The organism is Micromonospora sp. NPDC000121 (genome assembly GCF_042899165.1).
Lineage (GTDB): Bacteria > Actinomycetota > Actinomycetes > Mycobacteriales > Micromonosporaceae > Micromonospora.
The window spans coordinates 1123502-1181172 of the sequence record NZ_JBIAZP010000001.1; the positions used below are offsets into that span (position 1 = coordinate 1123502).

The 57671-nt window shown below is 73.6% G+C and carries 49 protein-coding genes and 1 pseudogene (2 of these 50 running past the window's edge); 31 read left to right on the plus strand and 19 right to left on the minus strand.

What is annotated here, in order from left to right; genetic code table 11:
* The 8 genes from ACFY23_RS05440 to ACFY23_RS05475 form a co-directional block, all read left to right on the plus strand.
* Positions 1-914 carry the 3' portion of a spermidine/putrescine ABC transporter substrate-binding protein gene (locus ACFY23_RS05440; RefSeq protein ID WP_350682560.1) on the plus strand. 271 nt of this gene lie to the left of the window's left edge, so only the last 914 of its 1185 coding nucleotides appear in the window; its start codon lies off the left edge, out of view; the stop codon is at positions 912-914.
* Positions 915-919: 5 nt separating this feature from the next.
* On the plus strand, positions 920-2086 hold the full coding sequence (locus ACFY23_RS05445) for an ABC transporter ATP-binding protein (protein ID WP_350682558.1): 1167 nt from the start codon (positions 920-922) through the stop codon (positions 2084-2086).
* Positions 2083-2994: an ABC transporter permease gene (locus ACFY23_RS05450; protein ID WP_350682556.1), complete on the plus strand. Its 912-nt coding sequence runs from the start codon at positions 2083-2085 to the stop codon at positions 2992-2994. The genes ACFY23_RS05445 and ACFY23_RS05450 overlap by 4 nt, the downstream gene beginning before the upstream one ends.
* Positions 2991-3845: an ABC transporter permease gene (locus ACFY23_RS05455; protein WP_350682554.1), complete on the plus strand. Its 855-nt coding sequence runs from the start codon at positions 2991-2993 to the stop codon at positions 3843-3845. The genes ACFY23_RS05450 and ACFY23_RS05455 overlap by 4 nt, the downstream gene beginning before the upstream one ends.
* Positions 3842-5302: an FAD-dependent oxidoreductase gene (locus tag ACFY23_RS05460; protein ID WP_350818854.1), complete on the plus strand. Its 1461-nt coding sequence runs from the start codon at positions 3842-3844 to the stop codon at positions 5300-5302. The genes ACFY23_RS05455 and ACFY23_RS05460 overlap by 4 nt, the downstream gene beginning before the upstream one ends.
* Positions 5302-6504 carry a saccharopine dehydrogenase C-terminal domain-containing protein gene (locus tag ACFY23_RS05465; protein ID WP_350682705.1) on the plus strand — a complete coding sequence of 401 codons (1203 nt, stop codon included), beginning with the start codon at positions 5302-5304 and terminating at the stop codon, positions 6502-6504. The genes ACFY23_RS05460 and ACFY23_RS05465 overlap by 1 nt, the downstream gene beginning before the upstream one ends.
* Entirely contained in the window at positions 6501-7514 is a 1014-nt protein-coding gene (gene speB, locus ACFY23_RS05470) for an agmatinase (protein WP_350682703.1), read from the plus strand. The genes ACFY23_RS05465 and speB overlap by 4 nt, the downstream gene beginning before the upstream one ends.
* 267 nt (positions 7515-7781) lie before the next feature.
* Complete coding sequence (locus ACFY23_RS05475) at positions 7782-8627, plus strand: DUF559 domain-containing protein (protein WP_350682701.1); 846 nt, start codon at positions 7782-7784, stop codon at positions 8625-8627.
* 134 nt (positions 8628-8761) lie between these two features.
* Here ACFY23_RS05475 and ACFY23_RS05480 read toward each other — a convergent pair whose 3' ends face one another.
* The 4 genes from ACFY23_RS05480 to ACFY23_RS05495 form a co-directional block, all read right to left on the minus strand.
* Complete coding sequence (locus ACFY23_RS05480; protein ID WP_350682699.1) at positions 8762-9583, minus strand: NAD(P)H-binding protein; 822 nt, start codon at positions 9581-9583, stop codon at positions 8762-8764.
* A 199-nt stretch (positions 9584-9782) separates the two neighbouring features.
* Positions 9783-11726 (minus strand): proprotein convertase P-domain-containing protein, encoded by a 1944-nt coding sequence (locus tag ACFY23_RS05485; RefSeq protein ID WP_350682697.1) that lies wholly within the window; start codon positions 11724-11726, stop codon positions 9783-9785.
* Between the two features lie 173 nt (positions 11727-11899).
* Complete coding sequence (gene gabT / locus ACFY23_RS05490) at positions 11900-13174, minus strand: 4-aminobutyrate--2-oxoglutarate transaminase (RefSeq protein WP_350682695.1); 1275 nt, start codon at positions 13172-13174, stop codon at positions 11900-11902.
* Between the two features lie 3 nt (positions 13175-13177).
* Positions 13178-14614, minus strand: coding sequence for a gamma-aminobutyraldehyde dehydrogenase (locus ACFY23_RS05495; RefSeq protein WP_350682693.1), 1437 nt, complete (start codon positions 14612-14614; stop codon positions 13178-13180).
* A gap of 135 nt (positions 14615-14749) precedes the next feature.
* Here ACFY23_RS05495 and ACFY23_RS05500 point away from each other — a divergent pair, with 135 nt between their 5' ends.
* Positions 14750-16189 (plus strand): aldehyde dehydrogenase family protein, encoded by a 1440-nt coding sequence (locus ACFY23_RS05500; RefSeq protein WP_350682691.1) that lies wholly within the window; start codon positions 14750-14752, stop codon positions 16187-16189.
* A 1-nt stretch (position 16190) separates the two neighbouring features.
* Here ACFY23_RS05500 and ACFY23_RS05505 read toward each other — a convergent pair whose 3' ends face one another.
* Complete coding sequence (locus ACFY23_RS05505; RefSeq protein WP_350682689.1) at positions 16191-17423, minus strand: SUKH-3 domain-containing protein; 1233 nt, start codon at positions 17421-17423, stop codon at positions 16191-16193.
* A 74-nt stretch (positions 17424-17497) separates the two neighbouring features.
* On the opposite strand from ACFY23_RS05505, the gene ACFY23_RS05510 reads away from it, so the two are divergent.
* The 13 genes and pseudogenes from ACFY23_RS05510 to ahcY all read left to right on the plus strand — a co-directional run bounded on the left by ACFY23_RS05510 (position 17498) and on the right by ahcY (position 32925).
* Positions 17498-17917 (plus strand): YbaB/EbfC family nucleoid-associated protein, encoded by a 420-nt coding sequence (locus ACFY23_RS05510; RefSeq protein WP_350682687.1) that lies wholly within the window; start codon positions 17498-17500, stop codon positions 17915-17917.
* Complete coding sequence (locus ACFY23_RS05515) at positions 17917-18255, plus strand: hypothetical protein (RefSeq protein ID WP_350682685.1); 339 nt, start codon at positions 17917-17919, stop codon at positions 18253-18255. Before ACFY23_RS05510 ends, ACFY23_RS05515 begins: the two co-directional genes overlap by 1 nt.
* A 19-nt stretch (positions 18256-18274) precedes the next feature.
* Positions 18275-22621: a toxin glutamine deamidase domain-containing protein gene (locus ACFY23_RS05520; protein ID WP_350818852.1), complete on the plus strand. Its 4347-nt coding sequence runs from the start codon at positions 18275-18277 to the stop codon at positions 22619-22621.
* Positions 22618-23067, plus strand: a complete 450-nt coding sequence (locus ACFY23_RS05525) for a hypothetical protein (protein ID WP_350682681.1) — start codon at positions 22618-22620, stop codon at positions 23065-23067. Before ACFY23_RS05520 ends, ACFY23_RS05525 begins: the two co-directional genes overlap by 4 nt.
* A gap of 242 nt (positions 23068-23309) precedes the next feature.
* Positions 23310-23901: pseudogene (locus ACFY23_RS05530) on the plus strand (DinB family protein).
* 192 nt (positions 23902-24093) lie between these two features.
* A complete protein-coding gene (locus ACFY23_RS05535; protein ID WP_350682679.1) occupies positions 24094-24762 on the plus strand; it encodes an endonuclease V in 669 nt (222 codons plus the stop codon).
* Between the two features lie 174 nt (positions 24763-24936).
* Entirely contained in the window at positions 24937-26076 is a 1140-nt protein-coding gene (locus ACFY23_RS05540) for a hypothetical protein (RefSeq protein WP_350682677.1), read from the plus strand.
* A 69-nt stretch (positions 26077-26145) separates the two neighbouring features.
* Complete coding sequence (locus tag ACFY23_RS05545; protein ID WP_350682675.1) at positions 26146-27531, plus strand: phosphomannomutase/phosphoglucomutase; 1386 nt, start codon at positions 26146-26148, stop codon at positions 27529-27531.
* A 62-nt stretch (positions 27532-27593) separates the two neighbouring features.
* The gene (locus ACFY23_RS05550) at positions 27594-27779 is read left to right on the plus strand and encodes a Trm112 family protein (protein ID WP_350682673.1); all 186 of its coding nucleotides are present in this window, start codon (positions 27594-27596) and stop codon (positions 27777-27779) included.
* Entirely contained in the window at positions 27776-28972 is a 1197-nt protein-coding gene (locus ACFY23_RS05555) for an SIS domain-containing protein (RefSeq protein ID WP_350682671.1), read from the plus strand. The genes ACFY23_RS05550 and ACFY23_RS05555 overlap by 4 nt, the downstream gene beginning before the upstream one ends.
* Positions 28969-29970, plus strand: a complete 1002-nt coding sequence (locus ACFY23_RS05560) for a cation diffusion facilitator family transporter (protein ID WP_350682669.1) — start codon at positions 28969-28971, stop codon at positions 29968-29970. The genes ACFY23_RS05555 and ACFY23_RS05560 overlap by 4 nt, the downstream gene beginning before the upstream one ends.
* Before the next feature lie 3 nt (positions 29971-29973).
* Positions 29974-31137 (plus strand): mannose-6-phosphate isomerase, class I, encoded by a 1164-nt coding sequence (manA, locus tag ACFY23_RS05565; RefSeq protein ID WP_350682667.1) that lies wholly within the window; start codon positions 29974-29976, stop codon positions 31135-31137.
* A gap of 288 nt (positions 31138-31425) precedes the next feature.
* On the plus strand, positions 31426-32925 hold the full coding sequence (gene ahcY, locus ACFY23_RS05570) for an adenosylhomocysteinase (protein ID WP_350682665.1): 1500 nt from the start codon (positions 31426-31428) through the stop codon (positions 32923-32925).
* A gap of 101 nt (positions 32926-33026) precedes the next feature.
* Here ahcY and ACFY23_RS05575 read toward each other — a convergent pair whose 3' ends face one another.
* From ACFY23_RS05575 to ACFY23_RS05590, 4 genes are all read right to left on the minus strand, one after another.
* Positions 33027-33185 (minus strand): hypothetical protein, encoded by a 159-nt coding sequence (locus ACFY23_RS05575; RefSeq protein WP_350682663.1) that lies wholly within the window; start codon positions 33183-33185, stop codon positions 33027-33029.
* Between the two features lie 49 nt (positions 33186-33234).
* A complete protein-coding gene (locus tag ACFY23_RS05580; RefSeq protein WP_350818851.1) occupies positions 33235-34107 on the minus strand; it encodes a hypothetical protein in 873 nt (290 codons plus the stop codon).
* The gene (locus ACFY23_RS05585) at positions 34104-34550 is read right to left on the minus strand and encodes a hypothetical protein (RefSeq protein ID WP_350684540.1); all 447 of its coding nucleotides are present in this window, start codon (positions 34548-34550) and stop codon (positions 34104-34106) included. The genes ACFY23_RS05580 and ACFY23_RS05585 overlap by 4 nt, the downstream gene beginning before the upstream one ends.
* Before the next feature lie 161 nt (positions 34551-34711).
* Complete coding sequence (locus tag ACFY23_RS05590) at positions 34712-35815, minus strand: RDD family protein (RefSeq protein ID WP_350684539.1); 1104 nt, start codon at positions 35813-35815, stop codon at positions 34712-34714.
* 39 nt (positions 35816-35854) lie between these two features.
* Here ACFY23_RS05590 and ACFY23_RS05595 point away from each other — a divergent pair, with 39 nt between their 5' ends.
* A complete protein-coding gene (locus ACFY23_RS05595; protein ID WP_350684542.1) occupies positions 35855-36847 on the plus strand; it encodes a stage II sporulation protein M in 993 nt (330 codons plus the stop codon).
* Between the two features lie 26 nt (positions 36848-36873).
* On the opposite strand, the gene ACFY23_RS05600 is transcribed toward ACFY23_RS05595, so the two are convergent.
* Genes ACFY23_RS05600 through ACFY23_RS05620 form a run of 5 tightly spaced genes read right to left on the minus strand, consistent with a single transcriptional unit; the run spans position 36874 to position 41996 of the window.
* The gene (locus tag ACFY23_RS05600; protein WP_350684538.1) at positions 36874-38184 is read right to left on the minus strand and encodes a DUF58 domain-containing protein; all 1311 of its coding nucleotides are present in this window, start codon (positions 38182-38184) and stop codon (positions 36874-36876) included.
* Positions 38181-39173, minus strand: a complete 993-nt coding sequence (locus tag ACFY23_RS05605; RefSeq protein WP_350684537.1) for a MoxR family ATPase — start codon at positions 39171-39173, stop codon at positions 38181-38183. Before ACFY23_RS05605 ends, ACFY23_RS05600 begins: the two co-directional genes overlap by 4 nt.
* Positions 39170-40579 (minus strand): DUF4350 domain-containing protein, encoded by a 1410-nt coding sequence (locus ACFY23_RS05610; protein ID WP_350684536.1) that lies wholly within the window; start codon positions 40577-40579, stop codon positions 39170-39172. The genes ACFY23_RS05605 and ACFY23_RS05610 overlap by 4 nt, the downstream gene beginning before the upstream one ends.
* Complete coding sequence (locus tag ACFY23_RS05615; RefSeq protein WP_350684535.1) at positions 40576-41157, minus strand: DUF4129 domain-containing protein; 582 nt, start codon at positions 41155-41157, stop codon at positions 40576-40578. The genes ACFY23_RS05610 and ACFY23_RS05615 overlap by 4 nt, the downstream gene beginning before the upstream one ends.
* Entirely contained in the window at positions 41154-41996 is an 843-nt protein-coding gene (locus ACFY23_RS05620) for a hypothetical protein (RefSeq protein ID WP_350684534.1), read from the minus strand. The genes ACFY23_RS05615 and ACFY23_RS05620 overlap by 4 nt, the downstream gene beginning before the upstream one ends.
* A 200-nt stretch (positions 41997-42196) precedes the next feature.
* On the opposite strand from ACFY23_RS05620, the gene mtrA reads away from it, so the two are divergent.
* The 5 genes from mtrA (at position 42197) to hpf (ending at position 48062) form a co-directional block, all read left to right on the plus strand.
* Positions 42197-42886, plus strand: a complete 690-nt coding sequence (gene mtrA, locus ACFY23_RS05625; protein WP_089001893.1) for an MtrAB system response regulator MtrA — start codon at positions 42197-42199, stop codon at positions 42884-42886.
* 12 nt (positions 42887-42898) lie between these two features.
* Complete coding sequence (gene mtrB, locus ACFY23_RS05630) at positions 42899-44683, plus strand: MtrAB system histidine kinase MtrB (RefSeq protein WP_350684533.1); 1785 nt, start codon at positions 42899-42901, stop codon at positions 44681-44683.
* Positions 44680-46470: an LpqB family beta-propeller domain-containing protein gene (locus tag ACFY23_RS05635; protein ID WP_350684532.1), complete on the plus strand. Its 1791-nt coding sequence runs from the start codon at positions 44680-44682 to the stop codon at positions 46468-46470. Before mtrB ends, ACFY23_RS05635 begins: the two co-directional genes overlap by 4 nt.
* Positions 46470-47174: a phosphoribosyltransferase family protein gene (locus ACFY23_RS05640; RefSeq protein ID WP_350684531.1), complete on the plus strand. Its 705-nt coding sequence runs from the start codon at positions 46470-46472 to the stop codon at positions 47172-47174. The genes ACFY23_RS05635 and ACFY23_RS05640 overlap by 1 nt, the downstream gene beginning before the upstream one ends.
* A 249-nt stretch (positions 47175-47423) precedes the next feature.
* Positions 47424-48062, plus strand: coding sequence for a ribosome hibernation-promoting factor, HPF/YfiA family (hpf, locus tag ACFY23_RS05645; protein ID WP_350684530.1), 639 nt, complete (start codon positions 47424-47426; stop codon positions 48060-48062).
* Positions 48063-48120: 58 nt separating this feature from the next.
* Here hpf and ACFY23_RS05650 read toward each other — a convergent pair whose 3' ends face one another.
* Both ACFY23_RS05650 and ACFY23_RS05655 read right to left on the minus strand, forming a co-directional pair.
* The gene (locus ACFY23_RS05650; RefSeq protein ID WP_350684529.1) at positions 48121-49230 is read right to left on the minus strand and encodes a GNAT family N-acetyltransferase; all 1110 of its coding nucleotides are present in this window, start codon (positions 49228-49230) and stop codon (positions 48121-48123) included.
* Positions 49227-50393 (minus strand): GNAT family N-acetyltransferase, encoded by a 1167-nt coding sequence (locus ACFY23_RS05655; RefSeq protein ID WP_350684528.1) that lies wholly within the window; start codon positions 50391-50393, stop codon positions 49227-49229. Before ACFY23_RS05655 ends, ACFY23_RS05650 begins: the two co-directional genes overlap by 4 nt.
* Positions 50394-50555: 162 nt before the next feature.
* Between ACFY23_RS05655 and secA the strand changes: the two genes are divergently transcribed.
* Entirely contained in the window at positions 50556-53477 is a 2922-nt protein-coding gene (gene secA / locus ACFY23_RS05660) for a preprotein translocase subunit SecA (RefSeq protein WP_350818849.1), read from the plus strand.
* Between the two features lie 75 nt (positions 53478-53552).
* Here the strand turns inward: secA and ACFY23_RS05665 are convergent, their stop codons facing one another.
* On the minus strand, positions 53553-54155 hold the full coding sequence (locus ACFY23_RS05665) for an Rv3235 family protein (RefSeq protein ID WP_350685634.1): 603 nt from the start codon (positions 54153-54155) through the stop codon (positions 53553-53555).
* Between the two features lie 104 nt (positions 54156-54259).
* Positions 54260-54487, minus strand: a complete 228-nt coding sequence (locus ACFY23_RS05670; protein WP_350685633.1) for a helix-turn-helix domain-containing protein — start codon at positions 54485-54487, stop codon at positions 54260-54262.
* Positions 54488-54702: 215 nt separating this feature from the next.
* On the opposite strand from ACFY23_RS05670, the gene ACFY23_RS05675 reads away from it, so the two are divergent.
* Positions 54703-55212, plus strand: a complete 510-nt coding sequence (locus tag ACFY23_RS05675) for a DUF6912 family protein (protein WP_350685631.1) — start codon at positions 54703-54705, stop codon at positions 55210-55212.
* Positions 55213-55243: 31 nt separating this feature from the next.
* Here ACFY23_RS05675 and ACFY23_RS05680 read toward each other — a convergent pair whose 3' ends face one another.
* Complete coding sequence (locus ACFY23_RS05680) at positions 55244-56305, minus strand: hypothetical protein (RefSeq protein ID WP_350685630.1); 1062 nt, start codon at positions 56303-56305, stop codon at positions 55244-55246.
* 247 nt (positions 56306-56552) lie between these two features.
* Between ACFY23_RS05680 and pruA the strand changes: the two genes are divergently transcribed.
* Positions 56553-57671, plus strand: the 5' portion of a protein-coding gene (gene pruA / locus ACFY23_RS05685) for an L-glutamate gamma-semialdehyde dehydrogenase (RefSeq protein ID WP_350685629.1). Its footprint extends 510 nt past the window's final position; the window shows 1119 of its 1629 coding nt (coding positions 1-1119); it begins with the start codon at positions 56553-56555; the stop codon falls past the right edge of the window.

Consider the following 57671-nt stretch of genomic DNA (forward strand, 5'->3'; position numbering starts at 1 on the left):
CCTACACCGAGGACGTCAACGACAACAACGAGTTCTTCGGCAAGGTGCAGAACCAGCTCGCGGGCTGTCAGGGCACCGACCGGGACATCATGGTCCTCACCGACTGGATGGCGGCGCGGATGATCCGCCTCGGCTGGGTCCAGAAGCTCGACAAGTCGAAGCTGCCCAACGTCGAGGCCAACCTGCTGCCGTCGCTGCGCAACCGGTCCTTCGACGCCGAGAACCAGCTCGCCATCCCGTGGCAGTCCGGCCTGGCCGGCCTCGCCTACAACGGCAAGGTCACCAAGGAGATCCGTACGGTCGACGAGCTGCTCACCCGGCCCGACCTCAAGGGCAAGGTGACCGCGCTGTCCGAGATGCGCGACACCATGGGCCTGCTGCTCCAGTCGAACGGTCACGACCCGGCGAACTTCACCGCCGCGCAGTTCGACGACGCGCTCAACAAGCTCAAGAAGGCCGTCGACTCCGGCCAGATCCGCCGGTTCACCGGCAACGACTACGCGCCCGACCTCGCCAAGGGCGACATCGCCGCGTGCATCGGCTGGTCGGGTGACGTCATCCAGCTCGGCTTCGAGGACGACAAGGTCAAGTTCGTGGTGCCCGAGTCGGGCGTGATGCTCTGGTCGGACAACGTCCTGGTGCCGAACAAGGCCACCCACAAGGGCAACGCCGAGCAGCTCATCAACTACTACTACGACCCGGCGGTCGCCGCGAAGCTCGCCGCGTTCGTGAACTACATCTGCCCGGTCCAGGGCGCCAAGGCCGAGATGGAGAAGATCGATCCGGAGTTGGCCGCCAATCCGCTGATCTTCCCCGACGAGGCCATGCTGTCGAAGTCCAAGGTCTTCATGGCGCTGGACGAGAAGCAGGAGCGCGAGTACGAGACCAAGTTCCAGCAGGTCATCGGGGCGTGAGCGGCATGGGCGGGGCGACTGTGGGGCGCGAGACACCGGCCGGCGACCTGCGGCTGGCCAACCTCACCAAGCGGTTCGGCATCTTCACCGCCGTGGACGACCTCAGCCTGACCATCCCGCAGGGCTCGTTCTTCGCCCTGCTCGGGGCGTCCGGCTGCGGCAAGACCACCACCCTGCGGATGATCGCCGGGTTGGAGGAGCCGACCAGCGGGCAGGTGCTGCTCGGCGACCGGGACATCGCCCGGCTGCGCCCGTACAAGCGGCCCGTGAACACCGTCTTCCAGAGCTACGCGCTCTTCCCGCACCTGAACGTCTTCGAGAACGTGGCCTTCGGGCTGCGCCGGCGCGGCATCCGCTCGGTCGACGACCAAGTCATGGGGATGCTCGCGCTGGTGCAGCTCGACGGCTACGGCCACCGCCGTCCCGCCCAGCTCTCCGGGGGGCAGCAGCAGCGGGTCGCCCTGGCCCGCGCCCTGGTCAACCGTCCGCAGGTGCTGCTGCTGGACGAGCCGCTGGGCGCGCTCGACCTCAAGCTGCGCCGGCAGATGCAGATCGAGCTGAAGCGGATCCAGACCGAGGTCGGCATCACGTTCGTGCACGTCACCCACGACCAGGAGGAGGCCATGACGATGGCCGACACGGTCGCGGTGATGAACGCCGGGAAGATCGAGCAGCTCGGCGCGCCCGCCGACATCTACGAGTTTCCCGCCACCGCGTTCGTGGCGAACTTCCTCGGCCAGTCCAACCTGCTCGCCGGCGAGGCCGCCGGCCCGGGCGGCGGCGAGGTGGCGGTTTCGGCGCACGGCAACCGCTTCTCGGTGCCCCCCGGCCGGGCCCGGGCCGACCGGGGGCCGGTCCACCTGGGCGTACGCCCGGAGAAGCTGCATCTGGTCGACTCCGTCGACCAGGTCCCCGCCGGGCACCAGCACGTCACCGGGGTGGTCACCGACGCCTCCTACGTCGGGGTCAGCACGCAGTACCTGCTGCGTACCGGCTGGGGCAGCGAGCTGTCGGTCTTCGTGGCCAACAGCGGCGTGAGCGGCCCGCTGGCGGTGGGCAGCGAGGCGGTGGCGTACTGGGACCCGCGGCACGCCTTCCTGCTGCCCCGGGAGCCCGGCGAGCACGACCGGACCACGCCGGTCCTGGACGAGCCGGTGGGTGCGTCCTCGTGACAGCGCTCGCGCACGTGCCCGGCTCGGGGCGGTCGACGACGCCCCCGCCGGCCCGGCGGTCCGGTCGGCACCGGGTCCTGCCGTACCTCCTCCTGCTGCCCGGCGCGGCGTGGCTGTTCCTCTTCTTCGCGGTGCCGCTGTTCCAGCTCGCCGCCGCCAGCCTCTACGACCCCGCCGGCTCGCTCGCCACCGGCTACGCGCTGACCTGGGCGGTCGGCAACTACCCGGACGCGCTCGCGGCGTACTGGCCGCAGTTCACCCGGTCCTTCGTCTACGCCGGCATCGCGCTGGTGCTGGCGCTGCTGATGGGCTATCCGCTGGCGTACGCGATCGCCCAGAAGGCCGGCCGGTGGAAGAACCTGCTGCTGGTCTGCGTGGTCGCGCCGATGTTCACCAGCTTCCTGGTGCGCACGCTGGCCTGGAAGACCATCCTGTCCGACAACGGCTGGGTCGTCGGGCTGCTGCGCGACGTGCACCTGCTCGCCCCCGACGGCCGGCTGCTGGCCACCCCGGTCGCGGTGGTGCTCGGCCTCACGTACAACTTCCTGCCGTTCCTGGTGCTGCCGCTGTACGCGAGCCTGGAGCGGCTGGACCACCGGCTGCTGGAGGCGGCGAGCGACCTCTACGCCAGCCCGCTGCGGGTGTTCCGCCGGGTCACGCTGCCGCTGTCCATGCCCGGCCTGGTCGCCGGCACGCTGCTGTTCTTCATCCCGGCCAGCGGCGACTACATCAACGCCGAGCTGCTCGGCACCCCCAACGAGTACATGATCGGCAACGTCATCGACTCGGCGTTCCTGGTCCGGCTGGACTACCCGCAGGGCGCGGCGCTGTCCTTCCTGCTGATGGCGGCGATCCTCGCGGTCGTCTTCGTCTACCTGCGCCGGGCCGGCACGGAGGAGGTGCTGTGACCGTGGGACACCGCATCGGTCGCTGGCTGGCCGAGCGCTGGGTGATGGGCGTGGCGCTGCTGGTGCTCGGCTACCTCTTCCTGCCGATCGCCGTGGTCGCCGCCCTGTCCTTCAACCGCCCGTCCAGCCGCCTGTCGTACGACTTCCACGAGTTCACCCTCGACAACTGGCGCAACCCGTGCGCCACCTCCGACATGTGCGACGCGGTGGTGCGCAGCGTCCAGATCGGCTTCATCGCCACCGTGGTCGCCACGGTGCTCGGCACCCTGATGGCGTTCGCGCTGGTGCGGCACCGGTTCCGCGGCCGGTCCGGGATCAACGTGCTGATCTTCCTGCCGATGGCCACCCCCGAGCTGGTGATGGGCACCTCGCTGCTCGCCCTCTTCGTCTCCGCCGGGGTGCCGCAGGGCTTCTGGACGATCGTCATCGCGCACGTCATGTTCTGCGTGTCGTTCGTGGTGGTCACCGTCAAGGCGCGGCTGGCCGGGATGGACTCGCGGCTGGAGGAGGCCGCGATGGACCTCTACGCCAGCGAGTGGCAGACGTTCCGGCTGGTCACCCTGCCGCTGGTGCTGCCCGGCATCGTGGCCGCCGCGCTGTTGGCGTTCTCGCTGTCCTTCGACGACTTCATCGTCACGAACTTCAACGCCGGCACCACCGTCACGTTCCCGATGTACGTCTGGGGTGCCGCCCAGCGGGGCATCCCGCCGCAGGTCAACGTCATCGGCACGGCGATGTTCGTGGTCGCGCTGCTGCTGGTGCTCGCCAGCACCCTGCGCGGCCGGCGGAGCCGCCGCGCCGACCTGAGGGCCGGGGCGGCGTCCGGCGGGCCGGGGCGGCGTCCGTCATGACCGGCCCGGACGCCGCCCGGGCGCTCGCCGACGCGGCGCCCGTGCCGTACTGGCTGGACCGCCCCGAACGCCCCGACCCGCTGCCGCCGCTGCACGGTGGCACCGACACCGACCTGCTGGTCGTCGGCGGCGGCTACAGCGGCCTCTGGGCGGCGCTGCTCGCCAAGCAGGACGACCCCGGCCGGGACGTGCTGCTGGTCGAGGCGGGCACCTGCGGCTGGGCGGCGTCCGGGCGCAACGGCGGGTTCTGCGCCGCCTCGCTCACCCACGGGCTGGCCAACGGCGTCGAACGCTTCCCCGACGAGATCGGCGTGCTGGACCGGCTCGGCCGGGACAACCTGGACGCCATCGCCGACACCGTGGCCGCGTACGGCATCGACTGCGAGTTCGAGCGCACCGGGGAGCTGTCCGTGGCGGTCGAGCCCCACCAGCTCGACGGGCTGGCCGCCGACGTCGACCTGGCCCGCCGGTTCGGCCACGACGTGCAACTGCTCGACCGTGACGAGGTACGCGCCGAGGTGGACTCGCCGACGTACCTCGGCGGGCTGTGGGACCGCGACCGGGTGGCGATGCTGGACCCGGCGAAGCTGGCCTGGGGCCTGCGCCGCGCCTGCCTCGACCTCGGCGTGCGGGTGCACGAGCACACCCGGGTCACCGGGCTGCGCCGCGACGGGGCCGCGCTGCGCGCCACCACCCTGGGCGGGGCGTCCGGCGCTCCCGGGGCCGACGACCCGCGACCCGGCGGCCACGACGCCCCCGGCGCGGTGCGCGCGCGGCGGGTGGTGCTCGCCACCAACGCGTTCCCACCGCTGCTGCGCCGGCTGCGGGCCTGGCTGGTGCCGGTCTACGACTACGTTCTGACGACCGAGCCGCTGACCGCCGCGCAACGCGACGCGATCGGCTGGCGCAACCGGCAGGGGCTCGCCGACACCGGCAACCAGTTCCACTACTACCGGATCACCGGCGACGGGCGGATCCTCTTCGGCGGCTACGACGCCGTCTACCACTACGGCAACCGGATGGCCCCCGAACTGGCCCAGCGGCCGGCCACCTTCACCGCCCTCGCCCAGCACTTCTTCGCCACGTTCCCGCAGCTCGCCGACGTGCGCTTCAGCCACCGCTGGGGCGGCGTCATCGACACCTGCACCCGGTTCTGCCCGTTCTTCGGCACCGCGTACGACGGCCGGCTGGCGTACGCGGCCGGCTACACCGGGCTCGGCGTCGGCGCGACCCGGTTCGGCGCCCGCGTGCTGCTCGACCTGCTGGGCGGCGGGCAGACCCCGCTGACCCGGCTCGACCTGGTGCGCCGCAAGCCGCTGCCGTTCCCGCCGGAGCCGGTGCGGGCCACCGGCATCCACCTCACCCGCTGGTCCCTGGCCCGGGCCGACGCGCGGGCGGGACGGCGCAACCTCTGGCTCCGTACGCTCGATCGTCTTGGTTTGGGGTTTGATTCCTGATGCGGATCCTGCTCGTCGGCGCCGGTGGGGTCGGCTCCGCCGCCGTCGCCATCGCCGCCCGCCGCTCCTTCTTCGAGACCGTGGTCGTCGCCGACCGCGACCCCGCCCGCGCGGCGCGGGCCGTGGCCGGCCGGGGCGACCGGTTCGTCCCCGCCACCGTCGACGCCTCGTCGGCGGACGCGGTCGCCGCGCTCTGCCGCGAGCACCGGGTCACCCACGTGCTCAACGCGGTCGACCCGCGCTTCGTCATGCCCATCTTCGACGGGGCGTTCGCGGCCGGCGCGGACTACCTCGACATGGCCATGTCGCTGTCCCGGCCGCACCCCGACCGGCCGTACGCCGAGACCGGGGTCAAGCTCGGCGACGACCAGTTCGCCGCCGCCGACCGCTGGTCGGCCGCCGGCCGGCTGGCGCTGTGCGGCATCGGCGTCGAGCCGGGCCTGTCGGACGTCTTCGCCCGCTACGCCGCCGACGAGCTGTTCGCCGAGATCGACGAGATCGGGGTACGCGATGGCGGCAACCTCACCATCGACGGCTACGACTTCGCGCCGTCGTTCTCCATCTGGACCACCATCGAGGAGTGCCTCAACCCGCCGGTGATCTGGGAGGCCGACCGCGGCTGGTACACCACCCCGCCGTTCTCGGAGCCGGAGGTGTTCGACTTCCCCGAGGGCATCGGCCCGGTCGAGTGCGTCAACGTCGAGCACGAGGAGGTGCTGCTGATTCCGCGCTGGGTCGCGGCGAAGCGGGTCACCTTCAAGTACGGCCTCGGCAACGAGTTCATCGAGGTCCTCAGGACCCTGCACAAGCTCGGCCTCGACGCGGCGTCCCCGGTGCGGGTGAGCGGCGTGACTGTCGCGCCCCGCGACGTCGTGGCGGCCTGCCTGCCCGACCCGGCGACCCTGGGCGACCGGATGCGCGGCAAGACCTGCGCCGGCACCTGGGTGCGGGGCACGGCCCGCGACGGCCGGCCGCGCGAGGTCTACCTCTACCACGTGGTCGACAACGAGTGGTCCATGGCGGAGTACGGCCACCAGGCCGTCGTCTGGCAGACCGCCGTGAACCCCGTGGTCGCCCTGGAACTGCTCGCCACCGGCGCGTGGTCCGGGTCGGGGGTGATCGGCCCGGAGGCGCTGCCTCCGCGCCCCTTCCTCGATCTGCTCACCGGCTACGGCTCACCCTGGGGGATGCAGGAGCGATGACCCGCTACGGCCCGATGTTCGGCCCCGACCTCACCTTCCTCGGCGTCGACCGCTGCACGCTCGACGACCCGTCGTCCTTCGCCGACGCCGACGTCGTGGTCGTCGGCGCGCCCTTTGACGGCGGCACCTCGCACCGGCCGGGCACCCGGTTCGGCCCGTCCGCCATCCGGCAGGCCTGCTACCTGCCGCACGACGGCTCCCGACCGTCCCTCGCGCTGCGCGTCGACGCGCTGCGCGACCTGCGGGTGTACGACGCCGGCGACGTCGAGATGTTCTCCGGCGACATCGAGCGGTCCCTGGCCGCCCTGGAGTCGGCGGTCTTCGCGGTCGCCTCGGCCGGGGCGATCCCGGTCGTGCTCGGCGGTGACCACTCCATCGCGCTGCCCGACGCGACCGGGGTCGCCCGCCACCACGGGCTGGGCCGGGTGTCGCTGGTGCACTTCGACGCGCACGCCGACACCGGGGACATCGAGTTCGGCAGCCTGCACGGGCACGGCCAGCCGATGCGCCGGCTCATCGAGTCCGGCGCCGTACGCGGCGACCGGTTCCTCCAGATCGGCCTGCGCGGCTACTGGCCCGGCCCCGAGACGCTGTCGTGGATGGCCGAGCAGCGGATGCGGTCGTACGAGATGACCGAGCTGGTCGCCCGGGGCCTGGACGACTGCCTGACCGAGGCGTTCGGGATCGCCACCGACGAGTGCGAGGGGGTCTTCCTCTCCGTCGACGTGGACGTGGTCGACCCGGGCATGGCACCCGGCACGGGCACCCCGGAGCCCGGCGGGCTGACCTCCCGGCAACTGCTCGACGCGGTGCGCCGCTGCTGCTACGAGCTGCCCGTCGTCGGCGTCGACGTGGTCGAGGTCGCCCCGCCGTACGACCACGCCGACATCACCGCGTACCTGGGCAACCGCGTGGTGCTGGAGGCGCTGTCGGCCATCGCCCGCCGCCGCCGCGACGCCGCAGGCCACCCACCCTGGAACCCGACCCAACCCCTCCTCGACGCCCGCTGAGCGGAGATCACCTCGCCCGGGCGCCCCCGCCCCCGCCCCCGCCCCCGCCCCCCGCCGTCTCCGCGATCTTGCACTTCGTGCCCGGATATTTCGGGCATTCCTCGTCAATCGAGGGCCGAAAGTGCAAGATCGCGGGATTGTCGCGATGGCGGGTGGGGCGTCTACCACGTGAGGGGTGGGTTTGGGGGTTGTGCACAGGGTGAGGGCTGTCCACAGGGGAGGTGGTGCGGGGCGGAGGGGCGGCGGGGAATTCTCGATCCTGTGCGTATGGGTGGTCAGTTGTGGCGTGTCGACGAGTTGATGCGGAGCCTCACCGTGAAGCGGATCCGCACCAGGGTCGACAGAGCGGAGCTGCTCCGGGTGCGGAGAGGCGTCTACGCGGACCAACCCTGCGATGAGGACGACGAACTGCGTGCCCTCATGCTGTGCCTGCCCGAAGAGGCCATGCTGACCATGCAGAGCGCGGCCCACCGGTACGGCTTCGGGGTCCTGCGGGAGGATCTCGTCCACATTCAGTTGCCTGCGACGGTGCCCAGACCCCGGCTGCCCGGACTGGTCGTACATCACTCGGTGCTTCCCGCGCGGGCTGTCGACGTGCGGGGGCTGCCCTGCGTGCCGGCGGCGCGATGTGCCGTCGACCTGGCGCGTACCGCCCGGCGGCTGGACGCCCTGCCCGTGCTCGATGCCGCCATCCGGTCGGGCGCGGTCGGCTTGGACGAGCTGTTGGCGGAGGTGTCGGCTCACCAGGGGCTCCGGGGCGTGCGGCAGGCCCGGGAACTCGTACCGCTGGCGGACGGGCGGCCGGAGTGCCGGCAGGAGAGCCAGTTGCGTTTGATCCTGATCGACGGGCGGCTCCCGGCGCCTGAACCGCAACTGTGGGTGCATGACCGTGACGGCATCCCTCGCTACCGGCTGGACCTCGGCTACCGGAAGCGGAGAATCGGCATCGAGTACGACGGCGCGTCACATCTGGAACGTGATCAACTCCGTCGCGACCGTGAGCGGATGAACTGGCTCGACGCGAACGGGTGGCGGATGCGCTACTTCACCGATCGCGACCTGTACCGCCGCCCCACCCACATCGTGGCCACAATCCGCGCCGCCCTCTCCTGACCCGCCTCCTTCCGTGGCCCTGTACTCCCGCGATCTTGCACTTTCCGCCCCGACAATTCGGCATAGGGCGAACATTTAAGGGGCAGGATCTGCAAGATCGCGGGAGTGCGCATCGGCGGTGGGGAGGGAGGGGGTCAGCGGAAGGTGGGGGTGTGGGTGTGGGTCCAGGTGGCGAAGGTGCGGGGCGGGCGGGCGAGCAGCCGCTCGACGGTGTCGGTGACCGTGTACGCCGCCGGCGGCGGGTTGCCCTGCCAGGACGCGAGCAGGTCGACCAGTTCCTCGTCGTAGCCTGCCTGCCGCCACCGGTCGCGGGCCTGCTGCTCGGTCAGCTCGACGAAGCGCAGCTCGCGGCCGATCGCGGCGGCGATGGTGGCGAGCCGCTGCCTCGGGGTGAGCGCCTCCGGGCCGGTGAGCGTGTAGACCTGCCCGGCGTGCCCCTCGCCGGTGAGCACCTCGGCCGCGACCGCGCCCACGTCGGCCTCGTCGATGACGGCGGCACGGACGTCGCCGAAGGGCTCCCGCACCTCGCCCGTGGCGCGGATCGACTCCACCCAGCCGAAGGTGTTGCTCATGAAGTCGACCGCCTGGAGCATCGTCCACTCCGCACCACCGGCGCGGACGGCGTCCTCCACCGGGCCGGGCCTGCCGTTCCACAGCACGGCGATCCGCCGGACGCCGGCCTTCTCCGCCAGCTCCACGATTTCGGGTCCCGTGCGCAACGTGGCGTAGTCGTTGCCGCCGGTGGTGAGCAGGTGTACGCCGACGACGCCGTCCAGGGCCGCCGGGAGGGTGGCCGGATCGGTCAGGTCGCCCGCGACCACCTCCACCTCGGGCGGCAGGCCGGCGGCCCGGGCGGGTTCCCTGGTCAGGGCCCTCACGGGCATCCCACGGGCCAGTAGTTCGGACACCACGTGCCGGCCCACCCTGCCGGTCGCGCCGGTCACCAGATACGTCACGGAGTCCTCCTTCGTTCGGTGTCCACGACGCTAGGAGCTCAACCTGACTTTAGGTCAAGATCCGCATTCCGGTGAATTGTGCGGCGCTGCCCAACGCGGCCGCGATGGAGTTGGTGCGGGGACGGAGAAGGGCTCCTCGCCGCGGGGCGAGGAGCCCTTCGTTGCTGGCGGCCCCGCCGGGGCCGTCCGCTGCCGAGACCTAGAGGGTCAGGGTCCAGGTGTCGATGTAGCCGGTGTCGCCGCTGGCGGCGTCCTGGACGCGCAGGGTCCAGTTGCCGTTACGGGTCTCCGTGGAGAGGTTGACCGTGTAGGTCTGGTTGATGTTGTCGGCGGAGCTGCCGCTGCGGTTGTGCAGGGTGTAGGCGCTGCCGTCGGGGGCGACGAGGCTGACGACGAGGTCCCCGATGTAGGTGTGCACGATCTGCACCGCCACCTTGCTGCTCGACGAGGCGGTGCCGGTGCAGCCGCTGATCGCGATGGTGCTGGTCACGGTCGCGTTGTCGCCGACGGTCACGTTGTTGCCGTTGGTGCCGGTGCAGCCCGTCGTGCCGGAGCCGCCCAGGTTGAGCGTCCAGCTGTTCAGGTAGCCGGTGTCGCCGCTGGCGGCGTCCTGGACGCGCAGCTTCCAGGTGCCGTTGGCGATCTCCGCGGAGAGGTTGACCGTGTAGGTCTGCTTGATGTTGTCGGCGGAGCCGCCGGTGCGGTTGTGCAGGGTGTAGGCGCTGCCGTCGGGGGCGACGAGGCTGACGACGAGGTCACCGACGTAGGTGTGCACCAGGTCCACGGCGACCGTGCTGGCGGAGCCGGCGTTGCCGGTGCAACCCGCGATGGTGATGGTGCTCTCCACCGTGGCGTTGTCCCGGACGGTCACGTCGGTGCCGTTGGTCTGGGTGCAGCCGCTGGGCGGCGGGGGCGGCGGGGGCGTGGTGCCGCCGTCGCCGAGGTTGAGCAGCTTGTTGGGCGAGCCGGTGCCGGGGCTGGTCACCACGTTGCTGCTGGCGTCGGCGACGAGCTTGTCGCGTACCTGCTGCGGGGTGAACGTCGGGTTGGCGGCGAGCACGAGCGCGGCGGCGCCGACCACGTGCGGGGTCGCCATCGAGGTGCCGCTGATGGTGTTCGTGGCGGTGTTGCCCGTGTGCCACGCGGAGGTGATCGAGCTGCCGGGGGCGAAGATGTCCAGGCAGGTGCCGATGTTGGAGAACGACGAGCGGGCGTCGGTGTTGGTGGTCGAGCCGACGGTGATCCCGGCGGGGGTGCTGGCCGGCGAGCTGTCGCAGGCGTCGGCGCCGTAGTCGTTCCCGGCCGCCAGGCCGTAGGTGACGCCGTCGGCGATGGAGCGGGCCACCGCGTCGTTGAGTGCCTGGCTGAAGCCGCCGCCGAGGCTCATGTTGGCCACCGCGAGCTGGCCGGCGGCGTGGTCGCCGGTCACCCAGTCGACGCCCTGGATGACGCCGGCGTCGGTGCCGCTGCCCTCGCAGTCGAGCACCCGGACGCCGACCAGGGTGACGCCCTTGGCCACGCCGTAGGCGCTGCCGCCCACCGTGCCGGCCACGTGGGTGCCGTGCCCGTTGCAGTCGTCCGCGCTGCCGCCGTCGATCGAGTCGAACCCGGTGACGGCCCGGCCGCCGAAGTCGCCGTGGGCGAACCGGATGCCGGTGTCGATGATGTACGCCTTCACGCCCGAGCCGGTGTTCGGGTAGGTGTACGAGTTGTTCAGCGGCAGCGCCCGCTGGTCGAGCCGGTCCAGGCCCCAGGACGGGGTCGGGCTCTGCGTACCGCTGATCCGCACGGTGTGGTTCTGCTGGACGTAGCTGACCGACGGGTCGGCGGCGAGCCGCTTGGCCTCGGCCTCGGACATCCGGGCCTCGAACCCGCGCAGCGTGTTCTGGTACGTCCGGTTGACCGCGCCGCCGTGCCGGCCGGCGAGGTCGCGCGCCCTCTTCGTGACGTCGGTCCGGCCGACCGAGGCGTCCTTGAACACGACGATGTACGAGTCGTCGACGGCGGTGGCGCCGCCCGCCAGCAGGATCTGCCCCTCGGCGGGGGCGGCCGTCGCGGGGGTGCCGAACGCCACGGCGGTGGCGACGGCGGCGGTCATCACGCCGAGGCGCCAGCGGCGCGCGGCAAGGTGGGGAAGTGTCATCCCTCGGGGTGTTCCTCTCGCTCCACGACGACGGGTCTCGCCATCGATCGCACTTGATCAAATTGAGCAAGAGCGTAGATCGTCCGCGGCGCGATGTGTAGATCTATCGATGTTTGGTTACTCGGGGGAAACAAAGATAGGGGTGGGTGCGGCGACGCCCCGCGCCCGCGCCGCTACGCGCCGAAGGCCTCGTCCAGGATGTCCAGCCCTCGACGCAACTCTGCGTCGGAGATGACCAGCGGTGGCAGGAAGCGCAGCACGTTGCCGTACGTGCCGCAGGTGAGGGTGAGCAGGCCGGCGGCGTGGCAGGCCGCCGAGACCGCCGCCGTGGCGACCGGGTCGGGCGTCAGGGTGCCGGGCCGGACGATCTCCACGGCGAGCATCGCGCCCCGGCCGCGTACCTCGGCGATGCGGGGATCGCGGTCCGCGAGGGCCCGCAGGCGCGCGGTCATCGCCGCGCCGATCCGGCGGGCCGCCCCCGCGAGGTCCAGCTCGTGCATGGTCGCGATCGACGCGAGAGCCGCCGCGCAGGCGATCGGGTTGCCGCCGTACGTGCCGCCGAGCCCGCCGGCGTGCACCGCGTCCATCAGGTCGGCCCGGCCGGTGACCGCCGCGAGGGGCAGGCCGCCGGCGATGCCCTTGGCCAGGGTGACCAGGTCCGGCTCGACGCCCTCGTGCTGGCAGGCGAACCAGTCGCCGGTGCGGCAGAACCCGGTCTGGATCTCGTCGGCCACGAACACCACGCCGGCCGCCGTCGCCCACTCCCGCAGCGCCGGCAGGAACCCCGGCGCCGGTACGACGAACCCGCCCTCGCCCTGGATCGGCTCGATCAGCAGCGCCGCGACGTTCTCCGCGCCGACCTGCTTCTCCACCGTCTCGATCGCCCGCGCCGCCGCCTCGGCGCCGGACAGGCCCCCGTCGCGCAGCGGGTACGACATCGGCACCCGGTAGACCTCCCCGGCGAACGGCCCGAACCGGTGCTTGTACGGCATGTTCTTCGCGGTCAGCGCCATGGTCAGGTTGGTCCGGCCGTGGTACGCGTGGTCGAACACCACCACCGCCGGCCGCCCGGTGGCGTGCCGGGCGATCTTCACCGCGTTCTCCACCGCCTCGGCACCCGAGTTGAACAGCGCGGACCGCTTGTCGAACGCGCCCGGGGTGAGCGCGTTGAGCTGCTCGCAGACCGCCACGTACGACTCGTAGGGGGCGACCATGAAGCAGGTGTGCGTGAAGCGTTCCACCTGCGCCTTTACCGCCTCGACCACGCGCGGGGCGGAGTTGCCGACGTTGGTGACGGCGATGCCGGCGGCGAAGTCGATCCACTCCCGGCCGTCGACGTCGGTGATCGTGCCGCCGGAGGCGCGGTCCACGTAGGACGGGACGACGCTGCCGACGCCCCGGGCGACCGCGGCACCCCGCCGCTTGTGCAGCTCCTCGGACGATGCCATGGGTCAGCCCTCGATGTTGTGCATGACGTGCTTGATCCGGGTGTAGTCCTCCAGGCTGTAGACCGAGAGGTCCTTGCCGTGCCCGGAGTGCTTGAAGCCGCCGTGCGGCATCTCCGAGACGAACGGGATGTGCGTGTTCACCCAGACGCAGCCGAAGTCGAGCCGGCGGGTCATCCGCATCGCCCGGCCGTGGTCCTTCGTCCACACCGAGGCCGACAGGCCGTACTCGACGCCGTTGGCCCAGCGCACCGCCTCGTCCTCGTCGGAGAAGCGCTGCACGGTGATGACCGGCCCGAACACCTCGTCCTGGATGATCTCGTCGGACTGGCGCAGGCCGCTGACGACGGTCGGCGCGTAGAAGTAGCCCCGCTCGCCGACCTGCGAGCCACCGGTCTCGACCTTCGCGTGGTCCAGCAGCCGGTCCACGAAGCCCCGCACCCGGGCCAACTGGTTGGCGTTGTTGAGCGGGCCGTAGAGCACGTCCTCGTCGTCCGGCGCCCCGGTCTTCGTGTTGCGGGCCTGCTCGGCCAGCGCCGCCACGAAGTCGTCGTGGACGCCGGGGCCGGCGAGCACCCGCGTCGCCGCGGTGCAGTCCTGCCCGGCGTTGAAGTAGCCGCCCACCGCGATCGCCTCGGCCGCCGCCGCCACGTCCGCGTCGTCGAAGACCACCACCGGGGCCTTGCCGCCCAGCTCCAGGTGGGTCCGCTTCAGGTCGGGGGCCGCGGCGGAGGCGACCTCCATGCCCGCGCGGGTCGAGCCGGTGATCGACACGAGCTGCGGGGTCCGATGCGACACGAGCGTACGACCGGTGTCCCGGTCGCCGCAGACCACGTTGAACACCCCGGGCGGGAAGAACTCCGACGCGATCTCGGCCAGCAGCAGCGTCGACACCGGCGTGGTGTCCGACGGCTTCAGCACCACCGTGTTGCCGGCGGCCAGGGCCGGGGCGATCTTCCAGACCGCCATCATCAGCGGGTAGTTCCACGGGGTGACCTGCGCGCAGACGCCGATCGGCTCGCGCCGCACGTACGACGTGTGCCCCGTCATGTACTCGCCGGCCGAGCGCCCCTCCAGCATCCGGGCCGCCCCGGCGAAGAAGCGGAACTGGTCGACCGCCGGCGGCAACTCCTCCTCGGCGGTGAGCTGGCGCGGCTTGCCGGTGTTGCGTACCTCGGCGTCCACCAGTTCGCCGGCGCGGGCCTCGACCGCGTCCGCGAGCCGGAGCAGCGCCCGCTGCCGCTCGGCCGGGGTGGTGTCCCGCCAGGTCTCGAAGGCGTCGGCGGCGGCCCGCATCGCCGCGTCCACGTCCGCGCGCCCGGACACCGGGGCCTGCGCGAACACCTCTCCGGTGCACGGGTCGACCAGGTCGGCGTAGCCGCCGTCGGTCGGCTCGACGTAGTCGCCGTTGACGAAGTTGCGCAGCTGCTGCTGGTCACTCATGACGGGCTCACTCCGAGAGGGGGCGGTCTGCGGCGGTTATCGCAATCTGACTGCCATCTTGGCTACCGAATTCGCGGCAGACAAGGGTTGAGGCGACTGTTTCCGTGGACAGGTTGGTCGTCTACGCTGCTCCACGTGGAGTCCGCAGCCTTCTATGTCGCCTCCCGCCCCGCCCACGGCGAGGGCGAGCTGACCGTCCACCACCCGTACGACGGGCGCGCTGTCGGTCGTACCACCCACGCCACCGCCGACCAGGTCGAAGCGGCCGTCGCGGCAGCCGCCGGGGTGGCCGCGACGGCCGCGGCTCTGCCCGCGCACGCCCGCGCGGCGGCCCTGGACCACGTGTCCCGGCGGCTCGCCGAGCGGGCCGAGGAGGTCGCGCGGCTCATCACCGCCGAGAACGGCAAGCCGGTCAAGTGGGCGCGGGCCGAGGTGGGCCGGGCGGTCTCCACCTTCCGCTGGGCGGCCGAGGAGGCGCGACGGTTCTCCGGCGAGCTGCAACGCCTCGACACCGACCCGGCCGCCACCGGGCGGATCGCCCTGGTCCGGCGGGTGCCGAAGGGGCCGGTGCTCGGCATCGCGCCGTTCAACTTTCCGCTCAACCTCGTCGCGCACAAGGTCGCCCCGGCCGTCGCGGTCGGCGCCCCGATCATCGTCAAGCCCGCGCCGGCCACCCCGCTGTCCGCGCTGCTGCTGGGCGAGCTGCTCGCCGAGACCGACCTGCCGGAGGGGATGTTCTCGGTGCTGCCGCTGCCGAACGAGCGCGCCGCCGAGCTGGTCGCCGACCCCCGCCTGCCAGTGGTGTCCTTCACCGGCTCGGGGCCGGTCGGCGCGGCCATCCGCCGGTCCGTGCCCGACAAGCACGTCACCCTGGAGCTGGGCGGTAACGCCGCCGCCGTGATCTGCGAGGACTGGAACACCGACGAGGACCTGACCTTCGCCGCGCACCGCATCGCGACGTTCTCCAACTACCAGGCCGGGCAGTCGTGCATCGCCGTGCAGCGGGTCTACGTGCACGAATGGCTCTACGACGCGTTCCTGCCCCGGCTGGTCGCGGCCGTGCAGGAGCTGCGCACCGGCGACCCGGCCGACGAGCTGACGGACGTGGGCCCACTGGTGTCCGAGGAGGCCGCCCGCCGCGTCGAGGCGTGGGTGGACGAGGCGGTCACGGCCGGCGCCGCCATCGAGGTCGGCGGCCGGCGCGAGGGCGCCACCTACCCGCCGACCGTGCTTACCGAGGTGCCGGCGGACGCCAAGGTCTGCGTCGAGGAGGTCTTCGGGCCGGTGCTGGTGGTCGCCCGCGTCGAGCACGACCAGGCCGCGTTCGCCGCCGTCAACGACTCGGCGTACGGGTTGCAGGCCGGCGTCTTCACGCATCGCCTGGACGTCGCCTTCGCCGCGCACCGCGCCCTGGAGGTCGGCGGGGTGATCGTCGGTGACGTGCCGTCGTACCGGGCCGACCAGATGCCGTACGGCGGTGTCAAGGGCAGCGGCGTGGGGCGCGAGGGACTGCGCAGCGCGATGGAGGACTACACCGACCCGCGCGTCATGGTGCTGACCGGCGTGACGTTGTAGCTCACCAGGTGCCGTCGTCGCGGACGCGGGCCGGGGCGCGGCCGAGCAGCAGGGTGGTCAGCGCGGCGTCGATGTCCGCGCCGAGGAACCACTCGCCGGCCTGGTCCAACGCGAACACCCGACCCCGCTCGTCGACGGCGAGGATGCTGTCACCGTGCTCGGACCCCATGGGGAAGAGCCGCACCCCGAGGACGGCGGCGAAGTCGGCCAGCGTGTCGGCCGAGTGTGCGCTCCGGAGTGGATTCGTCGTGAACCGGCTGATCCACACCTCCTCGCCAGGGCCCCGGCGACTGCTCACGACGGCGGGAAAGGCGGTCAGCGCCCGCTCCGCCGCCGGAAAGGGCTCGTGGCGGTGCCGCTGGCCGGTGACCTCGCACGTCTCCCGGATAGCCCCGGCGGCCAGGACGGGATTGAACTCGCTGTCCTCCCAGCCGGCCTCCATCAGCGCGTCCGCGACCGCGGGTGCGAAGCGGTCCGGATGATGCGGGCGCTGTGGCTCCGGATGCCATTCGGCCGTGAAGGCCAGCTCGGACCAGGGCAACACGTTGAAGTGCACCAGGAAGTTGAGACACGAGTCGCAGGCGCGCTCGGCCCTGCCGCCGTAGGGATCGCCCGGCTCGCGCACCCGGAAGACCTCGAAGCGGGCACCGCTCAGCAGCGTCTCCGCGTCGGCCATGCTCAGTGGGGCGATGCCCTCGGCGGCGCGACGGTGGTCGTAGTCGTGCAGGACGTCCGAGACGACGATCAGCTCGGCGTGCCGGTCGCCGCCGCGCGCCAGGTGGCCGGCGGGCAGTTCGTCCAGATAGGCCCGGACCAGCGGGTGGTGGCGCAGCTCGACGTCGCCCTTGGCTCCCTGCGCGCGGAACAGCCGGCCCTCGACGGTCAGGTGCGCCGCCGTGCCGGGGGTCGGCAGCCGACGGATCTCGCGGAGCAGTTGGCTCGCCGGATCGACCGTGCGCGGCGCGGCGGGGCCCTCCGCCCGGCTTCGGCGGTACATCTGCTCGACGATCTGCACCGGGACGCGGGGCCACGTGCTCACCTCGCCGGTCTGCTTGTCGACCACGGTGGTCGGCAGCTCGCCCGGCACCGTCCTCGCGTCGATGGACACAGTGGACGTGATGACGTAGCCGAGGTCGAACTCGTCGACCATCGGGCGGCACTCGTGGCCCAGGCGCTGTGACTCGCGGCGGGCCCACACGGCGGCGAGCTGCTCGGCCTGCTGGCGATCGATCACGGGCTTGAAACTACCGGACCCCACGGAATCGTGGCGGCCGGTATGGTTCGCCCTACCGACGGTGACCGGGGAGGGTGGCGTTGGGCGAGAGCGTGGACCGGGACGCCAATCGCGCGCTGCGGGCGCGATTCGACGAGGTGTACGGGGACTACCAGCGACTTCGGTCCGGTTTGGACGAGCTGCAGGCCCGGCTCGCCGAGCTGCGGGTGACGGAGCGCTCCGACGACGGTCAGGTGACCGCGACCGTCGGTGCCCGGGGCGACCTGATCTCGGTGGAGCTGCACCCCTCCGTCTACCACGACCGGGACGCGAAGGCGTTGAGCCGGAAGATCACCACCACGATCCGCCGCGCCGGTGCGACCGCCGCCGCCAACACCCGGGAACTGGTGGCCGGCTACCTGCCCGCCGGCTCCGGAGCGGTCGACTTCCTGCGTACGGGTGACTTCGGGTCGTTGCTGGGCCGGGCGGACTCGGCGCTGCGCCGGGGCGAGTGATGGACGGGCAGCTCTGGCTCGACCCGCAGCGTGCCCGGCGTGGCGGCACCGACCTGTCGCTCGCCGGCGAGGCCGTCGGCGCGCGGCGCCGCGAGGTGGGTGGGGCCATCGCGGCGGCGAGCGCGTCCCGGCCCTGGGGCAAGGACGACATCGGCGCGGCCTTCGAGCAGAAGTACCGGGGCTTCGAGGAACTGGTGCTGCGCGTGTGGGAGGGCGTCGGGCGGCACCTGGAGGGCCTGGGCGCCGACGTGGTCCGCTCCGTCGACGCCAACCTGCGCACGGACGCGTCGAGCGCGGGCCGGCTCGACCGCGCCGGCGACCGGCACCAGCAGCGCTGATCCGCGGAGGGAGACCCGGATGAGTCTGTTGCCGAGCCCCATCCCGCACCCGCTCGACTACTCGCCGTGGGATCTGCCGGGCTGGGTCTACGAGGCCCTCGACTGGGTGATCGGGGTCGAGTGGCCGGAGGGGAACGAGCGGGCGGTCTGGGAGATGGCCGACCAGTGGTACGCGGTGGCCGCCGCGCTGGCCGGGCCGCACGCCGACGCCGTCACGGCCGCCGCTGAGGTGCGCGGCGGGTACGGCGGCGTCGGGGCGGTCGCCGCCGCGTTCGACACCGCCTGGCGCCGGGTCGCGGAGGGCGACGAGGCGCCGCTGCCCGTGCTGCTCGCCGTCAGCACCGAACTGGGCCGGCTGGTGGAGGAGTGCGGCTGCGACATCGAGGGCGCCAAGCTCGAGGTCTGGATCGAGCTGGGCATCCTGGTGATCGAGCTGCTGTCGCTGGCGGTCGCCACCGTGCTCACCGCCGGCGCGGCCTCGCCCGCCGCCGGGGCGGCGATCACCGCCACCCGGCTGATCGTGCAGCAGATCTTCAAGCGGCTGATGGCGCAACTGGCCCGCAAGTCCCTCAAGCAGGGGCTCAAGGAGGCCGGCGAGCGGGCGGCGAAGGAAGTCACCAAGGGCGGCGTGCGGGGCCTCGGCCGGCGCGCGGCGCTGGGCGGGGCGTCCGAGGCCGCCGAGGAGAGCGGCATCAACCTCGCCACCCAGGCGTACCAGAACTCGACCGGCAGGCGGCACGGGCTGGACATGACGGAACTGGGCACGACGGCGGTCGGCGGCCTCGCCGGCGGAGCGGTGGCGCCGCTGGCCGGCCTCGGCCGCCACGCCACCGGGCGGGGCGCCCAGATCGGGGAGCACCTCGGCCGCGAGATGACCGGCGAGGTGATGGCCGAGCAGGCCGCGAGCCTCGCCACCGGCCAGGGCCTGACCTCCGTGGAGGACGCGGCCCGGGCGGCCGTGTCCGGTGCCCGTGGCTCCGCCACCGCCCAGGCCGACGCCGCACTGCAGGCTCGGCTCGACGGTCAGATGAGCGCCCTGGCCGGAATGGCGCCGACCGCGATGGACAGCGGGGCTGCGGCACAGACCTTTACCGGCACGGCAGGTCTGGCGGCGAGCGTGGATGTGCCCAGGCATCCACTGGCGATGCCGGAGGCAGCGGCGACCCGATCTGGTCCACCGGAAGACGTCGCCCCGCCGGCCGCGGAACTCACGTCGACACTCGAAACGCGCGCAGCACCCGGGCCGGGTGCGGTCGAGCCCGCGGTGCGGCTTCCCGAGCAGGCCGGTGCTTGGCCCGGGCTGCCGGCTGTGCCTACGGATACCGTTTCCGCCACTCCCGTCGCGCCGGCAGCCGAGACCGTGCTTGCGGAAGCGCGGAATGCTCCCCATCTCACGCCGGCGACCGAGGCTGCCGGGCCGGCGCCGTCCCCGACGTCGCATGTCGATGCGTCGGTCGCTCCACTCGATCCGACGCTCTCCTCGGCCATGCCGGAAGCGTCTCCGGCACCTGCGGTCCCGTCGTCGGCGGGCCCCGGCCACGTCGTCGAACCGGTAGCGGGTGCCGGGGTAGCCGGGCAGCATGCGAGTGCCACGACAACCGGCCCGTCCGTCGTCGGAGGGACCACGCAAAACACGCCCGGGGTCGCCTCCCCTCTTGGCGGCACCCCGACGCAGGGCTATCCGGTCCCCGCCGCGCAGACGGGGGTCGGTGAGGTCACGGCGAGGAACGGTGCGGCACCGCAGACCGCACCCACCCTCGTCCCGCCGTCGCCGCCTCACACCCCCACCGACCGGCCTTCGACCCGGACGCATGACGGGTCGGCGCATCCGCAAGGAGCCGCGGAACACTCTCCGCGTCCGCGCACCGCCGAGTGGTACGCCGCCAGGTGGGCCGCGGACCAGGATGCCTTCGAACGACGCCGCTACCGGGGGCACTTCCAGTTCCAGCGGACGAACTACGAGGAGAACCGCCGCCGGGACAGCGCGGCACGGCTACGTCAGGCCGCAGACCGCAGCTACGACGAAGCCCGGTGGTTGGTCAGCGAGGGGCGCCGGCTGGCGCAGGCCGGCCACCGTGTCACCTCCGAGCGATTCTTCCAGGAGTGCCGGGAGAGGGAGCGCTGGTGTCACCAGCAGCGGGACCTGGCCGAAGCGGTCCTGGCCGGGGATGCCGCCCCGGTCGTCGTCGCCGTCAGCGACACGGACTTTCGCCGGATCAACGACGACGTCGGCGACCTGGCACTCGGCGCCGTGGAGACCGCAAACCGCTCGGCGCTGACGAGGGACGACTACCCGCCGCCGATCGACCGGTCGCGGAACTACGGCCAGCCCGGCGGCCTGCGTCTGCCGTTGGCGCTGCACCAGACCGACATCGAGCGCCAGGTGCCCCGAGAGCCCGACGGGAGCGTCAAGCGGACCGCCGATCCGCGACTCGGCGGCTGGTTCGGCTTGGTGAACGACGGTGGGCCGCGAGCCGACCCGACCCGCGCCATCAACTGCATCGACTGCACGCTCTCGCTGTTCGACACCTGGATGCACGGCCGGCCCCGGGTGGCCGCGCCCCGCACCTTCGACGCCTACCTGGCCGGTGACGTCACACGCCCCATCGACGGCGAGTGGGGCGGCATCGGGCGGATCGAGGACGTCACCGGGGGGCGTTTCCAGCGCCTCTGCCAGCCGACGGAGGACGTCCAGGGTGCCGAGCGGCGGTCGGCCGTCGACACCGGCTACCGCAACCTCCACCACCAACTCCGCATCGGCGGCCACGGCAGCTTCGCCTTCGTCGTCAACAGTTGGGAGCAGGGCGGTTCCCACATCTGGGTCGCCCTCAACCAGCACGGCACGGTGCTCTACCTGGACCCCCAGACCGGAGCCGTATCGGACGCGCCCCTGTACCGGCACCAGGGCACCCCGCACCCGCACAACGCCGTCGACACCGAGGTCCTGGTGCTGGGTCCGGACGCCCGGCCGATGCCGCTGGGCGGGTTGCGGCGCGGCCGGTTCAGCGAGCGACCCGACCTGCCGGAGCACCCGCCCGTCGAGACCGACCAGGGGTACGGCGAGCCGTACCTCAATCGCATGCACCTGCTCGGCGATCCCGGGTCGGCTCCGTCCGACGGGCTGCCGCCGGGCTGGTCCGAACAGCCGGGCCCGGAACTCGATCGGAGCGACGACCCGCTGGAAGAGCTGCGGGCCGCACGGGAACGCGCACAGGCGGACCGGGCGTCGAACGGCATACCCGTCAGCGTCGTACTGGCCGACGAGCCGGACCTGGAGCGGGTGTTCGCCGCCGGCGTGACCCCGGTCGAGGTAGCCGGCGGGCTCGATGCGCCGACCCTCCGACGACTCGTACCGCACCTCGACGAGCCGGCCGCCCAGGACGTGGCGCGGCTGTTCGCGGAGCCGCGCGTGCAGCGCATGCTGGACGACACGTGGCGGACGCCGCCGAAGGACGAGCCGATGCTCGCCGAGACCCTCGTCCGGCAGTTGGCGCAACGGCCTGACCTAGTGAGGATGGTTCTCGGCACGCCCGACCTCCTCAATCTGCTGGTGGCTCGGCCGCTGACATTGCTTCATCTGGCAGGTCAGCAGCAGGCAATCGATGTCCTCGGCGCCGTTCTGAGTGAGATCGACCAGCGCGGCCTGGAAGCGGTAATCGGGGATGGCAGTGTGGCGCTCCCAAGACCCGCAGACCTCACCAGTGAGCAGCGGTCAGTGAGCGCGCGTGTGGCAGGTCGGGGGCAATCACCCGTGCAGCAGGGCTTCGATGCGTCCAGGCGTCACGACGACGAGTACCGAGAGGCTTTCGTGCAGCGGCTGCTCGTTGAGTCGGTGGATGCTCAACGGGAGTTGAACCGAATCGCCACCGACCTTGCCGGCGGCCACGGTCAGCCAGGCTGGCGTACCAAGCCGAAAGGTCGGGACCGGGTGAACGACAAGCTTGTCGAGTACGACAACGACGCCTCCCGGCTGAAGGACCTGGCAGCGGCGAAGGTCGAGTTCCGGCGGCTCGACGACGTCTACAACGCGTTGGACGCTCTGGACCGAGATCCTGATGTAGTGATCGTCGGTATCAAGGACCGCTTCCTGACGCCCATGCGGAGTGGATACCGGGACATCCTTGTGAACCTCCGCCTGTCGAGCGGACACGTCGCCGAGCTCCGTCTCCACCTCGCCTCGATCGATGAGGTTGCCAAATGGGAGCATCCTCTGTACGAGGTGCGACGAAATCTCGAGACGCTCGCTCAAGCGCAGGGCCGACCGTTCACCCCCATGGAGCAGGCCGTGCATGACGAGCTGAGCCGCAGGGGACAGGCAGCATATTGGCGGGCGCTCAGCGATGACAGAAGCGAGGAATCACCATGATGGACATACCCACTGGTCTCGTACTGCCTGCCTTCTACAGCTATTACGAATCACCTGTCAAAGTCGTTCGGACTGCCGATGGTGGTGTTGCTGCCTGGCGGTTGTCGAAAGATAACGGGGGCTGGGTCCCGGCGGACCATCTTCTGCGGAAGATTCTCCTTGTCGGTGGCGACGAGATTGATGAACTGACGCGTGAGGAGTTCGTCCAACTGACTGAGCATGACCGCGGGTACTACCTTCGCGGCGAAGGCCCTGTCTTCGCGCTCTACGAGACTGTACGGGCTATTCAAGATGTTCTGGCCAGCGAGAGGCGGTATCCGACACCGACGGAGACAGCCCTGATCGTCGGCATCCAACGGAGGACGTTCGTCATGTTCGAGGAGCAGCTTCAGCAATTGGGTGATCCAGCCGCGGACCCGAGCTTGGGCTCGGAAGAGCGGCAGTAGATTCATGCCCGACCTCGCGTACTAGCGCAGCCACCGGGTATGCCATTCTCTGGATCACCGCCTACGCGAATGGACTTGTGATCCCGGCCCGGTCGCGCGATTCGCGGGTTGCCTTAATGGGCACCCGTAGGCGGGAATCCATGACGTCGTTTCGGTGGAGTCGCCGGTTCGTGCACGGGTGGCGTCCCGTGGCAGCCGAAACCGCTTGCGGTCCCGCATCGACGTCGGTCAGGGGCGCTCTTATGGCTGAATCTCCCGCTGACGGGTCCACCCCCATCGCCGACAGCCCCAAGCAGAACTTCGCCTGGTCGAACATGTTCGTCCACCCGGACGACGACCCCCGATCCGACGGCAACCGCTACGACGAGCGGACGATCCTCGTCGAGTACCTGCGCGACCAGCGGCTCACTCTGGAACTCAAGTGCGCCGACCTGGACGCCGAGGTGCCGGCCCGGCGGTCCGTACCGCCGTCGAAGTTGTCGCTGCTCGGACTGGTCCGCCACCTGGCCGAGGTGGAGCGGGGCTGGTTCCGGCGGACGATGGCCGGCCAGGACGCGCCGAGGATCTACTGCACGAAGGCCGACCCGGACGGCGACTTCGACGGCGCGGTCGGTGATCCGGAGGTGGTGGCCGAGGCGTGGCGTCCCTGGCGGGCGGAGGTGGAGTTCGCCGAGCGCTTCGTCGCCGAGTCTGACCTGGGGTCATGGGTTGGCACGGCGACGGGGGAGGTCTCGCTGCGGGAAGTTGCTGGCGCACATGATCGAGGAGTACGCCCGGCACAACGGCCACGCAGACCTGATCCGCGAGCTGATCGACGGCCGCGTCGGCCAGTAGGAGCGCCGCCGTCCACGGTGACCGGGGTGCTGTGACCCCGGAATAGCATGGCGAGATGGCTGAATCAGACACCGACCAGCGGCCCGTCGGCCAGCCGAGTGCCGGCAGGCAGGCCACCGGCCGGTCGTCGTGACGACGGAGGGACCGGGGGTCGCGCAGGTCGGCATGTCCGAGGTGTCCGGGGGTGCGCCGATGGCGGGGCCAGGGAGCGTGGCGGAGGCGCTGGCGCTCCAGGAGCGGTTGCGGCCGCTCGTCGACCTGGTCGGGCCGGGGCCGGCCGAGCCCGGGACGGTGGCCGGCCTGGACGTCGCGTACGCCGAGAGTGGCGATCGCCTGGCGGCGGCCGTGACGGTGCTGGACGCCCGGACGCTCGCGGTGGTCGACTCGGCGGTCAGCGTGGGCCGGCCCGCCTTCGACTACGTCCCGGGGCTGTTCGCGTTCCGCGAGCTGCCCGCGCTGCTCGAGGCGCTCGACCGGCTGGCCGTACGCCCGGAGGTGCTGGTCTGTGACGGGCACGGGCTGGCCCACCCGCGCCGGTTCGGGCTGGCCTGCCACCTGGGGGTGGTGACCGGCCTACCGGCGATCGGGGTGGGGAAGACGCCGTTGCTCGGCGAGTGGACGCCGCCGGCCGGCGAGCGCGGCGCGTGGACGCCGCTGCGCGACGGGGACGAGATCGTGGGCCGGGTGCTGCGCACCCGGGACGGCGTGAAGCCGGTCTTCGTCAGCGTCGGCCATCGGATGAGCCTCGACAACGCGACCGCCCGGGTGCTCGCGTTGACGCCGCGCTACCGGCTGCCCGAGACCACCCGCACCGCCGACCGGCTCTGCCGCGACGCGCTGGCGGCCGCCGGATCGGGCTGACGCCCGCAGACACCCGCCCGCACCGAGACGCCCGCGCTGACGGATGCCAGGTGCGGTGACGCGACCACGGGGGTAATGCGGCGCACATCCGGAGCGTTCTATGACCGGCCCTCACCGGCGGGCGGTAGTAGCCTACCGGCGGACCCCCGTCGGGGGAGGAACGGCGAGGTGATCATGGCGGTACGTCGGCACGCGGCGCGGCTCTCGGCGGTCTGCGCGTTGCTGGGTGGACTGGTGGCGCTCGGCGCGACGCCGGCGCTCGCCGACGACGACTCGGTCCGGGTGCGGTCGGCCGGCAGCTTCACGGCCGGCGGTTCCGCCGAGGGCGTCTCGATCGAGGTGCGCAAGCGCAGCGACGGCTGCGTGCTGCTGCGTACCGCGTTGGGGCTGCGCCTGGGCGGCCTGCGCGCCGACCAGGTCAGGGCGCAGGTCAACGTGGGCGGCCGCTGGTTCCCCGTGTCGCTCTCTGGGGGCGGGGGCAGCGTGGCCACCGCGGCCACCTCGCCGGCGAACCCGCGACTGTGCAAGGGCAAGAGCATCACGGTGCGCTACCAGGTGGCGTTCGTCCGCGGTGCGCCGGGCGGCCGGTTGACGGTCACCGGCGCGGCCAGCGCGAGCGGGCAGTTGCTGGGCCGGGGCGCCGTGGCGTCCCGGGTGGTCGGCGCGCGGGCCTCCGCCTCGCCGTCGCCGACGCCGTCGAAGAAGCCGTCGCCCACCCCGAGCGCCTCCCGGTCGGAGACCGCCGAGGAGTCCCCGGCCGGGGCGGCCCTCGCCGGGCAGGGCGCCGGCGCCACCGTCAACGCCGCCGAGGAGGAGTCCGGCGGCGGCTCGGTGGTCATGTTCTTCGGCATCGCCATGGTGGCCGTCGGGATCCTGCTCATCGTCCTGCTGTTCCGCCGCGCCCGGGCGGACAAGGAGCCCGCCGACGACCTGCCGCCCGCCCTGCTGCCCCGCAACCCCGGCGGCACCACCTACCGCTCCGCGCAGGGTCCGGCCGCCGCGCCCGTCCCGCCCGGCCAGGTGTACGGCCAGCAGCCGCCCACCCCCGGCGTGTACGGGGGCCCCTCCGCCCCGCGTCCGGCCGGCGGCGTGTACGGCAGCCGCCCGGCCCCGGAGGCCACCCAGGCGGTGCCCGGCGGGTCCATCACGCCGCCGGTGTCCGCCCCGCCCGGGAGCCCGACGTCGGCGCCGCCCGTCCCGGGGCAGTACGGCGGGCCGGCGTCGGCTCCGCCCGCCTCCGGGCGACCCGGTGACCCGCCCCCGGAGGCCGACGGCGGCGGCCACACCGTGTTGATGCCCCGGCTCCCTGGCTGAGCCGGGCCGCCCCGCGCCCCTCCGATACGCTCAGGCCGTTGACGACCTGCGGCGCAAGGAGCGAGACCGGTGTCTGATCTGTCCCAGATCGTGAAGGCCTACGACGTCCGTGGGACGGTGCCGGACCAGTGGGACGAGCGCGCCGCCGAGGCCCTCGGCGCGGCCTTCGCGCAGGTGCTGGACGCCTACGGCGAGGGCGGCGACGCGGTGCTCATCGCGCACGACATGCGCGCCACCGGTCCCGGCCTGGCCGCCGCCTTCGCCGCCGGGGTGCGCGCCGAGGGGCGCTCGGTGATCGAGCTGGGGCTCGGCTCGACGGACATGCTCTACTACGCCTCCGGCGCGCTGGGGCTGCCCGGCGCGATGTTCACCGCCAGCCACAACCCGGCCCAGTACAACGGCATCAAGATGTGCCGCTCCGGCGCCCGCCCGATCGGGCAGGACAGCGGGCTGGCCGAGATCCGCCATCGGGCGCAGGCCCTGCTGGACAAGGACGAGGCCCGCCCGGCCGGTGGGCCGACCGCGCCGGCCGAGCGCCGCGACCTGCTGGCCGACTACGCGTCGTACCTGCGGGAGCTGGTGGACCTCTCCGGCATCCGCCCGCTGAAGGTGGTCGTCGACGCCGGCAACGGCATGGGCGGCTACACCGTCCCGGCCGTGCTCGGCGACGCCGTCCTGCCGGCGCTGCCGCTGAAGATCGTGCCGCTCTACTTCGAGCTGGACGGCACGTTCCCCAACCACGAGGCCAACCCGCTGGACCCGGCCAACCTGGTCGACCTCCAGCGCGCCGTAATCGAGCACGGCGCCGACATCGGCCTGGCGTTCGACGGCGACGCTGACCGCTGCTTCGTGGTCGACGAGCGCGGCGAGCCCGTCTCCCCGTCGGCGATCACGGCCCTGGTGGCGGCCCGCGAGCTGGCCAAGCACCCCGGCTCGACGGTGATCCACAACCTGATCACCTCCAGCGCCGTGCCGGAGATCATCCGCGAGCACGGCGGCGAGCCGGTCGTCGCCCGGGTCGGGCACTCCTTCATCAAGGCGGAGATGGCCCGCACCAACGCGATCTTCGGCGGCGAGCACTCCGCCCACTACTACTTCCGGGACTTCTGGTTCGCGGACACCGGCATGCTCGCCGCGTTGCACACGCTGGCCGCCCTCGGCGAGCAGTCGCTGCCGATGTCGGTGCTGGCCGGCGAGTACGAGCGGTACGTGGCCTCCGGCGAGATCAACTCGACCGTGGCCGACCAGGCCGCCAAGGTGGCCGAGGTGCGGGCCGCGTACCCGCAGGCCGAGGCCGACGAGCTGGACGGGCTCACGCTGCGCTTTCCGGACGGCGCGTGGTTCAACCTCCGCGCCTCCAACACCGAGCCGTTGCTGCGGCTCAACGTCGAGGCCCCGACCCGGGAGCGGATGACCTCGCTCCGCGACGAGGTGCTCGACCGGGTTCGCCGATAAGATCGCCTGCGCCGGTCGGCACCGTCGATCGGTGAAACCGCATACGTGGAAGGAGCCGCGCCGTGGCCCTGGACCCGCAGTTGCTGGAAATCCTCGCCTGTCCGGACACGCATCACGCCCCGCTCGACTACGACGCCGAGGCGCAGACGCTGACCTGCACCGAGTGCGGCCGGATCTTCGAGGTCCGCGACGACGTGCCGGTGCTGCTGCTCGACGAGGCGCGCGGCGGCCCCGCGGAGCGGTCGTGATCGACGGTACGGCCGGGGTCAGCGGCCGCCGCGAGCCCGACGAGGCCCTGCTCGACGACCAGGACGCGCTCGCCGAGCACGACCCGGGCGGCATGCTGCGGCACACCGCCTCCGCCGGGGCGCAGGTCCGCGAGTCGGCCGCCCTGGCCGCCGAGGCGAACCTCCAGGTGCTCGCCGACGAGGGCCGGCCCCGCGCGGTCGTCATCGCCGGCATCGGCACCGCCGGGCGTACGGGTGACGTGCTGGCCACCGTCGCCGGGCCGCGCTGCCCGGTGCCGGTCATCCCGCACCGCAGCGCCGGCGTGCCGGGCTGGGTGGGGGCCGCCGACGTGGTCATCGCCGTGAGCGCCTCCGGCCGCAGCCCCGAGGCGCTGGGCGCCGCCGAGGCCGCGCACCGGCGGGGCGCCCGGCTGGTCGCCGTCGGCGCGCCCGACTCACAGTTGCAGTCGGTGGCCGAGCGGGCCCGGGCGCCGTTCATCCCGGTGCCCCGGCGCGCCCCGGCCCGGGCCAGCCTCTGGGCGCTCACCGTGCCGGTTCTGCTCGCCGCCCGTACGCTCGGCCTGGTGAAGGTCAACGAGGCGGACCTGGCGGAGACCGCGGCCCGGCTCGACGCGGACGCCGACCGGTGCCGCCCGACGGCCGAGTCCTTCGTCAACCCGGCGAAGTCGCTCGCCCTGGGCCTGGCCGGCTCGGTGCCGATCGTCTGGGGCTCGTCGCCGCTGGCCACCGTGGCGGCCCGCCGGTTCGGCGACACCCTGTCCGCCAACGCCCGCTACCCGGTGGTCAGCGGCGCGCTCGGCGAGGCCGGGCGCGGCCGGGTCGGCCTGCTCGACGGCGTCTTCGGCGGCCTGGCGGAGGGGGAGCGGGACATCTTCGCCGACCCCGACGACGAGGCGCCGGCCGGCACGCGGCTGCGGCTGGTGCTGCTGCGCGACGGCGGGCTGAACCCCGAGGACGACGCCGACGAGCCGCTCGCCGTCGAGGAGCGCCGCGCGGACGCGGTGCAGACCCTCGCCGAGCGGCGGGGTGTGCGCTGCGACGTGGTGACCGCCGAGGGCGGCTCCGCGTTGGAGCGGCTCGCCTCGCTGGTCGCCGTGCCGGACTTCGCCTCGGTCTACCTCGCCCTGGCACACGGACTGGACCCGATGGCCGTACCGGCCATCACCGAGATGAAGGAGCTGGCAAACCAGTGAGTGCTAACGGCGGGACGAAGGCGATCGTCGCCGCGCTGCTGGCGAACGTCGGCATCGCCGTCACCAAGTTCGTCGCGTTCGTGCTGACCGGGTCGTCGTCGATGTTGGCGGAGTCGATCCACTCGGTCGCCGACTCCGGTAACCAGGGACTGCTGCTGCTCGGCGGCCGGCGGGCCAAGCGGGCGGCCACCCCGCAGCACCCCTTCGGCTACGGCCGGGAGCGCTACATCTACGCGTTCATCGTGTCCATCGTGCTGTTCAGCGTCGGTGGCCTGTTCGCCCTCTACGAGGCGTACCACAAGTGGTCGCACGCGGAGGGCATCCACTCGTGGCAGTGGGTGCCGGTCACCGTGCTGGTCGTCGCGATCATCATGGAGACGTTCTCCTTCCGTACCGCCATCAAGGAGTCCAACCTCGTCCGGGGCAACCAGTCCTGGGTGCACTTCGTCCGGCGGGCCAAGGCCCCGGAGCTGCCGGTGGTGCTGCTGGAGGACCTGGGCGCGCTGGTCGGTCTGGTCTTCGCCCTGTTCGGTGTCAGCATGACGCTGATCACCGACAACGGCCGGTGGGACGCCGTCGGCACCGCGATGATCGGCGTGCTGCTGGTGGCCATCGCGATCATCCTGGCCATCGAGACCAAGAGCCTGCTGCTCGGTGAGGGCGCCGAGGCGCACGACGTCGCCGCCATCGAGAAGGCGGTGACCGACGGCCCCGAGTTCGAGCGGATCATCCACATGAAGACGCTCTACCTCGGCCCCGAGGAGCTGCTGGTGGCCGCGAAGGTCGCCGCGCCGGCCTGCGAGAACGCCGCGGAACTGGCCCGGAGCATCGACACTGTCGAGGCCCGGATCCGCGCCGCCGTGCCGGCCGCCCGGGTGATCTACCTGGAGCCGGACATCTACAGCGCCGCCGCGGAGCGGTCGGGCACCGAAAGCGCGGTGCACAGCGCCGTGCCGGGATCCGAGCCGGGTGAGGCCGCCGGGCGGCCCGGGAGCTGACCGGTGGAACTGCTGTACGGACCGATCAGGGACTACGCCTGGGGGTCCCGCTCGGCGATCGCCGAGCTGCAGGGCAGGCCGGCGCCGAGCGACGGCCCGGAGGCCGAGCTGTGGCTGGGCGCCCACCCGGGCGGCCCGGCCATGGTCGACCGCGACGGCGGCCGGGTCAGCCTGACCGACCTGCTGCTCGCCGAGCCGGACCACTGGCTCGGCGAGCGGGTCGTCGGCCGGTTCGGCACCCGGCTGCCGTTCCTGCTCAAGGTGCTCGCCGCGGACGCCCCGCTCAGCCTCCAGGCGCACCCGGACGCCGAGCAGGCCCGCGCCGGGCACGCCGCCGACGCCGGCCGCCCCGACGGGCAACGCAACTACGTCGACCCGTACCACAAGCCGGAGCTGCTGGTCGCGCTCTCGCCGATGGAGGCGCTCTGCGGGTTCCGCGACCCGGTCGCCTCGGCGGAGGCGCTCGCCGGGTTCGGCGTACCCGCGCTGGAGCCGGTGCTGGCGGCGTTGCGCACCGGCCCGGCGGGGCTGCGCGACGCCGTACGGCTGCTGCTGACCTGGCCCGTCGACGGGCGCGACGCGCTGGTGGGGGCCGCGGCGTCGGCGGCGGTCGCGGGGCCCGACGCGGAGCTGGCCCGGGAGCTGGCCGCCGCCTATCCGGGCGACCCGGGGGTGCTGGTGGCGATGCTGCTCAACCGGGTGCGGCTGGCGCCAGGGGAGGCGATCTGGATGCCGGCCGGCAACCTGCACGCCTACCTGCGGGGCACCGGCGTGGAAATCATGGCGGCCAGCGACAACGTGCTGCGCGGCGGGCTCACGCCGAAGCGGGTGGACGTCGACGAGCTGCTCCGGGTGCTGCGCTTCGAGGTGCTCCGGGACCCGGTGGTGGCGCCGCTGGAGGTCGACCCGGGCGTGGTCACCTGGCCGGTGCCGGTGGACGACTTCGCGCTGCACCGGGTGACGGTGGGCGCGGCGCTGCCGGCGGTGACGCTGTCGGTGCCCGGGCCGCGCGTGGTGCTCTGCCGCGCGGGCGAACTCTCGGTCGACGACGGGACGGGCGCGGTGACGCTGGGGCGGGGAGAGGCCGCGGTCGGCACGGCCGCCGCCGGCCCGCTGCGCGTGGCGGGCACGGGCGAGGCGTACGTCGCGAGCTGCGGCCTGAGCTGAGCAGGGCAAGTCCGACTTTCCCGGAATAGCTTGACGAGGCGACCGCGCAGTGTGACTCTATGAGTACGCAGCGTTATCGCGACGACGGTCCGGAAACGCGCGTGAGGGATCCAAACCGGGGGGATGCACGGGGCGGGCGGCTGGTGGACGGAAAGTCCGTCCACGACCGACCGCCCCGTGCGCTGTCCGCTTCTGTCTTCCTGCGCTCTTCACCGGCCGGTCCCTTCGGTGGCGGCCCGCGCGCGTAAGGTGGAGGGTCGCGCAGCACATCGTCCGACAGGAGCTTCCATGACCAGCACCCTCCCGGCGTCCGCAAGTGGAACGCCGTCCGAGGCCCGGCCGAGCACCCTCGCCGAGGGCGACTACAAGGTGGCGGATCTGTCGCTCGCCGAGTTCGGGCGCAAGGAGATCCAGCTCGCCGAGCACGAGATGCCCGGCCTGATGGCGATCCGTCGTGAGTTCGCCGACGCCCAGCCGCTCGCTGGCGCCCGGATCACCGGGTCGCTGCACATGACCATCCAGACCGCCGTCCTGATCGAGACCCTGGTCGCGCTCGGCGCGCAGGTGCGCTGGGCGTCCTGCAACATCTTCTCCACCCAGGACCACGCCGCCGCCGCGATCGTGGTCGGCCCGGAGGGCACCCCGGAGGCCCCGGCCGGCGTCCCGGTCTACGCCTGGAAGGGCGAGAGCCTCGAGGAGTACTGGTGGTGCACCGAGCAGGTGCTCACCTGGCCCGACGGACAGGGCCCGAACATGATCCTCGACGACGGCGGCGACGCCACCCTGCTGGTGCACAAGGGCGTCGAGTTCGAGAAGGCGGGGGCCGTCCCGCCGGTCGAGTCCGCCGACTCCGAGGAGTACGCGGTCATCCTCGGCCTGCTGCACCGCTCGCTCGCCGAGGACGGCCAGCGGTGGACCCGGATCGCCGCCGGCATCAAGGGCGTGACCGAGGAGACCACCACCGGCGTGCACCGGCTCTACGAGATGCACCGCGCCGGCACCCTGCTCTTCCCCGCCATCAACGTCAACGACTCGGTGACGAAGAGCAAGTTCGACAACAAGTACGGCTGCCGCCACTCGCTCATCGACGGCATCAACCGCGCCACCGACGTGCTGATCGGCGGCAAGATGGCCGTCGTGCTCGGCTACGGCGACGTCGGCAAGGGCTGCGCCGAGTCGCTGCGCGGCCAGGGCGCCCGGGTCGTGGTGACCGAGGTCGACCCGATCTGCGCCCTCCAGGCGGCGATGGACGGCTACCAGGTCGCCACCCTGGACGACGTGGTCGAGCAGGCGGACATCTTCATCACCGCCACCGGCTGCTTCGACGTCATCACCAACGAGCACATGGCCCGGATGAAGCACCAGGCCATCGTCGGCAACATCGGCCACTTCGACAACGAGATCGACATGGCCGGCCTGGCGAAGCGCTCCGACGTGGAGCGGGTCAACATCAAGCCGCAGGTCGACCTCTGGAAGTTCGCCGACGGGCACGCGATCATCGTGCTGTCGGAGGGCCGCCTGCTGAACCTGGGCAACGCCACCGGCCACCCGAGCTTCGTGATGTCGAACTCGTTCGCCAACCAGACGATCGCCCAGATCGAGCTGTTCACGAAGACCGAGGAATACCCGATCGGCGTCTACGTGCTGCCGAAGCACCTGGACGAGAAGGTCGCCCGGCTGCACCTGGAGGCGCTCGGCGCCAAGCTGAGCACCCTGACCAAGGAGCAGGCCGCCTACCTCGGCGTCGCCGTCGAGGGCCCGTTCAAGCCGGAGCACTACCGGTACTGAACCGACCCGCACCGACGGGCCGGCCCGCGCCAGCGGGCCGGCCCGTCGGCGTTTCCGGCGACCGTGGGCGGCCGGCCCGCCGGCGTTGTGCGGAGGGCGGGTCAGTCGGGGCGGGAGCGGCGGCGGGCGGGCCGGACCCACGTCCACACGCACCACGCGAGCCAGGCCAGCGAGACCACCGTCGCCAGCGTGCGCAGGCGCAGCGCGCTGAGCAGCAGCACCACCGCCAGGACGGCCAGCCAGGGCCCGAAGGCCCTCACGACCGGCACCGCCCGCGCGCGCTCACGACCGCCGCCGCCCGCACCGCCCTCACGACCGCCACCGGCCGAGGACCATGCGGCGGACCAGCGGCGGGCCGATCCACGACCAGACGCAGAAGAGCACCCACGCCAGGCCGAACAGGCCCGCGAGCAGGTGCAGCCCGGTGAGGTTGAGCAGCACGACCACGCCGATCGCGAGCAGCCAGGTGCGGAGGATCCCCAGCCGGTAGAGCGGCCGCAACGGCAGCAGCAGCGGGTGTGCGTACACCCGGGTCTCCCAGGCGGCCTCGGCGTACTCGGCGTCGGCCGGGTCGTGCGCCACCGCCTGCCCGAACGCGCGGTGCGCGGTGCCCACCCGGCCTCGGCGGGCCGCGGCGACGCCGTGCAGGGCGAGCGCCGCCGGATCGCCCGGCCAGGCCCCGAGGAACTCCTCGGCGATCCGCTCGGCCGCCCGGTCGTCGCCCCGGGAGTACGCGACCTGGAAGCGGGTGGCGAACACCGCCGGCGCGTCCGGAGTGATCGCCGCGGCCCGGGCCACCAGACGGTCCGCCTTGTCGATCTGGCCCACCTCACAGCAGAGGTAGGCGTACTGGCAGAGCAGCCACGCGTTGTCCGGCTCGATGGCGAGCCCGTCGAGCAGGGCCCGCTCGGCCGGGGCGTACTCGCGGCGGTGCCGCAGCGAGAGACCGAGATGGCCCAGCAGTTCGGCGTCCGGGCCGGTCTCGGCGAGCCCCTGACGGGCCACGGCCAGCACGCCGTCCCACCGCTCCAGCGCGGTCAGCGCGGACGCCCGCAGCCGGAACGCGGCGGGGGTGGCGGCCAGCGCGGCGGGAAGCCGGTGCACCTCGTCGAGGGCCTGCTCCGGCCGGTTGATCTCCAGCAGGTGCACCACCCGGGCGAGCTGCCCCTCCGGCGCGGTCACGCGACGACCAGCAGGAGGATCAACGCGGCCTCGGCGAAGCCGAGCAGGAGCACCGCCCCGACGCCGGGCAGCCACAGCGACGCCGGCTTGCCGCCGCGCAGCTCGTACGCCCGGAACGGGCGCTTCTGCGTGGCGGACGCGGCGAGCCAGACCAGCGCGCCGGACAGCGCGCCGATCAGCCGGGAGGGACGGTCGGACCCGTCGGCGAAGAACCCGAGCGTGACCGCCACCCGGGCGGCCAGCCCGGCCAGCCCGGCGCCGAGCACCGCCAGGTTCGCCCGGCGGGACAGACCCAGCCGGCTCCCGTTGACCAGGGCCAGCACCGTGACCGCCGTCGGCCCGCCGAAGGCGGCGGGGAAGATCAGCGACTGCGGTCGCCACGGCGGGCGTCGCGTCTCGTACGCCGCCGGCGCGATGGTGGGGGTGAACAGATCGTCGGCCACGAGGTTCCTGTCTCGGTAGGGGCGAGCGAGCCGGATCCTGCCACAGCCGGGTGACGGAGGGCGGTCCCGGATCGAGTGTCCCCGGGACATGACGCATCGGCGAATCCTTGCCCGTCACCCAGGTGCCCTCGCCCGTTGCCCCAGGTGCCCTCGCCCGTCGGTCAGGTGCCGGCGTCGGGCGCGGGCACGCCGCCCGCCGGCGCCGACGGGGTGACCGCCGGCCGTACCGCAGGGGCGACCGCTGGCCCTACCGCCGGGGTGACCGCTGGCCGTACCGCCGCGACGGGTTGTGCCGGCACGGTGGCCGGCGCGCCGCCGGGAACCGCGGGGCGGATCGTGCCGGGTGGCGCGGCGACCTCGGGCGGGACGGAGGCGGCCGGAACCGTGCCGGGTCGCGCGGGCGGGCCGGGCGTCAGCTCCGGCCACAGCGTCGCGGCGACGGCGCGGCCGTGCCCCAGCCGGTGCCAGGCCCGCCGGTGCCGCTCGCCGAGGACCGCCGCCAGGTAGACCGACTCCGGCAAGCCCGGCGGCGGGGGCGGCGTGATCACCGCCGAGACCTCGGCCCACAGGCCGCGGCCCAGCCGCCCGCGGGCCGGCTCCGCCAGGTGGCGCACCCGGGCCAGGTACTGCCGGGCGGCCAGCGCCAGGCCGTCGTCCAGCCGGCTCAGGTCCAGCGTGTACGCCCAGCCGACCAGCACGGGCACCGCCGTCGGGACCGGCCGCCAGGCGGTCGCCGTCCGGGTGTGCACGACGAGCGTGCCCGCCACCAGGTCGCCCAGCCGGCGCCCCCGCCGGTCGCTCAGCATCACGGTCACGCCGGCCACCCAGCTCAGCAGCGGCAGCACCAGGCCCGGCCATTCCACCGCCACGCCCACCAGCGCCCGGGTCAGCGACTGCCGCAGCCCGACCGGGGCGCCGTCGGCGCTGACCACCCGCAGCCCGACCGCCATCTTGCCCAGCGTCCGGCCGTGGTTGAACCGCTCGCAGAGCACCGGGTAGCCGACCAGCACCAGGATCAGCCCCACCGTCGCGACGGCGCCGGTCAGGGCCCCGTCGACCAGCCCGGCCAGGTTGGCGAGCACGATGCCGACGGCGATCGACAGCACCAGCGCGAGGACCAGTTGGGCCAGGATGTCGAGCATCAGCGCGAGCACCCGTGAGCCGATCCGGGCGGCCCGGACATCCAGCTCCACGGCCTCCCCGCTGACCAGCCCGGCGTCGCCCCACGGGGCGGGTCGGGCCGGCGGTCGTGGTTGCGCTCTCACCACAACAGTGAACACTATGATCGCCGGACGGGGGTGACGGTGGATCTCGACGCGTACGTCGCGGAACACGGCGGGGAGTGGCGGCGGCTGGAGGAGCTGTCCCGGCGCGGCCGGCTCGACGCCGCCGAGGTCGACGAACTCGTCGCCCTCTACCAGCGGGCGACCACCCAGCTCTCGGTGCTGCGCAGCCGCTCGCCCGACCCCGCGCTGGTCAGCCAGCTATCCCAGGTGGTGCTGCGGGCCCGGGCCCGGCTCACCGGCCGTCCGCGGCCGTCCTGGGCGGCGGTCGGCAGGTTCCTGCTGGTCGGCTTCCCCGGCGCGGTCTACCGCGCCTGGCCCTGGTGGTGCGGGGTGGCGACCGGCTTCACCCTGCTCAGCTTCTTCCTCATCTGGTACGTGGCGGGCAACCCGGAGACGGCGGGCGCGTTCATCGGCGAGGAGGCGGCCGCCGACCTGGTCGAGTCCGGCTTCGCCGGCTACTACACCGAGTTCGCCGCGCCGACCTTCGCCTTCCACCTGTGGACGCACAACGCCTGGCTCGCCGCCCAGTGCCTCGCCGCCGGGGTGCTCGTCGTCCCCGTGCTCTACCTGCTCTGGCAGAACGCGCTCAACATCGGTGTGGTCGGCGGGGTGATGGTCGCCTACGGCCGGGCGGACGTCTTCTTCGGACTGATCACCCCGCACGGGCTGCTGGAGCTGACCGGCGTCTTCGTGGCCGCCGGGGTGGGCCTGCGCGTCGGATGGGCGTGGATCGCGCCGCCCGCCCAGCTCACCCGGGGGCAGGCGGTCGCCCGGGCGGGCCGCGAGGGCGTCCTGGTCGCCGTCGGCCTGGTGGGGCTCTTCGCGGTCTCCGCCCTCCTCGAGGCGTTCGTGACCCCCGCGCCCGTGCCGGTTCCACTCCGCGTCCTCGCGGGCGCCGCCGTCTGGCTCGCCTTCCTGGCGTACGTCGTGGTGCTCGGCCGCCGGGCGGGCGCCGCACCCGTCGGCGCGCCCGAGGGCGACGACGTTTTCGGCCCGCACGCCCGCCGCTGACCGCCTCGCCGGGCGGCCCCGGGGGTTCAGAGCTGGCCGAGGGACTTGAGGCGCAGGTAGGTGTCGGCCAGGGTGGGGGCCAGGCGGCCCGCCGGGGCGTCGACGACCGTCACCCCGTGCCGGCCCAGCGCGGCGCGGACCCGGTCGCGTTCGGCCAGCGCCCGCCAGGCCGCCGCCGCCGCGTAGGCGTCCGCGGGGCGCTGCGGGACGGCCGTGGTGAGCGCGGTCAGCACCGGGTCGTGCGTCGCGGCGATCACCACCTTGTGCCGGGCGGAGAGCCGGGGGAGCACCGGCAGCAGCCCCTCGCCGAGCGCGCCGGCCTCCAGCGCGGTGAAGATAACCACCAGGCTGCGCTGGCGCTGCCGGCGCAGCAGCTCACCGGCGATCAGGTCGAAGTCCGTCTCCGCCAGCGCCGGCTGGAGCGGGGCGAGGGCGTGCACCAGCCGGGAGAGCAGGGCCTGCCGGCCGGTGCCCGTCACCGTGGCCCGGACCGCCGTGTCGGCGGCGAGCAGGTCGACCCGGTCACCGGCACGGGCGGCGAGGGCGGCGAGCAGCAACGCGGCGTCGATCGCGGTGTCCAGCCGGGGCTCGTCACCGACCCGCACCGCCGACGTGCGGCCCGTGTCCAGCACGCAGACCAGCCGGCGGTCCCGCTCCGGCCGCCAGGTCCGCACCAGCACGTCGGCGCGGCGCGCGCTCGCCCGCCAGTCGATCGACCGGACGTCGTCGCCGACCACGTACTCGCGGAGGGTGTCGAACTCGGTGCCCTGGCCGCGCCCCCGGCTGACCTGGGTGCCGTCGATCACGCGCAGCCGGGCCAGTTTCTCCGGCAGATGCCGGCGGGAGTCGAAGCGGGGCAGCACGCGCAGCGTCCACGGCGGGGTGGCCGGGCGGCCGGAGCGCTGCCGGAAGCCCAGCCCCATCGGCCCGAACGAGCGCACGGTCAGCGCCACCGCCGGCCGGTCGCCGCGCCGGAGCGGGGTGAGCCGGCTGGGCAGCGCCACCGTTCCGCCCGGTTCGACGCGCACCGTCCGGGACGGCGGGACGTCCGGGCGTGCGCCGGCGGAGGGCACCCAGGCGTCGCGCACCCGGGCGCGCAGCGTACGGGCGGCGGGGTTGTGCAGCCGCACCGCGACGGTGGCGGTGCCGCCGAGCCGCACCGCCCGGTCGCCCTCCCGGGTCGCCGTGAGCGTTGCCGGCGGCACGGCCAGCGCCCGGTCGACCAGCACGAGCAGCAGCACCGCGCCGGTCATCACCAGCAGGCCGACGAACGGCGCCGGCCAGACCGGCAGGGTCAGCGCGCCGACCGCCAGCAGGAGCGCCGCCCGCCAGGTCATCGCGGCGTCGGCACGGTGGCCAGCACCGTGTCCAGCACCGCGTCCACGCCGACGCCCTCCAGTTCGACCTCGGGGCGCAGCCGCAGCCGGTGCCGCAGCGTCGGCCGGGCGACCGCCTTCACGTCGTCCGGGACCACGTGGTCGCGGCCGGCCAGCCAGGCCCACGCCTTGGCGGTGGTGAGCAGCGCGGTCGCGCCCCGGGGCGAGGCGCCCAGCTCGAGCGCCGGCGTGCTGCGGGTGGCCCGGCACAGGTCGACGATGTAGCCGAACAGCGGCTCGGCCACGTGCACCCGGCCGACCGCCGCCCGCGCCGCCGCCAGGTCGGCCGCGGTGGCCACCGCTCGTACGCCCGCGGCGGACAGGTCGCGCGGGTCGAAGCCGGCGTGGTGGGCGCGGAGCACCCCCAGCTCCTCCTCCCGGTTGGGCAGCGGCACGGTGAGCTTGAGCAGGAACCGGTCGAGCTGTGCCTCCGGCAGCGGGTAGGTGCCCTCGTACTCGATGGGGTTCTGGGTGGCGGCGACGATGAACGGGTCGGGCAGCGGACGCCGGTCGCCCTCGACCGAGACCTGCCGCTCCTCCATGACCTCCAGCAGCGCCGACTGGGTCTTCGGGGGCGTCCGGTTGATCTCGTCGGCGAGCAACAGGTTGGTGAACACCGGCCCCTCGCGGAACGTGAAGGCGGCGGTGCGCGGGTCGAAGATCAGCGAGCCGGTCACGTCGCCGGGCATCAGGTCCGGCGTGAACTGCACCCGCTTGGACCGCAGGTCGAGCGCGGTGGCGACGGTGCGGATCAGCAGGGTCTTCGCCACGCCCGGCACGCCCTCCAGCAGCACGTGCCCGCGGCAGAGCAGGGCGATCACCAGGCCGGTGACGACCGCGTCCTGCCCGACGACCGCCTTGGCGACCTCGGCGCGCAGCCGGTGCAGGGCGGCCCGGGGGTCGACGGGGCCGGCGGTCAGCGGATCGGCGGTTCCGGCGGGTCGGGTCACCGGGCATCTCCTTCGGGTCGGTGCAGGTGCGGGGCGAGCGTGCGGGTGAGCCCGTCCAGCGCGCGGGCCAGCTCCAGCAGGTCCTGGTCGGTGTCGGGCGCGCCGCCGTAGAGCAGCTCCTCGGTCCGCCCGGGGCCGTCGCCGGTGCGGGCGGCGACCGCGACGGCCACCTCGGCGGGCGGGGCGGTCGGCGGCAGGTTCAGCCGGGGCAGTAGGCGGTCCAGGGCGGCGGTACGCAGCGTCCGCGCGGCCGCGTCCCGGGCGCCGGCCTTCTCGTAGAGCCGGGCCCGGCCGAGCACCGTCTCCGCCGAGCGGACCGTCACCGGCAGCGGCTCCGGCGCCGGCGGCCCGAGCCGGCGGGCCCGCCAGAGCGCGGCCAGCAGAGCGGCGACGGCGAGCTGCGCCAGCAACGCCCAGAACCAGCCGGGGAAGGCGGACCAGAGCGGGTTCGGCGGGTCGGAGCCGCCGGCGCGGGAGTCGTCACCGTCGTCGCCGGAGCCGCCGCCCGGGCCGCCGGGCCGCCCGTCGCCGTCGCCCGGGCGGCCGCCGGGGCGACCGCCGCCCGGCCCGCCGTACTCGGTGGAACCGCCCGGCGTGGGCGACCAGGCCGGGCTGTCGCCGCTGCCGGAGCCGAAGGCGGGTGGCGGAGCCGGGTCGTCCAGGTCGAGCCACACCACCCGACCCGTCCCACCGAGCAGCGCGGTGGCGAACGCCCGGTTGTCCCACTCGTCGATCCGGTCGTTGCGGAACGGGTCGCTGGCGCCGACCACCACCACGCTCTCGGGGACCCGGAGCAGCCGGGCGAGCCCGCCGTCGAAGCAGAACTGCACGGACGCCGACCGGCCCGGGGTGACCCCGTAGCGTTGCAGCCCGACCGCCGCCCGCCCGACCTGGCGCAGCTCGGGCATCGGGCAGGGCAGGCCCCGCGCGTCGGGCTCCACCGCCTGCGCGGCCCACCGCCGGCCGGCCGGCTCCACCCGCAGCGGGTACGCCGCCAGGACCCGCCGTGGCGGGTCCACCAGCACTAGTCGGGTGGCCGAGGGCAGCCAGCGCAACGCGCCGACCGTGTCCGGGTGCAGCAGCGCCGGCGCGGGCACGAAGAGCGTGGCCGGCTCGCCGCGGGCGGCCAGCAGCGCGCCCAGCGTGTCCGTCTCCCGCTGCACCGTCACCCCGCGCTCGCGCAGCGCCTCGGCGAGCCGGCTGCCGCCGTCGTCCCCGGTCGCGACGGGGGAGAGGAACCCCTGGTCGGTGGGGTCGGGCTGGTCGACCGCGTGGGTGACCAGGGTGGTGGTCAGCAGCAGCGCGGCCAGGCCCAACGGGATCAGCAGCCGGTGCCGGCGGCGACGCCGCCGGGGGGCGTCGCCGGTCCGGGCGGCCGGTGGGGCGGTGGTGACCTGTGCGCTCATGGTCGTGGCCCGTCCTCGGGTCGGCCGGCCAGGAGCCGGTCCAGGTCGGCGGCGTGCTCCCGCATCCGCCGGTCGTGCTCGGCGGAGGCGGGACGCAGGCCGTACCAGAGCTCGGAGAAGATCTCCCCGGCGGCGCCCAGCGGCGGGCCCACCTGCGGATGGCTGGCCGTCGCGGCCCGCACCACCTCGATGACGGTCATGCCGGGCTGCGGCTGGAGCATCCGCCGGGCGACCAGCTCCCGGATCATCGCGCGCAGCCGTTCCCGGACGGCCTCGGCGTACCGGCCCTCGGCGGCCAGCCGGTCGGCGAGGGAGGCGTACGCGGCGGCCGGCAGCTCCGGCTCCGGCTCGCGCGGCGCGGGTACGAGCGGCGCGGGGGCGTCCTCCGGACCGGGCTCCCGGCGGCGTCGACGCAGCCGGGGCAGTCGGGGCAGCCGGCGGGGAACCCAGGCGGGGTACGTGTACCAGCCGACCGCCACCAGCACCGCGGCGAGCACCAGCAGCAGGGCGGCCAGGGGCAGCGGGACCCGGTCGCCGAGCGCGGCCGTGGTCTCGGTCCACCACCGGCTGAAGCTCATCGGTCGGCCGTCAGCAGGACGGTCTCCGGCGTGCCCGCCCGGGCCCGGGAGAGTCGGATGTCCAGCCCCTCGGTGCGCATCCGGGTCTCCAGGTGCAGCACCGCATCCAGGCAGGCCAGTGCCGGGTAGGCCACGCTGTTCACGCCCGCCCACACGGCCAGGGACAGCCAGGGGGCCCAGGCCCGGTCGACCAGGTCGAGCGCGTCCAGCCCGTAGTAGACGCCGATGCCGAGGCCGAGGCGGACGATCCACCAGGACAGGTAGCCGAGCAGCCGGATCCCGCCCGCCCGGCCGCCGCCGCGTACGGCCAGGGCGGCGGCGCGCAGCGGGGCCCGCAGCGGGTGCACCCGGTCGACGACCAGTGCCGGCGCCACGGCGCCGAGCAGGGCGAAGCCGAAGAACCAGGCCGGCCCGAACAGCGCGGCCGCCCACATCGCCAGCCCGACCAGGGCGGTGAGCAGCACCGTGGCGCCCCAACGGGCGCCGGCGGGACGGAGCACCTCGCGCGGGGCGACCGTACGGCCGAACAGCGCGCCGCCGGCGGCCCGGGCGGCCGGGTTGCCCAGCAGCGTGATGATCATCGCCTCGGTCGCCGCGCCGACGGCCAGCAGCAGCCAGTACGCCCCGAACTGCTCGAAGTTCACGAACCAGACGGGGGGCCGGACGTCGGCGGCGAGCCGCAGCGGGTAGAGCAGGAGCTGCTCGCCGACGGCCAGGGCGAGGGCGAGCGGGACCAGCACCCGGGCCTGGCCGCGCAGCAGCAGGACCGCGGAGTCCAACAACTCGCCGACCGTGAGCGGGCGGCGCGGGAGCACGGCGGTCGGGCCGGCGTCGGGCACGCGTACTCCTGGGGACGGGCGGCGGTGGCGCGTGACGGCGCACGCGGGGATCATGGTGACACGCGCGGTCCGATCGGGTGGACCCCGCACGCCGGGGCGGCGTCACCGGCGTCGGTTGCTGGGCGGCGGCGTCCCACGGCAGTACCGTGCCGGGTGACGCGGATCCCACCGAAACTGAACGGGATGGAAACATTAACCCCATGAGAGCCCGGGTACTGGTGGTCGACGACGACCCCGCGCTCGCCGAGATGCTCGGCATCGTCCTGCGCAGCGAGGGGTTTCTGCCCTCCTTCGTCGCCGACGGGGAGCGGGCCCTGGCCGCGTTCCGCGAGAACCGGCCGGACATCGTCCTGCTCGACCTCATGCTCCCCGGCATGAGCGGCATCGACGTGGCGCGGTCGATCCGGGCCGAGTCGGGCGTGCCGATCGTCATGCTGACCGCCAAGAGCGACACCGTCGACGTGGTCCTCGGCCTGGAGTCCGGGGCCGACGACTACGTGGTCAAGCCGTTCAAGCCCAAGGAACTGGTCGCCCGGATGCGGGCGCGGCTGCGGCGCGGCGAGGACGTCGCCCCCGAGATGCTGACCATCGGGCCGCCCGGCAACCAGATCACCATCGACGTGCCGGCGCACACCGTCAGCCGCAACGGCGAGGAGGTGAAGCTGACGCCGCTGGAGTTCGACCTGCTGGTCGCGCTCGCCCGCAAGCCGCGTCAGGTGTTCACCCGCGAGGTGCTGCTGGAGCAGGTCTGGGGCTACCGGCACGCGGCGGACACCCGGCTGGTCAACGTGCACGTGCAGCGGCTGCGCGCCAAGATCGAGCCGGATCCGGAGCGACCGGAAATCATCCTCACCGTGCGGGGCGTGGGCTACAAGGCGGGCACCGGATAGCCTGGTCACACTGTGGCCACCTCCCCGATCCCGGACCCCCACCCGACAGCTCCGCGCCGGCGTGTCGCCGCGCGGGAGCTGTGGCGTGGCGTCAGCGGTCGGGCCGCGCGGCTGCTCGCCGGGCTGCACCAGACCTGGCGGCGGTCGTTGCAGCTGCGGGTGGTGACCATCACACTGGTCGCGTCCAGCCTGCTGGTGGGTGGTTTCGCCTACCTGATCGCCGACAAGATCACCAGCATCCTGGTGGAGAACGTCGAGACCGACGTGGAGCTGCGGCTGGAGAGCGGCGCGGAGTACGCGCGGAGGCAGTTCAGCCTCTACAACCAGCCGCAGGACGCGCAGTTCCAGGAGACCGTGGACGGCACGGTCAACTACCTGGCGGGCGGTGACCCGCAGCAGACCACCGGCGTGATCGTGGCGCTCACCGCCGACAACCACACCGCCGTCATCCAGCCGCGGTCCTCGCCCGCGGTCAACGTCCGGCCACTGATCAGCCGCGAGCTGCGCGCCACGGTCGCCGGGGGCAAGGTGGCCAGCCAGATCCGCACCGGCCGGCTGGACGGGGAACGCACGAAATACCTGGTCTACGGCTCGCCCGTGCCCACCAAGTTCGGCCAGGTGGAGCTCTACTACCTCGTGCCGCTGACCCGGCAGGACGCCACGGCCGCCGACGCCCGGGCGACCGTGGTCGCCACCGGGGCGGCCCTGGTGATCCTGCTCGGCCTGCTCGCCGGCCTGGTCACCCGGCTGGTGGTGACCCCGGTGCGGGTGGCCGCCCGGACGGCCCAGCGGCTCTCCGCCGGCCTGCTCGACCAGCGGATGGCGGTCAACGGCGAGGACGACCTGGCCCTGCTCGCCGCGTCGTTCAACCAGATGGCGACCAACCTGCAGCGGCAGATCCTGCGGCTGGAGGAGATGTCCCGGCTGCAACGCCGCTTCACCTCGGACGTGTCGCACGAGCTGCGCACGCCGCTCACCACGGTCCGGATGGCCGCCGACCTGATCTTCGCCGAGCGGGACGAGTTCGACCCGGCGGTGGCGCGCAGCGCCGAGCTGCTCCAGGCCGAGCTGGACCGCTTCGAGGAGCTGCTCACCGACCTGCTGGAGATCAGCCGCTTCGACGCCGGCTTCGCGATGCTGGACGCCGAGCCGACCGACCTGGTGCCGGTCGTGCACCGGGTGGCCGACCGGCTCGCCGGGCTGGCCGAGCGGGTCGGGGTGCCCATCGAGCTGGACGTCCCCGCCACGCCGGTGATCGCCGAGGTGGACCCGCGGCGGGTCGAGCGGGTGCTGCGCAACCTGGTCGGCAACGCCGTCGAGCACGGCGAGGCCAAGCCGGTGCGCATCACCCTGGGGATGGACGACACGGCGGTCGCGATCACCGTCCGCGACCACGGGGTGGGCCTCAAGCCGGGTGAGGAGAAGCTGGTGTTCAACCGCTTCTGGCGGGCCGACCCGTCCCGGGCCCGGCAGACCGGCGGCACCGGGCTGGGGCTGTCGATCAGCCTGGAGGACGCCCGGCTGCACGGCGGCTGGCTGGAGGCGTGGGGGGCGCCCGGGCAGGGCGCCCAGTTCCGGCTCACCCTGCCGGCCCGGGCCGGCGACCGGTTGACCGCCTCGCCGCTGCGGCTGGTCCCGGCCGACGCCGCGCTGCCCTTCGGCGGTCCCCGCCAGGGCGGGCTGCTGGCCATCGGCCCGGGCAGCGGGGGTGTGCTGGCGATCGGCCCGGCCGACGGCGCGGTGGCCGTCGGGCCGGGGCGGCAGGGGGCCGGGGGAGGCGCGGAGGTGGGATCGTGAGGCGTCGCCTGCTCGCCGGTGTGCTCGGCGGTGCGCTGCTGCTGGGCGGCGCGACCGGTTGCGGCATCCCGGACAACACCGAGGTGCGGGTGGAGGGGTCCGGGCCGGCGGCGGAGGCCGGCTCCAGCAGCGGCAACCGGGGTGAGCCCCCGAACCGCAGCGCGAGCGGCAGCGACCCGGAGCCGTTCGTCGAGAACTTCCTCTCCGCCGCGGCCGGCGAGCCGGACCGGGCCTACCAGCGGGTCCGCCAGTTCATCACCCCGGAGGACCATGACCGCCTCCAGGTGAAGGAGGGCAGCGAGGTCGCGCTGACCGTTGTCCGGCTCACGGAGGAGCCGGTGATCGTCCCCGGCCCCGAGAAGACCGACGTCACCCTCAAGGTGCAGCAGGTCGGGCAGTTGCGCGCCGACGGCACGCTGGACCCGCCGGAGACGAGCACCACGTCGTACTCGTTCGAGCTGCGCAGCCCGCCTCAGGAGGGCAGGGGGGAGTCGGGCCTGTTCGTGGCCAACCCGCCGAACGTGCTGCTGCTCAGCGTCGACGCGCTGGAGGCGTACTACCAGAGCCGGACGATCTACTTCTGGAACTCCGCCCGCACCCGGCTGGTGCCCGACCAGCGCTACCTGCCCCTCGCCGTGCCCGACGAGCGGCTGGTCAGCGAGGTGGTGAAGTGGCTCACCGCCGGCCCCTCCCTCTGGTTGCGCTCAGGGGTCACCGGGCTGCCGGACGGCACCCGGCTGATCAACAACGCCACCCGGACGGACGACCGCTGGGAGGTCGACCTGGAGATGCCGGACGAGAAGGTCCGCCTGGAGCAGCTCGCCACCCAGCTCGCCTGGTCGCTGCCCGACGTCGACGGGCAACTCGAGATCAAGATCCGTACCCAGCCCCGGAAGGCCATCCCCGACCTCGAGGCGTACCGGCAGGCGCACCCGGTGTACCAGATCGGCGACGGCTTCCAGCGGTTCTGCGTGTACGAGGGCGCCGTCCAGCCGCTGGCCGACGCCGGCGGGGCGATCGCCACGGTGCCGGTGGCGGCCGAGGCGAACAAGAACGTCGTGACGGCGGGGCTCAGCCGTGCCGAGGACCAGATCCGGGCGGCGCTGGTGGTCACGGAGGCCGGCCGCCAGTGGCTGTCCGTCGGCACGGGCCTCGGTTCGGTCGCCGTCTTCAACAGCAGCGCCAAGGGCTACGGCGCGATCGGCCGGCCGGTCTGGCTGCGTTCGACGGACCGGGGCGAGCCGGCCGGGTTGGTGGTCGCCGACGGCGAGCTCTACCGCTTCGACGCCCAGGCGCAGCTCACCCCCGTGTCGCTGGGCGTCCCCGGCCCGGTGACCGCGGTGGCCGCCGCGCTGGACGGGCACCGGATCGCCGTCATCGCCGGCGGCGCGCTCTACGTCGCCGCCCTGAGCCCCACCGCGGGCGGGGTCACCCTCGGCCAGGCCCGGCGGCTGCCCACCCGGCTGACCGACCTGTCGGCCGTGGACTGGTACGGCGAGGACAAGCTGATCCTCGCGGGGGAGGTCGGCCGCCCGGCGGTCTACGAGGTCAGCGTGGACGGCACCCGGGACAGCCGGGTGGAGGACAAGATCGGCGCCCAGGTGACCCACCTCGCCGCGTATCCGGCCAACACGAGGGTGCCGCGCGGCGCGGCGATGTACGAGGCGAACGGGGTGGCGTACAGCAGCCCCCCGTTCGAGCGGATCCAGCCCGAGCAGGTGCAGGTGTCGTCGCCCTCGACCGGGACGCGCGCCGGCAACCCGACCGCCCCCTTCTTCCTCTACTGATGCCTGGCCTCGGCGCGCTCTGGGCGGACCTCACCGACCTGGTGCTGCCCGTGGAGTGCGCCGGCTGCCGGGAACGCCGGCCGGGGCTGCGGCACGGCGTCTGCCCGGAGTGCGCGGCGGCGCTGGGCGCGCTGCGGCCCCGGGCGGTGCGCCCCACCCCCGCCCCGCCCGACCTGCCGCCCTGCGTCGCCCTCGGCCCGTACGCGGGCCCGCTGCGGGAGACGCTGCTCGCGTACAAGGACCACGGCCGGCACGGGCTGGCCCGGCCGCTGGGCGCGCTGCTCGCCGAGGTGGTGGCGGCGGCGGTCGACGGGGCGCGGCCGGTGACGCTGGTGCCGGTGCCGGACACCGCGGCGGCGGCCCGCGCCCGGTACGGCGACCACCTCGGCCGACTGACCCGGCACTGCGCGGACCGGCTGCGCCGGGCGGGCTGGTCGGTACGGGTGCGGCGGCCCCTGCGCGCCCTGCCCCGCCCCGACTCGGTGACGCTGGACAGCGCCGGGCGGGCGGCGGCGGCCGAGTCCGCCTTCCAGGTCCGCCCCCGGGTCGCGCCCGCCCCGGACGGAACCGTGGTCGTGGTGCTCGACGACATCCTCACCACCGGGTCGACCCTCGCCGCGGTGGCCCGTGCGCTGACCGCGAGCGGGCTGTCACCGACGGTCGCCGCCGTGCTCGCCGCGACCGAGAAACGGCATCGGTCGTAACCGATCGTGTTTCCGTTTCACCCGTTGGTGTATGAGGTGTGAAAAATTTCTGGCCGTCTCCGCCACCGGGGGTGACTGCCGGGCGAACAGGCGTTAGCGTTTTCCTGTCGGGGGTAGGAGGTCTTCCCACCCGCCCCCGGCGGTGAAAGGAGGCGTAACCGTACTGACCGGTCGACGCCGAGTGGGACCTCCCCCAGAGGCGAGCGACCGGATGCCGGATCGAACGACCGTCCGAACTAGGGAGGTCACGTGGACATCGTGGTCAAGGGCCGTAACGTCGAAGTGCCGGACCATTACCGGGTGCACGTAGCGGAGAAACTCGCCAAGATCGAACGCTACGACCACAAACTTATTCGTGTCGATGTCGAGCTTTTTCACGAGCGGAATCCCCGCCAGGCGGACCACTGCCAGCGCGTCGAAATCACCTGCGTTTCCCGGGGCCCGGTGATCCGGGCGGAAGCGTGCACGAACGACTTCTACAGCGCGCTCGACGCGGCCATCGCCAAGCTCGACACCCGGTTGCGCCGGGCGGCCGACCGCCGCCGCGTCCACCGGGGTCGGCACGCCCCGCTCTCCGTCGCCGCCGCCACCGCCGGCCTGCCGGTCGCCGACCTCGACGCGCCCCTGGGGGCGTCCGTCGACGGCACCCGCGCCGGCACGGCCACGGCCGTGGCGGAACGGGTCGAGGAGGAGCACGACGAACAGCCCTGGCACATCGCGCGGGAGAAGGTGCACCCCGCCGAGCCGATGACCGTCGACGACGCCCTGTTCCAGATGGAACTCGTCGGCCACGACTTCTACCTGTTCCAGGACAAGGAGTCCGGCCGGCCGAGCGTCGTCTACCGGCGACACGCCTACGACTACGGCATCATCTCCCTCGCCCTCTGATCCGTTCCGGCGCCGTGGTGGCGGTCCGCGCCGCCACCACGGCCCGACGGGGCGCGGGTCAGCGGAGTTCGTCGGGAAGCAGCCCGAAGACCAGGTCGTCGATCCGGGTGCCCGCCAGGCCCGGCAGCCGGCCGCGCAGCAGCCCCTCCCGGCGGAAGCCGACCTTCTCCAGCACCCGCTGCGACGCGACGTTGCCGGGCAGGGTGGCGGCCGTCAGCCGGGCGATCCCCACCGGCCCGAACGCCCAGCCGGCGAGGAGCCGCACCGCCCGGGTGGCCAGCCCGCGACCCCGCGCGGCGGGCAGCAGCGCGTAGCCGATGCTCGCCTCCCCGGCCGCGGCGTCGAGGTAGGACATCCCGCAACTGCCGACCGGCTCGCCGGTGGTCGCGTCGAGGACCAGCAGCCGGGCGATGCTGCCGGTCAGCCATCCGCTCTCCGAGAGCCGGCAGCGTCGCTCGATCGCCGACCGGGTGGGCGGCACCGGCGGGGCCTGGTTCGCCACCACCTCCGGCAGCGTGTGCAGGCGGTACATCAGGTCGACGTCGTCGGGGCCGAGCGGGCGCAGCGTCACCACGCCGTCGGTGAGCCGGCGCTCGGGCAGGTCCGGCAGCGGCCGGGGCGCGGGGCCGGGCGGGTCGTCGGCGAGGCGTACCCAGGCCATCAGGTCCGTCCGGCCGCCGCCGCGGAGCTGGCCGGCCGCCCGGCGTACCCCCTCGGGGCGGAAGCCGGCGGCGAGCGCCACCCGCTGGCTGGCCGGGTTCTCCGCGTGGGTCAGCAGCTCCAGCCGGTCGAACCCGCACCGGAACGCGGAGTCGGCCAGGGCCCGCGTCGCGGCGGTCGCGACGCCCCGCCGCCGCGCCCACGGCGCGACCCAGTAGCCCACCTCGGCCTGCCGGCGCAGCGTCACGGCCTGGCCGAGGCCCGCCCCGCCGACCAGCCGGTCGGTGGTGCGGTCGGCGATGGCGTACGCGGCCCCGCCGGCGGCCCAGGCCGCCGGCGCGCCCTGGGTGATCCACCAGCGGGCGTCGGCCTCGGTGTACGGCTCCGGCATGCCCGGGTTGAACCGCAGGTTGACCGGGTCGCCGCAGCCGGCGGCCAGGTCGGCGGCGTCGTCGGGCCGGAACGGCCGCAGCCGCACCCCGTGGGCCTCGATCACCTCGGGCGTCACGTCAGGTCCCCGGCGAGCAGCGCGCCGACCCAGGCGTCCACCCGTTCGCCCCGGTGCGTGAGCCCGCCCCGGGCGGTGCCCTCGACCGTGAAGCCGGCCTTCTCGGCGACCCGGCGCGAGGCGGTGTTGCCGACGTTGGCCCTCCATTCGACGCGGGCCAGGCCCAGCGTGGTGAAGCCCCAGGTGGCGAGCACGGCCAGGGCGGCCGGCATGAGGCCCCGGCCCCGACTCGCCGGCGCGGTCATGAAGCCGACATCGGCCAGTAGCGGGTCGACGGGGGAGAGCCGCAGGTCGATCGTGCCGGCGTACCGGTCGTCGGTGTCGGCGAGCACGAAGCAGGCGCCGGTGCCGGCCGCCCAGGCGCCGCGCGAGTAGGCCAGGTAGGACTCGGCGTCGGCGGGGTCGTACGGGTCGGGCACGGTGGTCCACCGGATGGTCTCCGGGTCCCGGCAGGTCTCGACGACGGCGTCGAGGTCGCGTTCCGCCATCGGGCGCAGCCGCACCTCGCCGCCGCTGGCGGCGTCGGCGAAGAGGACGGGCTGGGGCCGGCCGAAGACGGCGGCCCGCCGGGCCTCCAGGGTGCCGGGGCCGGCCGGCCCGGTCTCGCCGGGGGCGGGCACCTCGCCGGGGAGCAGCGAGCCGATCCAGCCGTCCGGCCCGCCCTCCGGAGCGGGGTCGGCCAGCCGCAGTCGCCCCTCGACGCGGAAGCCCGTCCGGAGCGCGACCAGGCGGGAGGCGTGGTTGCCGACCTCGGCCTGCCAGATCAGCCGGCGCAGTTTCCGGCTGTCGAAGGCCCAGCGCGCGACGGCCCGGGCGGCCCGGACGGTGACGCCCCGGCCCCGGGCCCAGGGCGCGGTCCAGTACCCGATCTCGCCCGTGCCGTGGCCGGCGTCGATCGAGACCAGCCCGCAGGAGCCGAGCACCTCGCCGGTGGCGGCGTCGCAGACCGCGAACGGCGCCCCGGTGCCGGCCGCCCAGTCCCCCGGGGAGACCTCGGTGACGAATCTGTGCGCGTGTTCGGGCAGGTACGGGCGAGGTACGGTGGTCCAGCGCTGGATGTCCGGGTCCTGGCACGCCCGGTGCACCGCGTCGGCGTCGGTCGCCCGCCAGGGTCGCAGCAGCAGGCCGTCCTCGGTGATCTCCACGGGTTCCACCCGAGCCATCGTGCCGGATCGTTCGCGGACGGCGTAACCGGATTACGGCGGGGTGCGGCGCGCGGCGAGCGAGTTATGTCGGTTTCGCCGGGTCGGAGGGCCGCCACCAGTGACCATCGTGCCGATGGAGCGCCTACGATGGTTCGAGACTGTCTAGGGGAGCGTTGATCCGTGTCGATTCTGGAAAGGGTCCTCCGCGCGGGCGAGGGCCGTATGGTGCGCCGGCTGAAGGCCATCGCCGCCGCCGTCAACTCGATCGAGGACGACTACGTCAACCTCAGCGACGACGAGCTGCGCGGCATGACCGACCAGTTCAAGGAGCGGCTCGCCGACGGCGAGACCCTCGACGACCTGCTGCCGGAGGCCTTCGCGGTCTGCCGGGAGGCGGCTGCCCGGGTGCTCGGCCAGCGCCCGTACGACGTCCAGGTGATGGGCGGCGCGGCGCTGCACTTCGGCAACATCGCCGAGATGAAGACCGGTGAGGGCAAGACCCTGACCTCGGCGCTGCCGGTCTACCTCAACGCGCTCTCTGGCAACGGCGTGCACGTCATCACGGTCAACGACTACCTGGCCCAGCGCGACGCCGCCTGGATGGGCCGGGTGCACGAGTTCCTCGGCCTCACCGTCGGCGTGGTCCTGCCCAACCGGCCGGCCGCCGAGCACCGCGCCGCGTACGAGTGCGACATCACCTACGGCACCAACAACGAGTTCGGCTTCGACTACCTGCGCGACAACATGGCCTGGTCGCGGGACGAGCTGGTCCAGCGCGGCCACAACTTCGCGGTGGTCGACGAGGTCGACTCGATCCTGATCGACGAGGCCCGCACCCCGCTGATCATCTCCGGCCCGGCCGAGCACTCCGCCCGCTGGTACACGGAGTTCGCGGGCGTGGTGGCCCGGCTCCAGCCCGGCAAGGACGGCGAGGGCGACTACGAGGTCGACCACGCCAAGCGGACCATCGCCGTCACCGAGCGCGGCGTCGCCAAGGTCGAGGACCGGCTGGGCATCGACAACCTCTACGAGTCGGTGAACACCCCGCTGGTGGGCTACCTGAACAACGCCATCAAGGCCAAGGAGCTCTTCAAGCGCGACAAGGACTACATCGTCAGCGACGGCGAGGTCCTGATCGTCGACGAGTTCACCGGGCGCATCCTGCACGGCCGCCGCTACAACGAGGGCATGCACCAGGCGATCGAGGCCAAGGAGGGGGTGGAGATCAAGCAGGAGAACCAGACCCTGGCCACCATCACCCTCCAGAACTACTTCCGCCTCTACGAGAAGCTCTCCGGCATGACCGGTACGGCGCAGACCGAGGCGGGCGAGTTCAACAAGGTCTACAAGGTCGGCGTCGTGACCATCCCGACCCACCGGCCGATGGTCCGGCAGGACCGGCCGGACGTGATCTACAAGACCGAGAAGGCCAAGTTCAACGCCGTGGTGGAGGACATCGCCGAGCGGCACGCGGTGGGCCAGCCGGTGCTCGTCGGCACCGTCTCGGTGGAGAATTCCGAGATCCTCTCCCAGCTCCTGCGCCGTCGCGGCATCCCGCACTCCGTGCTGAACGCCAAGTTCCACGCGCGCGAGGCCGAGATCGTCGCCCAGGCCGGCCGCAAGGGCGCCGTCACCGTCGCGACCAACATGGCCGGCCGCGGCACCGACATCCTGCTCGGCGGCAACGCCGAGTTCCTCGCCGCCAACGAGCTGCGCCAGCGTGGCCTCGACCCGATCGAGCACGAGGAGGAGTACGCCAAGGCGATGGAGGAGGTCCTGCCCAAGTGGAAGCAGGCCTGCGACGCCGAGGCGGAGGAGGTCGCCGCCGCCGGTGGCCTCTACGTGCTGGGCACCGAGCGGCACGAGTCCCGCCGGATCGACAACCAGCTGCGCGGCCGTTCCGGCCGGCAGGGTGACCCGGGCGAGTCCCGGTTCTACCTGTCGCTGCAGGACGAGCTGATGAAGCGCTTCCGCTCCGGGGCGGTCGAGGCGGTCATGGAGCGCTTCAACATCCCGGAGGACGTGCCCATCGAGTCGAAGATGGTCACCCGCCAGATCAAGAGCGCGCAGGCCCAGATCGAGGGCCAGAACGCCGAGATCCGCAAGAACGTCCTCAAGTACGACGAGGTGCTCAACAAGCAGCGCCAGGTGATCTACGCCGAGCGCCTGCGGGTGCTCAACGGCGAGGACCTCTCCGACCAGGTCCGCAACATGATCGACGACGTCGTCGAGGCGTACGTGCGGGGGGCCACCTCCGAGGGCTACGGCGAGGACTGGGACCTGGAGCAGCTCTGGTCCAGCCTCAAGCAGCTCTACCCGGTCGGGGTGACGATCGAGGAGCTGGAGGAGGAGGCCGGCGGTTCGCGGGCGGGCATCGACGCGGACTTCCTGCTCTCCCGCCTCAAGGACGACGCGCACGCCGCGTACGACCGGCGCGAGGAGCAGCTCGGGGAGGAGGGCACCCGCGAGCTGGAGCGGATGGTCCTGCTCCAGGTGATCGACCGCAAGTGGCGCGAGCACCTCTACGAGATGGACTACCTCCAGGAGGGCATCAGCCTGCGGGCGTACGCCCAGCGCGACCCGGTGGTGGAATACCAGCGCGAGGGCTTCGACATGTTCGCCACCATGATGGACGGCATCAAGGAGGAGACGGTCGGCTTCCTCTACAACGTCGAGGTCCAGGTCAACCAGCCGGAGCCCGAGGCCGAGGAGGTCAAGCTGCTCGACAAGCCGGTCGAGATCCGGGCCAAGGGCCTGGGCCGGGCGCCGCAGCAGCAGGGCCTCCAGTACTCGGCGCCGACCATCGACGGCGAGGCCGGCGCGGGCGCGGTGGCCGTCGAGCGCGCGGACGAGCAGGCGCCGGCGCTCGGCGTCGGCCAGCCGGAGCCGGCCGCCCCGGCCGCGCCGGGGACGACGGCCCCGACCGCGCCGCAGCGCCCGGCGGCGGGCCGGCGCGGCCCGGTCGTCGCGGCGAGCGCCGCGCGGCGCCCGGCGCCGGGGCAGGCGGAGGCCGGCAACGGCCCGTCCCGCAACGCGCCGTGCCCGTGCGGTTCCGGCCGCAAGTACAAGCGCTGCCACGGCGCGCCCAACGGCGGCGCCTGACCAGCAGGTGAGCGGGGCTGCGCCCCGCCGGAGCGAATCGAGCCGCGGTCCTCGCCGACCGCGGCTCGATCCGTCTCAGAGGACCTGGAGGGCCGTGCAGAGCCAGGTGCCGCGGCGGTGCTCCAGGCGCAGCGCCATCGCCCAGGTGCGCCCGCCCGCGCCGGCAAGCACCGCGGCCGCCTCCACGGCCGCCGCGCGCGGCTCGCACACGCGCAGCCGACGCAGCCGTACGACGGGCCGGGTGGACCGGCGACGCGCCGGGCCGGACCGGGCGGTGGCGCGGGCGACCTCGGGCAACAGCCCGGCCGCGCGGGCGGGGTCGAGCAGCGGGCGGAGCTGCCCGGGCGGGCGATAGCCGTTGATCACCTCCAGGCAGGTGCGGACGAAGCGGTGGGCGGCCCGGGTGGCCTCGGGGGTGGCGGTCACCAGCGCGCCCGGGGGCAGCGGGGCGGCGGACCCGCGGCCGGGTCCCGCCGGAGCGGGCGACACCCGCGCCCGGCGGCCGGGCGGCCGGTCGGCGTCGGGGCGGACCGGCTCGAACAGGTCGAGGACGAGCTGGGCGTGCGCGGGGGCGGGCCAGTGGGCGGCGTCGTCGTCGGCGAACGGGGGCTCGAACGAGGGCGCGGGGCGCAGCCGGACGGGAGGGCGCGGCGGGCCGGGACGGCGCGAGTCGGTCATCCGGGACCTCCCGTGATCTTGTGTTTGCCTTCGTTTGCCTTCGACTGACTCTCATTCTCGGACACGACAGAGCCGGCGGTCAATGCCGGTGGGGGTTCGGTCGGTTACTCCGGGTCGCGTTCGGCCAGCGGGTTGCTCCGCACCCACTCGGCGGTCTCGGCGTACTTGCGCTCGATGTATTCCTCCAGCCGGGCACGCTCGACGCGCCACTGGCCACGCCCGCCGATCTTGATCGCCGGCAGCTCGCCGCTGCGCACCATGTGGTACACCTGCGAATCCGACACGTTCAGCTCGGTGGCCACGTCGGAGAGCAGCAGGAACCTCGGTTCCACGGAAACTCCCGGGGTTGACGTCGTTTGGCTCAGTTTGCCACCGACCGCCGACGCCGCCCAGCCGGCGGGCGGGACCTGCGGCGACCCGCCCGGCGGGACACACCGGCCGGGAGCTTCCGTCGGGCAGGTGCGAGGTGTATGACGGTCACGGCGTACGGCATGATCGGCGCGGACCGGCGGAGGCCGGTGGAGGACCTGAGCAGGGGAGACGACCGGTGACCGAGGAGCTTGTCCGGGTGTACGTGCCGGCGACCGTCCCGATGTTGACCCTCCTGCGCGGGCCCGGGCTTCCCGTGGCCGCCGCGCACGCGGTGACGCCCACCCTGCGCGAGTGGTACGCCGAGGGCGACGAGGAGGAGCTGGAGTACGTCGCCTTCACCCGCGCCGCCCAGGACGCGCTCCAACTGCTCCGGGCCGATCGCGACGCGCCCCGCCGCCGCGTGGTCGTCTCGGTGGACCTGCCCGCCTCGGCGGTCGGCCGGGGCGACGGGGAGTTGGGCTCCAGCGTGGTCGACCTGGGCGCGCCCGTGCCCGTCGCCGCCGTCGCCGCGATCCACGTGGACGGCGCCGACGCGGTCGAGGACGTGGCCGCCGCGGCGGAGGTGGTCACCGAGGCCCTCGCGGGCGACCCGGACGCCCAGTTCACGGTCGACGGGGCCGAGGACCACGAGCTGGAGTGGTACGACGTCTCCGAGCTGGACCTGCTGCTCCACGCCGCCTCCTGACCCGGGCCGACCAGGCCCGTGCCGCGGGCTGTCAGCGGGTGGGAGCGGCCTCGGCCGGTTCGTCGTCGTCGGCGTGGGCCGGGCCCAGGGTGCGGCCGAAGGCGATCATGGCGGTCAGCGCGCCGACGAAGAGGACCCAGATGCCGTTGTCGACCCGGGAGGTGCCCAGCGAGGTCTGCGCCACCGCGTCCGCCTCGCTCAACGCGCCGGCCAGGTCCAGCAGGGAGCGCCCGCCGACCCGGATGACCACCTCGGCGAGGAGCAGCAGCAGGCCCGGGCCCGCCCCGGCCAGCAGGTACGCCGGCCAGCGCGGCGCGGGCGTCGCCGCCTCCCGCCGGGCGGCCCGGCGCCGGGCCCAGGTCAGGTAGCCGAAGGCGAGCAGCCCGGCCACCAGGCCGGCGAGCAGCGACTCGGTGCGCGACACCCACTTGGCGGCGGTGAGCAGCGACTCCTGGGTGTCGCCGGCGCCGAAGAGGTCGAACAGGGGGTCGCGGGCCCGGCTGAAGGCCACCACGAAGACGAGCGTGCCGAGGGCGGCGGCGACCACGGCCCCGACCACGGGCGCGCTGCGGGCGCCGGCGATGGCCCCGCCGATCGTCGCCGCGGCGGCGGTGGTGCCGGCGATCACGTTGGTGGTCGCGTTGTCCGCGTACGTCAGGTTGATCGCGAACGCGGCGGCCAGCGCCACCAGCAGACCGGTGCCGATCGCGGCCACGAAGCGCAGGGTGACCCGGTCGCTGCCCCGGCGGGCGAGCAGGTCGACGCCGAAGAGGGCGAAGGCGGCGCCGGCGACCAGCGCGGCCGAGATCACCCCCGGCAGGGCGAACGCGGAGAGGCTGATGGCGGTGACCCCGGCGGCCGCCGAGTTGATCGCCTCGCGGGTCGACCAGAGCATCGCGGCCAGCCAGCCGAGGGCCAGGAGCGCGAGCACCGGTGCGCCGGGCGCGAGCGCCGGGGCGACCCCGTCGCCATCGGCAGCCGGCTGGTCCGACCCGGCGGCGTCGGCCGGGCCCGGTTCGGCGGCGGTGGCGTCGGCGGCCGGAGCCGGCTGGTCCGGCTCCGCGGCGGCGGAGCTGCCGGGCTGCTTGGTCATCCTCTTCCCTCCGACGGACGCCCGGCCCTCGGCGGGGCCGGCAGTTCACCGGCCACCCAGCGTACGCGCCCGCCGGGCCCGCCCTGGTCGGTCGGTGGTGGGGGCGGGGACGGGGGCCGCGCCGTGGAACAATCGGGCGAGGTCCCGCCGCCGCGACCGGTCCACCCCGCGGCGTCCGGCGCCGGTCGTCCGGCCGGTGCCCGCGGGTCCGATTTCGCCACCGCTGTCGAGATCGCCAGGAGCCCTGATGGACGCCGTGTTCTCCGTACCCGAGCCGCGCAACGAGCCGGTGCGCAACTACGAGCCGGGCAGTGTCGACCGGGAACGGCTCCAGCGGCGGCTGGCCGAGCTGGCCGCCGAGCAGATCGACCTGCCGATGACCATCGCCGGTGAGCAGCGGATGGCCGGCGGCGAGTCGATCGACGTCGTGCAGCCGCACAAGCACGCGCACGTGCTGGGGGTCACCGCCCACGCCGACCACGAGGACGCCCGCGCGGCGGTCAAGGCCGCCAAGGACGCCGCCCCGATGTGGCGGGCCCTGCCGTTCGAGGAGCGGGCCGCGATCTTCCTGCGCGCGGCCGAGCTGCTCGCCGGCCCCTGGCGGGACACCCTGAACGCGGCCACCATGCTCGGCCAGTCGAAGACCGCCATCCAGGCCGAGATCGACTCGGCCTGCGAGTTCGTCGACTTCCTCCGGTTCAACGTGTACTTCGCCCGGAAGCTGCTGGAGGAGCAGCCGATGTCGTCGCCGGGGGTGTGGAACCGCTTCGACCACCGCCCGCTGGAGGGCTTCGTCTACGCGATCACCCCGTTCAACTTCACCGCGATCGCCGGCAACCTGCCCTCGGCGCCGGCCCTGCTGGGCAACACGGTGGTCTGGAAGCCGGGCCCCACCCAGCAGTTCGCGGCGCACTTCACCATGCGGCTGTTCGAGGCGGCCGGCCTGCCCCCCGGCGTGATCAACATGGTCACCGGGCGCGGCGAGGAGGTCTCCGACGTCGTCCTCGCCGACCCGGACCTGGCCGGCATCCACTTCACCGGCTCCACGAAGGTCTTCCAGCATCTGTGGAAGACCGTCGGGGCGAACATCTCCCGCTACCGGGGCTACCCGCGGCTGGTCGGCGAGACCGGCGGCAAGGACTTCGTCGTCGCGCACACCAGCGCGGACGTCGACGCCCTGCACACCGCGCTGATCCGGGGCGCCTTCGAGTACCAGGGCCAGAAGTGCTCGGCGGCCTCCCGGGCGTACGTCCCGCGGTCCCTCTGGGAGGGCGGGCTGCGCGACCGGCTGGCCGCCACCACGGAGTCCCTCACCTACGGCGACGTCACCGACTTCGGCAACTTCGGCGGCGCGGTGATCGACTCC

What these genes read in the sequence shown, in the direction of transcription:
- ACFY23_RS05445 (WP_350682558.1), top strand. Translation starts at nt 920, where the DNA reads ATGGGCGGGGCGACTGTGGGGCGCGAGACACCGGCCGGCGACCTGCGG.
- ACFY23_RS05460 (WP_350818854.1), top strand. Translation starts at nt 3,842, where the DNA reads ATGACCGGCCCGGACGCCGCCCGGGCGCTCGCCGACGCGGCGCCCGTG.
- ACFY23_RS05465 (WP_350682705.1), top strand. Translation starts at nt 5,302, where the DNA reads ATGCGGATCCTGCTCGTCGGCGCCGGTGGGGTCGGCTCCGCCGCCGTC.
- speB (WP_350682703.1), top strand. Translation starts at nt 6,501, where the DNA reads ATGACCCGCTACGGCCCGATGTTCGGCCCCGACCTCACCTTCCTCGGC.
- ACFY23_RS05475 (WP_350682701.1), top strand. Translation starts at nt 7,782, where the DNA reads ATGGGTGGTCAGTTGTGGCGTGTCGACGAGTTGATGCGGAGCCTCACC.
- ACFY23_RS05485 (WP_350682697.1), bottom strand. Translation starts at nt 11,726, where the DNA reads ATGACACTTCCCCACCTTGCCGCGCGCCGCTGGCGCCTCGGCGTGATG.
- gabT (WP_350682695.1), bottom strand. Translation starts at nt 13,174, where the DNA reads ATGGCATCGTCCGAGGAGCTGCACAAGCGGCGGGGTGCCGCGGTCGCC.
- ACFY23_RS05495 (WP_350682693.1), bottom strand. Translation starts at nt 14,614, where the DNA reads ATGAGTGACCAGCAGCAGCTGCGCAACTTCGTCAACGGCGACTACGTC.
- ACFY23_RS05515 (WP_350682685.1), top strand. Translation starts at nt 17,917, where the DNA reads ATGGACGGGCAGCTCTGGCTCGACCCGCAGCGTGCCCGGCGTGGCGGC.
- ACFY23_RS05520 (WP_350818852.1), top strand. Translation starts at nt 18,275, where the DNA reads ATGAGTCTGTTGCCGAGCCCCATCCCGCACCCGCTCGACTACTCGCCG.
- ACFY23_RS05525 (WP_350682681.1), top strand. Translation starts at nt 22,618, where the DNA reads ATGATGGACATACCCACTGGTCTCGTACTGCCTGCCTTCTACAGCTAT.
- ACFY23_RS05535 (WP_350682679.1), top strand. Translation starts at nt 24,094, where the DNA reads ATGGCGGGGCCAGGGAGCGTGGCGGAGGCGCTGGCGCTCCAGGAGCGG.
- ACFY23_RS05540 (WP_350682677.1), top strand. Translation starts at nt 24,937, where the DNA reads ATGGCGGTACGTCGGCACGCGGCGCGGCTCTCGGCGGTCTGCGCGTTG.
- ahcY (WP_350682665.1), top strand. Translation starts at nt 31,426, where the DNA reads ATGACCAGCACCCTCCCGGCGTCCGCAAGTGGAACGCCGTCCGAGGCC.
- ACFY23_RS05600 (WP_350684538.1), bottom strand. Translation starts at nt 38,184, where the DNA reads ATGACCTGGCGGGCGGCGCTCCTGCTGGCGGTCGGCGCGCTGACCCTG.
- ACFY23_RS05610 (WP_350684536.1), bottom strand. Translation starts at nt 40,579, where the DNA reads ATGAGCGCACAGGTCACCACCGCCCCACCGGCCGCCCGGACCGGCGAC.
- ACFY23_RS05615 (WP_350684535.1), bottom strand. Translation starts at nt 41,157, where the DNA reads ATGAGCTTCAGCCGGTGGTGGACCGAGACCACGGCCGCGCTCGGCGAC.
- mtrA (WP_089001893.1), top strand. Translation starts at nt 42,197, where the DNA reads ATGAGAGCCCGGGTACTGGTGGTCGACGACGACCCCGCGCTCGCCGAG.
- ACFY23_RS05640 (WP_350684531.1), top strand. Translation starts at nt 46,470, where the DNA reads ATGCCTGGCCTCGGCGCGCTCTGGGCGGACCTCACCGACCTGGTGCTG.
- ACFY23_RS05655 (WP_350684528.1), bottom strand. Translation starts at nt 50,393, where the DNA reads ATGGCTCGGGTGGAACCCGTGGAGATCACCGAGGACGGCCTGCTGCTG.
- ACFY23_RS05665 (WP_350685634.1), bottom strand. Translation starts at nt 54,155, where the DNA reads ATGACCGACTCGCGCCGTCCCGGCCCGCCGCGCCCTCCCGTCCGGCTG.
- ACFY23_RS05680 (WP_350685630.1), bottom strand. Translation starts at nt 56,305, where the DNA reads ATGACCAAGCAGCCCGGCAGCTCCGCCGCCGCGGAGCCGGACCAGCCG.